The organism is Mesorhizobium sp. B2-8-5, assembly GCF_006440675.2.
Lineage (GTDB): Bacteria > Pseudomonadota > Alphaproteobacteria > Rhizobiales > Rhizobiaceae > Mesorhizobium.
In genome coordinates this window covers 3,685,032-3,742,702 of sequence record NZ_CP083951.1, presented here as the reverse complement: position 1 = coordinate 3,742,702, position 57,671 = coordinate 3,685,032, and the positions used below count along the sequence as shown (strand labels likewise).

The window sequence follows — 57,671 nt, the reverse complement described above, 5'->3', positions numbered from 1 at the left end:
CGGGCCAATAGCTTTCGAGCATTATTTGCCCTTCCTTGGGGCGATGCGTCGGACATGCGTCATCCGGAGCCAAAGCCGCTGCTCGGCACCCACCAGGTTTACGCCCGCTTCGGTGTCACTACGCTGTTCAGTCGCGATCGCGCCCTCATACCCAAGCCGCCGGATCGCACGCGACAGTGCAGTTGAGAGGGTGTTCGAAGGTGGCCTAGTCCAAGTCGAACCTTTGAGGAGATCCTCGATGTGCTTGCGATAGGACCCACCATCGAGGACGGGGAGCACTTCGGCGATGCGATCGACGAACAGTGTTGCAGGAAGCGTTTGCTCCGTGCCAAAGACCTCGTCTAGGCTTTCGCGCAAGGCCTGAGTCGGATCGATGGTGACCGGCGACCCGTTTCGCGCGAAGCCGAGATAGATCATCCACGTCCGCAGGCCGTTCCATCGCGTATCGTTCTGGAGCATCCTCTTTGCCTTGTCGGCGACCTGACTGCCCTCAAGGGCATCAATCCTGGCATGTGAACTGGTGTCGATCGTGTAAATGTCCTGGGCGAGGATCCACGAGAGGCCGCGATTTAGATCGGCGCTTTTATTCTCCTCGGCTTCAAAGAAACGCAGGTTGTTCTCTGGCGCGAGCGCGATCGTCCGTAGCACCTTCGGCAGACGGCTTTCGGCAATATCGGGATTCTTGCCAAGGACCGTCCGATAGGGTTCGCGCAGGCTGACTAGTTTGTCCTCGATCGCAAAAAGGCCTAGTTCGGTCCAGCGGTTGAGCGTCTGGGTCAAATGCTTTGGATCCAGGCCATCGACGCCGAGGCCGCATGCGCCAAGCAGGTCTTCGCGGCTCGTTGTACTGAGGCGGACCAGTGCGCGGGCGAGGACAATCGCGACGTTGAACAGCCCGTCGCTTGGCATGTTCAGGATGCTCATCGCCGTGCCCCTGCCTTAAACTGGTCGAATGTGAGGACGTTGTTGCCTGTCTCAATCAGTCGCCGACCCGGGTGGAAGGGATCGGCCGTCGAGGCTGTCGCGATCATGATATGGAGCGGCCGGACGAGCAGCATGAGCGGCTCGGCCGAAACATGGTCGCCAATGACGGAGGCGCGAGCCACTCGATAGACGGTTGGCTGCGAAGCGGCCTCTTCCTCAAGCGACTGGACCAGCAGTATGCGGTCGGGCGCTCGCCGATGCAACTGCCTGATGCCGTCGAACTCACGCATCGCATCAGGGACCGCAATCTCGCGAATCCCAAACGTCGAGACGAGATCTGCCAAGATGTCGACGATTTGCGCCGACCTGACCTCCTCGGGTAATGCGATGATCACCGGGGAGGTGATCGACAGGTGCGGGAAGCGCAGCCGGAACAGGCTGGTGTCGGGCGCCTCGACATCCTCAATGCCGAACGAGTTAGGCTCGCTGTAGAAGGGATCAGCGCGGTGAGTACGCCGATCGGCCGGGCAACCACCACACGCGCGTGACACGAGGACGGTGCGCCGAGGTTTATGGCTCGTATAGAGATCATGTAAGAGATCCGACACTTCGGTTTTGCCGTTCAGCAAGGCATCCAGAAGGCGGCCGCCTGACGAGGCCGCGGCGAGCGACCTCGTCCGCTCGCCGCCTATGCGGTCGTCGAAGACTGCTTGATTGCGGTGCCCCATTTCGGACACGCTCACCACAGCCTGCATAAAATATTGTGACCAATGCTCTTCATTGCGTATTTCGTAATCGGCATCAGTTTCATCTTCGTTTCGCGCTATCAGGTCTGGCGGCCGCGACTCAAGCTTGAGCATATCGGCACGCGCCATCATTATCAGTGTGCGCATATTCCAGGCAGCGTTATAGTCGGTCTGGCGGTAAAGCCGTTTTGGCACCGCATTCAAGTCGATCTGAAGTAGGGTTCCCATGGCATTTAGAGGGGTGGCGGACGCCGACATTGCCAACCATCTGTCGAACCCCAATTCATCGCTGATCAGCGACGGTGCCGCCAGTCGATCGGCGATCTCGCGATCGACATCGGAATAGATGATGAGTGACGCCGAGTTGCGCCCGTCGCGGCCGCCTCGCCCGACTTCTTGATAGAAACGATCGAGCGTCTCGGGCACCGCAGCGTGGATAATTGTCCGGACGTCCCCTTTGTCGATGCCAACGCCGAAAGCTGAAGTAGCCACGATGATGTCAAGTTCGTTGTCCGCCCATTGGTCGATGATGCGCCGGCGTATGGTGTCATTGGTATCACCATGGAAGGTCGCGCAGCGCGCAAACCCGGCCCGGCGCAGCCGGCCCAGCCATTCTTCGGCATCCTCACGCTTGGTGAGGTAGAGGATACTCGGCCTCGGCGCATGGCGAAGCGCCTCGAGCACCTTAGTCGTCTTTACGGCGGGATCGCCCTCGCGGTGGATCCAATATTGGGGCTCGGGACGCAGATGGATCGATGCGGCCATCTGGACGGTCTCGGCAGGGCCAAACAGCGTATCAATAGTGGTGACGGTTTCGGACGTTAGCGTCGCCGACATCAACACCGTCTTGAACGGTCTGTCGCCACATTTGGCGAGCAGCCCTCGCCTGATCCCCGCCAACATCTGGAAGGCGGGTCTGAATCCGTCGCCCCACTGGCTAATAAGGTGAGCCTCGTCAATGACAAGATAGGCGAGCAATCCCGCTTCCGCCGCGTCGTAAAGGGCGGGAAGCAAGGCTCCCGTCACCCCTTCCGGCGAACAATAGAGTATGCCTTGAGTGCCCTGCCGGATCATCGATTTGACACCGAAACGCTCCTCACCACTAAGGCCGGCATGCCACGCCAAGATGGGAACTTCGCGACGGGGAAAACGCGCCTTTAGCAGGTTGGTGGTCTGGCGTGCTTGATCGAGCGCAAGCGCGGTGGTCGGCACGACACAGATTGTCACGGGCCCTTCGAGACCGCGCACGAGGACCGGGGCCTGTGCGACGAAGCTTTTGCCAGAGCCAGTGGGGAGCGCAATGATCAGTGTCTTGCCCGGCGGCAGCAGGAATGCGCTGCGGACGGCCTCACGCTGCCCCGGTGACATATAGCAATCGAAGCCGCTCACCTCTTCCAGGAAGGGATCGATCGGCCGACGCCCGTCGAGCCGCACATCGCGTTCGGCGAATGCGTCTTCGAAAAGTGGCGCATCAATGTCGTCCACCCAGTCCGGCGACCACGGGACGGCGTCGAGTAGATAGTGGTTACCGACGCGTTGGGCGCGGACGCCGAATTGCGACCACTGATCTCGATTGGGCCAGTCGCTATTGGACGGCACCCGGAGGCGCGCGGTTGATCCGGACTGCAACGAATGTCGGCGCAACACATGGCGCAGTAGCACCATTAGGTCGCTCCACTCGTGAAAGACAGCCACCGCCTGAGCGGACTGAAGTATCTGGCGGGTCCGCTCGAACACGCCGTCGGCACTTTTAGGTGGAACGGCTACAGTTGGCCATTTATCGAGAAGATCGTGCAACGATGAAAAGTCGAGACTGTCCATCAGACCCGTCCGTCGATTGCGGCGGTCGTCGCTGGATCGCCGGTCAGGAAGCAGGCGATGACCGCGTCGACGCGCACCGAGGGTGCGCTGATTCCGGCGTCGAGCGCATCGGCAAGATCGCGCTCGATTTGCCATTCCGTTTCGGCGGTAGGATCGCTCCGACGGTCGGCACGGGCACGCAATTGGCCGAGACGCCCATAGTCGACTGCGGTCGACCTATTACGGGCTTCGACGAGGCCGTCCACGAGCGCCGGCAATTGGCGCAACGCTATCTCGGCCTGACTGCGCGCCTGCCAGCAGATCGCAGGCCAGTCGGTCATCTGGGGGAGGCGCAGCCGACCAAGCTGGTTCCATCGCTTCGGGTTAAGGTTGAAATCGCGACCAGCCTGTTCTGCCGCAACCGGGCGGTAGGGTAGATCGAGCTTGACAAGCAGCGTCGCGTCCGTCACCCGCTCCATCTCCTGATCGAGCCAGATCGTCTGGAAAAAGGGTGGTAGCGCCATATCACCGCGGCGCGTGACCGCTGCCTCGCCGGCGGCGCTCAGTCGGTCCGCTGCCGCCAGCACTGAGCGCGCACCGGCGAGGTCGGGCTCGACGATAAAGTCGAAGCGAAAATAGAGGTCGACGGTACCCTCGCCCTGATGCCCCGGAAAGTACCGCCACATCGCGCTTGACCGTCCACGATCATCGATCTGCGAGAGGTCCCACATGCCGTCGATGAAGGGCTCCCCATAGCGCAACAAACGGGCTTGTGCGGCCCTGCCTTCGCGTCCGAGCGCGGTGCGACGTCGGTACGTCACTGGGTAGGTTTTTACCGTGCGCGTGAGACGAGCCTCGACTGAGGTGTCCATCGTGGCGGAAAAGCGGTTCAGAAAGGTCTGAAGCGGAACCAGCGTATGCGGTTGCCCCGTCACGTAGCGATAGCAGAAGGGAAGTGTGCCAGGCGCCTGCTCCTCGCGACCGCCCTGTCCTGGGTCGCGCGCGAACATTAGGTTGGTCTCGATCCAGGCCGAGGCAGCAGAATCAATCTCTCGCCATCCTTCGTCGATGTCGCTGAGGGCATCCAGCATGTCGTAGGATGGAGCGCCCAGCGCATCTAGCGCGTCCTGCTGATCAATGGCGGCGATTTCACGCTCGATCCTGCCGTCTTCACCCCGGCTCTCGGCGATGAGATCGATGATCGCCTCGGGGCCTTCGCGAAACAGCGATGACGCGAAGGTCCGAGTCATCTCTTCGATGATGTATTGGAGGCTCGCGACCGAACGATCGAAGATCCTCAAGGCTTCATCGAGGTAGTTGACCCAGGCGGTCTCATAGGGATTGTCGCGGCAGGCGAGGACAATCGAGCGCACCGCGTCGCCGGCCCCATAGCGGTCGGCACGCCCCAAGCGTTGTTCGATCCGGTTGGGATTGAACGGCAGATCATAATGGATGACGATCTTTCGTCCGCCCTGAAGATTAAGACCCTCTTCAGCACGGTGATCGCACACCAGGATTGGCCGCGCCGGATCTCGATTGAACGCCATCCAGTCTTCGTGCTCGGGATCATGCCGATCGACCGGCAGGCCTAGATCACTGGTAAGCGTCTTCGCTAGCCGGTCGGCCGTCTCGCTGTCGGTGCAGAAGATGACAAACTGCTGCCGGGGACCGAGCAAGGGCTTGATCGCCGCAACCAGCGCGGATACCCGATCGTCGAACGCCTCCTCGCCTGATAACCCCTCCACTATGCCAGCGAAACGCGCGCTGTCGCCGACGAGAAGGGTCTGGCGTGCGAGAAAACCGACATCGCCAGCGCCCGAAGATGCATATTCCTGTATCCGCTCAAGCGTCTGGAAGAAGATGCGTGTTCGGTCGGTCCGCGTTGGCTCGCCATTGACTGTTGTCGCTTCCTCGAAGCGCCAATATTCAGCCGCGTGGTATACACGCGCGGTGGCAGAACTGCCGTAGTCCACTCGGATCGTGCCCGACCGGTCTGGGGTAAGACCGATGATGTTGCGCCGTCGGTGGCGCAAAATCCTGCGGTGGAGGCGATAAACCTCGCTGATGTGCGCGCGCACCCGGCCGATCGCGTTGATCAATTCGGGATCGGATTCGTCCGGCAACCCATCAACGATGATGCGTAAAGCCGCGACATGGGTCTGCAGCAGATGGTCGTCGGCAAAATGTTCGGCGAGTTGGTCGAGTGTACGGTCGAGATAGAGAACGTTTTCCGGCGCCAAGCCCGCAACGATCTGCGCGAGCATTTGACGGCTGGCGACCCGGCGACGAAACCCAGACTCGTCATCGAGCGCGTAGGTGTCGGGGTCGAGTAGATGGAGCATTTCGAGGAAACCACCCTCATTGTGAAGAGCCGGCGTGGCGGAGAGCAACAGGACACGTTCGATCGCCGGTGCCGTGGCCGCGATGTCCGCATATAGATCATAGTCAGATTCTGCTCTCCTACCCGTCAGATGATGAGCCTCGTCGATCACCAGCATAGTGGCGCGGGCGAGAAGTGGACGAATGGCATCGTGATCACTGGGTCCAATCACGCGGATGCGGCGGTCGAAATCGGCCCCGAGGAAGAATTTTTCGTCAAGTTCGTGGCGCCACTGAGAAACGAGTGCGTCGGGAACGATAATCAAAATGAAGGCGCTATCGCCGCAGTCAAGGATGCATTGGCGGATCAATATGCCGGCTTCGATTGTCTTGCCGAGTCCAACTTCGTCGGCAAGCAAATAGCGCTGCACCGGGTCCTGGAGAATACGGCGAACAACCTCGATCTGGTGGGCCTCGAGTTCGACCGCAGAAGATATTAACGCGGACATCCCCATAGTTACCCCTCGCTGGGCCATGACCGAGCGGACGAACCCGCTGCGACCATCGGAAAAGCGTGGCGTTTCATTGATCTTAGCGGCGAGGAAAGCTGTGGGATCGACGATTGGGTGATTCCATCGAACGTTCACGTGGGCAACCGAGAGCCATCGGTCGGATCCGTTGGGGAATCTGCAATATTGGCGGATACCATGATCATCGAGCAGTCGCCCGATTTCCCAAGAGGAAAGTGCGGCGTTGTAGTGATAGATCCGTGTCTGTTCGGGAAGCGTGACCGCCTCAAGATCGGCGACACCTACGTCGACTGAGATTGCCGGGTTCCAGGGCGCGTCGAAAAATTCGACTGAGCAAATGTCGCCGCTCCGACCGATTGCCTTCCCAACACCAAGTGCAGCACGCTCACCCCGGAGCACCCTCACGAACACCGAATCCCCCCCACGCTATTGATGGATGAGATATTATCGTCTCAACTAGCTATATTCATATTCAATTTGAAAAACGCCCCGCGCAATTCACAGGATGAGCATGGGTCACAACCGTGTTCAAACCATTCGTTAGAAATGGCTCGCTCGGATCGAACCAGCGTTATTTGCCTCCACAAGTCCTAGCTAGGTGATGCTCGTTTAGGGCGGACTGTCGAGCCACGCGACGCGTTGGCCTTTCCGCCTATACCAGCTCTCTGGGGCAGTTACTGGGCCCGCGATGGCGCGCCCTCTGGCGGAAGCGCCGGCACGATCGGGCCCACCGGGTGCTCAGATTGGACGCGTCAGGCTGCCGGACCGACTGCCCCAGCCTTCGGCCAGAGCAAGCAGAATTTCTCGCGTAGAACCGCGCTAGGCCGCAAGCTCACAGCTGAATTGGCGATAACCGTTGGCGCGAAGCTCACAAGAAGGACAGTTTCCACAGCCCCAGCCCCAGACGTGCTGCTCTGTTCGGTTACCATTATAACAGGTATGTGTTTTATCAAGTATGAGGTTGACCAAAACTTTGCCCCCAAGAACATCTGCCATCCGCCAGGTTTCGGCTTTGTCGATCCACATTAGCGGCGTGTGAACGACGAAGCGGTGGTCCATGCCAAGATTGAGCGCGAGTTGCATCGCCTTCATGGTGTCGTCGCGACAATCGGGGTAGCCAGAGTAGTCTGTCTCGCAAACACCCGTTACTATATGGCGTGCCCCGCGGCGGTAAGCGACCGCTGCCGCAAAAATCATGAAAAGCAGATTGCGCCCCGGGACAAACGTGTTGGGAAGGCCATTTTGAAGCATCGCAATTTCGACATCGCGTGTGAGCGCCGTGTCGCTGATTTGCCCAAGAACAGTGACGTCAATCACACGATCCTCGCCCAGTTTCTTGTCCCAAGACGGAAAACTTTGGCGAATTGCTGTCAATACCTCAGGACGAATATCGAGTTCGATGCGATGACGTTGACCATAGTCGAACCCGATCGTTTCGACATATTCAAAGCGTTCTAATGCCCAAGCAAGACACGTAGTTGAATCCTGGCCGCCGGAGAACAGGACGATTGCCTTTGACTCTTCCATGATGCCATCTCACCCTTCGTATTCAGCCCAGCAGTCAGGCGTCTCGTAGACGACAACAGCAGACGTCTGCGGCACCGCAGGCTTGATGCGATTCCATATCCAAATTGCAATGTTTTCTGCAGTGGGGTTTTCCAAGCCTTCGACATCGTTGAGACAATAATGGTCGAGTTGAAGGAGCAATGGATTGAAGGCGGCCTCCACGTCGAAGAAGTCGACGACAAAACCGGTGTGATCGTCAACGGGTCCCTCGAGGCGGAGCTCAATTCTATAGGAATGGCCATGCATGCGGTGGCAGCGGTGTGTCAACGGCACATGTGGCAACCTGTGGGCAGCCTCGAATGTGAATGCCTGAGTTATCTTCATCTGATTCCAAGTTGTTTGTGAGTTTGAAGGCTGAGTTGCCAGCGCGGGTTGGCAAGGCAATAGGCGACCGCGTCGTGCGTATTCGAGATGCGATCAGGCCCATCCATTGGCTGGAGGAGGAAATGGTCGAAGGCCAGAGCTTCGAAGCGTTCGGGCTCTGCACCCATCTGCGGAAATACCAACTTGAGTTCATTTCCGCTCTTAATCGCGATTTCAGTGCCTGCCTTTGGGCTGACGCAGACCCAGTCGATCCCTGAGGGTGGCATGAGCGTGCCATTGGTTTCGACCGCGATCTCGAATCCCTTATGGTGCAACGCGCCGATGAGAGATGGGTCGACTTGAAGGAGTGGTTCGCCGCCTGTTAAAACGACGAACCTTCGCTGCGACAATGAGTTTGACCATTTCGCCTCGATAGCGCTTGCCAAGTCATGGGATGTTGCAAAACGACCGCCGCCGTCGCCATCCGTGCCCACGAAGTCGGTATCACAAAACTGACATATGGCTTTCGGGCGGTCGGCCTCCCTTCCGGACCAAAGGTTGCATCCGGTGAAACGGCAAAAAACGGCCGCGCGGCCGGCCTGACGGCCTTCGCCTTGGAGAGTGTAGAAAATTTCCTTAACTGCGTAGCTCATCGTTAGCCTGCCGCCCTATCGAGGAGTGGGGTCGGCGCCGCCTTGCGCCTCTGGCGCTGATCCGCCTTCACGACGCCGACGAGATAATGTTTCAGGAGTGAGATATCGCGATTGACGTTTTGGAGAGCGTTCCAGCCTCGAACCTCCCCGCCCAACTCCCATTTACCTTCGGTCCAAGCGGTTTTGCCCCTGAGACATTGGAGGCCATCTTGAAAGTCGCTGACGGTGCGAGCGCTCCCGCGCTGCGCCAACACTTCCATGACATCGCCCATCGCCTGAATGCCAGCGCCATGTAACAGGCGCGACGAACTGGGGTTATGGCCATGCCAGGCTTCGGGAAACGCTCGCTTCACTCCGTCGAAGAAATTCGAGACAAGTCGGACACAACTCGTTTCACCGTCATGCGATTTAATCAGTTCGCGCATCACGCCGTTTGCGAGGGATTCCATGATTATTTTCTGAATAACCGTGTCGGCGATGATCCCGCCCGGGGATGTGTGCTGTTTGATGTAGCCTTTCAGTGCGGTATTCTCGAAGTTGAGGCGCGCAGTCAGGTTCGCTGCCATAGACCGCCGGCTAAGGCGCGGCGGCAAGTCGTCCACTGTCGGCAGCAATTCGTAGATAAGGGACTTAGGTAGCGGTCGCGTGTTGTTGATGAGGACGAACTGGCGCCGTAGTTCTGCATCATCACGACAGATGAGTGCAGAAACAAAGACCTGGAAGTCGCGGTCAACTTGGGCAAGTGCTGACAGTCGTTGCTGGCCATCTACGACCAGCCCTGGTGCACCCACACTCACATCGATTGTGAGTTGAGCGGCCCCGTTGCCAAGATCATCAATTTCGACGCGATCAGTGAACGCGACCACAATCGGGTTGGGGAGCACAGCATTTGGCTTTTCGAGATAGTCGCGAATTTCTCGAATGTGGGCTGCAACCTGTGGCCGCTGAAACCCACTGAGTTCACCCTGCTCGTTGCGGCCAATGCGCTCGATCGACGCAAAGCGTAAAACGTCAGTCGCCCTAGCTGCAAAGGTGAGCACCTGATGCTCAGCACTCTGCTGCGCACAGACGGCGAGATATTTCATCGGTTCGTTTGACAGCACGCTTCAAATCCAATCGTTCAATATGATTCTTGTAGACAGCGAGATTGTGAATCCCGCGGCGTTTGTTGCGATTGCTGCCGCGGAATATGATTACCTCGACCGATGTGGCCGCGCATATCGCGCAAGGACATTGCCGCCATGGCCGTTCCGACAAGGTTTCCCGATAGCGCTTCGCAAGTTGCAAAAGTGCTGGACTGTTTTGGCAGTCTTCGAAAGGCTTTTCTTCAAACAGCGGGGCGCTGTAAACAAGAACACTATGTAGCGCCTCATCAAGATCGGCTTCGCCCCGATCGAAGGCTCGGAGCGATCCAAGCGCCGCCACTTCCATTCGGACCAAATCCTCGGCGCGGAACGTTCCCCTTTTCACGCTTCGCTGAAGCCTAGGATTTTCGATCGCCTGCGGCACTCGGATCGACGTGAAGTACCGCAACGCGAGACCGTCGCCCGGTAGATAATAGTTTTTCTTAGCGTCCTTGAACGCTCGTATCAGCGGCGATGTCGTATCAAAGCTGGCGATGTCGTAACCATGGAAGCTGTCGATATCGTCAGCCTTAGCGAAACCCAGAATATGAAGCTTGGTTGAGGCTGGCACGGCGGCGCGAATAGCCTCTAGGCAAATCTTGATCTCTGGTGACTTGAGCGGAACCATGCCGCCGATTGCAAGATACTCATATCCCATCGTGACGAGCCGTCGCGCGGCTTCCGCCATACTGCCTGGTGACCATCCTTGAACGACCCCCAGTGGCGTGAAACTCGCACCTATCTGTTCAACTTCACGAAGAAATTGATCGGCGTTCTCAAGCGTTATGTCGAACCGTTGCTTAGCATCAACGGACCCGCCTTCCATCCCGACGACAGCGGGGTAGAAGTCGAATATGACATGGTCAACGGAACAGCCGTGAGTGAAGCCGCACTCGTCATAAAACTCGGCCATTTCTGCCGGCGTATACGGCGGACGGTCTTCGTTGACGTAAGTGAAGGCGCCACAGTCGCCGAATATGTCGAGGTGTGTGAACTCTGGCCTGTCGAGGCGGAGAAATTTGCGGACACCAACCAAGCCAAAGCGCCGCGCCTGGCTCGCCGTGTATTTGCCCTTCACACGATGGTCTCCAACAATACCGCGCGAAACCAGCACTCCATCATAAGGCGCATAACCCAAGATCTCGTGCGGATAAGCGTCGTCCCAATAGGGCTGTCGCTCTGCCGGACTGCGATCCGCTATGAAGTCGAACGCAGGGTCTACATAGTCCAGGCTGTCAGCAAAAATAAACTTCATGCAACGCCTCGCGCGAGGTCACGCTCGAGGTGCATCAGGTGATCACTGAGTTTGCTGATGTGCTGAGACGTTGACTGGATATCGTTCCAGTCCATGCCGAGGCCCTTCCAAGAACCGCTCGTCCACGCGCAATGCGGGGCGAGTCGCTCGAGCGTAGCACGAACCGCCGCTACGCGATCGGACACACCATCGGTCCGAAGCATAATAGGGTCCATCAAGGCGCCCATTGCACGTATACCTGCGCTGTGCATAAGACGGCTCTCAACCGGAGGCCTTCCCCAAGCGTCAGGGAACGTATCCCGAACCGCACACCAGTAGAGCAACAGAGCCTCATACATTGCCTCTGTATCGTTGCCGCGTCCGTTATGTTTAAATTGGCCGAGCGCCCCAGCTGGCGTTTTGAGACTCATGCGCATCGTTTCGATGAGCGAATTGTCGGTGACAATGCCGACCTTATCCTTGCCGTCAGATTCGCGGCGGATCAACCCGTAGAATGGCGAACTCGGATCTGTATTGAGCGCCTCGCAAAGCGCACTTGGCAACTGACGCGCTGCGAGGTCACGCGGTAGAAGAACGCTGACCTCCGGAAGCAACTCATTTATCAAACGAGTGGGAAGCGGTTTCGCTTTGTTGACCAGAATGAATTGCTCTCGTTGCGTTGCCAGGTGTGCCGACACGAAACCGACGACCGGGACCGCAATCGACCGATCCCTCGCCTCCGCAAGTGCAAGTGAGCGTTGCTGACCATCGACGATCCACGCCGCTCGTCGTCCTTCCGGATATATCGGTATCGACAGCGTGCCAGCGTCACCCACCTCACAAATGTTTCCGGGTGCTCGCCCGCGCGCCGACGCAAATTCCACCTCGGGCGCCATTGCGAGAATAATGGCATTCGGAAAGAGCACCGCACCGCTGTCCAGAAAGGCGGTAATCTGCTTCACATGTTCACGAATCACGCCGCGCTGGAATCCCTTGAGTTCTTGCTCCTCGCGGCGGATACGACTGATATCGGCGATGCGAGTGATGTCAGAGCCTTGAAGAAAGAACGCGAAAACCCCGGTCCCACCTTGTTCCGCACGAACGGCCCGAATTTTTAGATGGTCCACTGCAGTCATGAACGTTCCGCACCAACTTCGCGCACCAGCCCTGCCAATCTGCCCTGTTCGCAGGCGATATTTAGCTCGTCTCGGAACAGCCGCAGAAGGCGCGCAGTGCTACCGTTTGCCATAATCCAATGTTCATTGATCAGACGACGTATCGCGTCATCGTCACAGCGGTCCCGCTGAACCCTTGTCGGATATCGCCAATCCCGTAGCATGGCAGTGACGTTCAGGGAGTCAGTTGCCGCGTCATTGTTATCGAAAGCAATGTGTACATGCTCAACGAAGTGCCGAAGGGCCCGCGAGGCAAAGTCACTGCGCGTGCCTCGCATCGTGCTATCAGGTCCATCGAGCCGATCGTCGTACGGCATCACGAAGCCTCGCAACGCGGGTGCAATTCGCTCTAATGGTGTGTGAGTAAAAATTCGAAGCCGGCACCGATCTGTCGCCGACAACTCCACCAACTCCCTGCTAATCATATCAAGGTAAGCGTCAGAAAGCGCTGCGCACACCAGACCGTCCGATTGCGAAATTATGTGCCGCAAAACTTCTGAAAATGGCGAGAACCGGCTCAGTTCTTTCCACCATACAGACCGGACAAAGCTGCCTTTGACACGCGCCGCGATACTGTCGTCGGCATCGAGCAAGACCGTACACGCATAAGACGGAACTTCAGTCGAGGCACTGATGAAGCCCAGACCAGCCGAGACCACGTACAACTGCGCGTCCATGGCTGCAGCTGCCGCAGTCGCCTCCTTGAAAGCTCGCCCCCCATAAAGTTGCGCGGCCGGGAATCTAGGCTTGGCCGTCGCAAGACGATCACACCATCGGCTCGCCAGGTCGGGCAAATTCGCTTGCGGAAGGGACGCCACACGGAGGTTGCCCGTGACCGGTTTGCGTTTGCGGTTCGTACAAGCCGTAATCACCAGCGCCACAAAATACCATCCACATGAGCCATTGGTCGGCATTAATGCATAGGAACTCGAAAGCCGTTTGGCTACATTAAATCGTAATTTCCCCCGCGAAAATGGTATCATAAATGCTCATCGAGGAGCCTGTGAAAAAGCCACGCAGTTTTTCAAAAGCCCACTAGACCGCCGCCGCTCAAACTGACTCTGGGCAACCGCTCACGCACGATTCAAAGGTGAGTCAAAGCGAGCACAGGCGCGTTGGCATGGCCACGCCCCCCCAGCAAGCAAGACTTCTCTGTCCTGCTTTTGACCTCGACAGATGCTTTTTTACCTCGTTCCGTGGCAGGCCTGGAGACGTGATTGGGTTCCTAAAGTTTCCGTAACAATTGGTCTTGGCCTCCATTATTGAGCCGGTATATGAATACTGGGGAAATATAGGATGGGGGGTTAAAGTGGTCGCTGACCCAGAATGGACAGAGCGTGCCGACAAGCGGGGCCTTGACCCCCTTGGCATGCAGAATGCGGGTGTCGCCCTCTATCAGTCGCTGCTGCCCGGGATCAGCAACGTGACGTTGAGGATGAGGTACTACGGCTACTATTGTTGGGTGAGCGACACCTACGCCCGAACGGATGCGTCGAACGATTTTGCCACGTGGCGCACCTGGGTGCGGCGAGCCGAGGCCCTTTACGCGCTCGTATCTGCATATGCGACTGGCGAAGGCGGTGTGGGTGGCGTGGATTGGGCGAATCGGAGGTTGGCTTTCGAAGAGGATGTCATCGACTTTGCAGAGGCGGCGTCGAACGATGCCAACGCAGTGCATTACCTGCGCCAGTCGCTCGGTGTGTTCGGCGGCGCCTACTACACCCAGATGGTCGAGGTCGGGCTTTTTCGCCAGGGCAACCACGGCATCCAACGGGCGACCAACGGGGCCGGCAGAGCGGCGGCCACTGCCTTCCGGGCCTCAATAGGCCCAAAGGTCGAGAGGCTGCTCCTTGAAACAATCAAATCGGCTCGCGTAACACCCGCGCAGTTGGATCGCCTTAATCCCATCAGACCTTCCGAAATTCCGGAACACTCCTCGGAGCGCGATATCTATGAGCGGCTGCTCTTCTCGCCGCTAGAGGCCACGGAAAGCGACGCGAGCCGGGCCGCTTCACTGAGACTTATCCTCATGACGGCGCGGGCATTGCGCGCTCGCCCCGACGCCGCCGCGATCCGGTGGCATCTGTTCGCTGCCCCGTCGGCCGACGACGAAGCTCTCAGTCGGCAACAGGCTCGCTGGGAGGCGTACCATTGCCAAGATCTGTTGCAGATCGCGGCTGCCTCGCTCCTGGAGTGGGCGACCGACCTCATGGGTGAGGCCGATGCCGGGCGCACGCTGGCGGAGATAGAGGCCCTGGTGCGGGAGCGGCTCGCCGCGTCAGTGGAGCGTGACGCCGACGTGTCATGGTCGCAATTCAGGATCGACGTCGATCCCTACGATTACGACTACCTGGGAGCATGGTCGCAACTCACCAGCCGCCGCGGCACCGCGGAACAGAAGGTCTGGGATGCCATCGGGCTCATGGCTGCTCTCGATCGGCGGATCACGGCGCGCTCCGATCTCTATGGGGCGGCTCGACGCGAGTTGGCTGGACATGGCAACGGACGTTCGATTCTGACCGAACTCGCTTGGATCGCACGGCGCGAACATGAGCCAGTAGGAGAATTGATCGCATCTTATGTTGTAGAGCGTGTCGTCCGACGGCACAGCTGGGTCGCAATGCAAAAACTCCGCCAACAACGCGACTACACCTTCCTGTTCGAGGTGGGGGACGGCCGCCTGGTCCGGCGCAGCGGATACGCACCAGTGCCGACCACGCCTCGGCTTGGCCCCGCCGTGCAATTTCTCGAGGACATCGGCCTAATCGACGAGAATGGTCCAACGCCTCGAGCCCATGCATTGCTCGGAGCAACCCCGTGAAGTACCCGGATCGCATGGGACGGCGGGGCACCGGTTCGCGACCGTTCCACACCGTGATATCGATCACTTTCTCGATCGAGTTCGCCGCCTACGAGCAGATCATGCTTCCGCAGCTAATGACCAGCGGCGCTACCAACCTCCTCGTCATCGCGGACGAGCGGATGGTGTCGATGTCGCTGTCCGACGGCTCCCAGTTGCCGGTCCAGTTGGGGCGCGACTACGAACTGTTCTCTCCTCCGGTCACGGCGGGAGTCTTCCATCCGAAGATCGTGCTGCAGATTGGGCGGCGGGCTGGCCGGCTCTTCGTTGGATCGGCGAACATCACCGCTGCAGGCTTGGCGGGCAACGTGGAGGCCATAATCGAGCTCGAATGCCAAGACGAGGCCGGTCCAGAGCGGGAGATTGTACGCTCGGCATGGCGCTATCTTCAGAGCCTTGTTCCAAGCGACGTCGGGGCAGCGCGCGACGCTATCGATTGGGCATTCGACCGTGCGCCGTGGCTCCTCGGCCCGGAGCCCGATCCCATCCAGCAGTTGGAGGACGGATCGGTCATCGCTTTCCTCTCGAATGATGGCAACGAAGGCATCGGGAGACGCTTCGCCGACCTGGTAGGGAATGAAGCGGTCGAACGGCTCGTCGTTGCCAGCCCGTACTGGGACAATGGCCTTTCCGCCTTAGGCGCGCTTATGAGGTCGCTCGAAGCTGAGACCACTTCGATCCTTCTCGACTTAAGTCAGCATGAGTTCCCGATCGACGCCTCCGCGCCATCCGACCTCCAATTCCGGGAGTTGCCGAGGGAACTGCACGGACGGTTTGCTCATGCCAAGGTCGCAATCGCTACGACCGCCACGCACGATCACGTACTTGTCGGCAGTGCCAATTGCACAGAAGCGGCATTGGGGCGCGGCCGGGCCGTCGGCACAAACGCCGAAGCCTGCATCTATAGGAGGCTTCCACGCAACAAGGCGGTCGAAGCTCTCGGTCTGGACGCCTGCTTGGAGGACGATCCACTCGATGCGGAAGACATAAAACAGGGCGAGGCCGCTCCGCCCATTCCACTCGAGAAAATCGCATCTTTGAGACCCGGTTCGTTCGAACTCGAGGGGGACAGACTTGTTTGGTCGCATCTGGCCGGCATCGGCGGGTCTGGCTCGCTGCGCCTTCTCGATACGAACGCGGTGGAGATCGGGGCGATACCCTTCGACCCCATCGACGGCGAAGCGCCGCGCTCCTTCCGGGCCACAATAGAAAACCCGGAACGGATCAGCTTCGTTGTCGTCACAGCGGAAGGGTTCGTCTCTAATCCGGCCCACGTGACCCATCGTTCCATGCTTCGCAGACGCAGGCGTGAGGCCGCCAGCGGCGCCGTTGCAAAGGCCGTCGCGATATTCGACCGCGGCGAGGACTTCGACCTCCGGATGCACCAGGCGTTCGACGAGTTGGCGCGCGCCGACCTCACTGACCGCAAACACGTCCATGTGACCGCATCTCGCCCCCGACCGACCAGCGTAGCTCCGGAGCAGCAATTCGCTCATCTCACCTACGAAGAGTTTATGGAGACCCGGTCACCAGACAACCGGGGTGACGGCCAACGCGACAGCACCCTAGTGGGCATGCACTCGGACAGTATTCGTGGCTTCTTAAACGTGCTCGTCGGTCGAGCGGCCGAGGGCGCGAAAGTCGACGATCCGTCCGGCGATCACGGATGGATGGAACTCGGCGATGAGGATGAGGATCGGGAACTCGACGCGACGACTCGAAAGGCTGAAGTCAAGGCTGCGGATGCTCCCGACGACGAGGTGGGTGCAGCGGTCGACGCCAGGATGTTCGAGAGGATGGTGCAGGCGTACGCTTCCAATATCAGGTCCAACAAGGGACCGCTCGGCTCCAGCGACGTGCTCCGACTGAGGTTCTGGCTGATGCTGCTGCTGCAAAAGGCGCGACATGCAAAATTGCCGATGGGCCTCGAGGCAACTGTCGAAGAGACGGGTTGGCCGAGGATGGCCTTGCGTGTAATCGCCGCGTTCTTCTGCGGAAAGGGGCCGCCTGTCACTCGCCTCATGATTTCACGCAAATACACGGAGATGCCGATCGACTTCCTTGAGAGTTGGACCACGGTGCTGTGGAGCTTGGATGCAATCGATGCGTCGGTTGCGGCTTCGCCCAGGAACCGTCAGTTCCTCATATACGTTCAGAAGCTTCGGGCAGAGGTGCTCAAGATACTAGGGCTGACGTCTTCAGAACTGATGAGCAACACCATGGTCGAATTGAGACAGGCGCTGGATCGCACCGTGGGGACTCGACTGGGGTGCCAAATAGGCATCGTGGCACAATGAACCTAATGGCGGCTTTCAGGATTGGTCCTTTGATCTCCGTCGCCCGACGCTCGGTAAGGCGCGTCTCATAGGGGCCCCACAATCGATCCCGCCCCCTGTCGTCGGCAAACCCCCGGCATGCCGGGTACCGGCGCGCTACACGTTCCTCGGATAGAGCCGAGCCGTCTCAGCCGGCGTGAGATGGGCGAGCGCAACGAGCGTCGGGCCATCACGGCGAAACACCATTACGGTGCGTTTGCCTTCGACCATGCCCTTAAAGTCTGCATGGGTGCGTTGCCAGACCTCGTCGAGCGCCTCGGGCTTCGCGATCAGGTGTGGCTTATGCCCGGCAGGATGAAGAGCCGCAAAGCTCTCCGTTTGTGCGTGGATGGGTATGCCGACCATATCGGCGTCATCTTCTGGTGCCCGCGTTAACACTAAGCGGAGGATGTCGGCCACGATTATCGCCTCCTGGTTGAACGCCAAGAGATAATCGCCAACGCGCTGAAAGACTATTTCCGCCATAGTCGCCCTCGCTACCATCGCGAACCAAGCGGAGTTCGCATGGTGGGCACGTCGGGCGCATCTGGTCGGGCACACGTATCCGGGGCCAGCGTTGGCGACGGCTCGGGATCAGCTTCATGTCGAGTCGTTAGCTTGTTGCTCTTGGAGGCAAGCATTCTTGATACTGCGGTCGGAGTGTACCGCGTTCCGGCGGTCGACACGAAACCTTCGTATTCCAGGGCTTCCGCGATTTCAGCGAGGGTCCGCCGCTTGCCATGGACCGAGTAACGATGCAGCTTTTTTGCGAGCGCGATCATTTTCGGTCCGCCGTCAATTTCTGCATAGTTTTTGCGGCCGCCAACCTTCCTACCGGTCGCCATCCGCTTGCGCTCGCGGGCCCCTCGCAGCTTTTCCACGAGCATCGCCTTCTCAAATTCGGCAACCGCACCCAGAACCTGCCTGATCAAGTTTGCCGTCGGCGTGTCGGCCACGAAGCTCTCAGGGCTGTCGACGGCAATCAAATCGATGCCGCGCGCCTTGAGCATCTCGTATCCCGTCTCCTGAACGATGAGGTCTCGTGCGAACCGTGAAGCTGTCTCGACTAAGATGACACGCACACCGTTCGAGAGCAGGCGCTCCAACATCGCCGAGAAGCCAGGTCGGGCGGTCACCGCGTCTGCGCCGCTGACGGCCGCATCATAGTATGTTTCGACAATTTCCAGGCCAGCGGATCGGGCGTATAGATCGACTGCCTCGCGCTGCCGCCTCTCGCTATCCTTGTCAGAACCGACATTGGCCGCTGACGAGGTGCGAAGATAGGCCACTACCTTCTTTAAAGCTTTGCTGTTCATGACTTCGAGCCACGCTTCGATATCATTTGCTTCAGCATTTGATAATTCCAAGCCGGAAAGTCAACATGGGATTTGGAAGAAGGGGTCAAATGGGGGGGCCCGGTCGCCATGGCGAGAACAGGCCTATTGCAGCCCTCCTGGCGCGAATTTGGCTTGCCACTCTTCAAGGCTCATCTGCTCAGTATCGCTGGGCTCGCGGAGTGGCTTGCGAATTGTTGTGGCGACTTCGGCTTTGTCGACGATCAGACCGAGCAGTTTGGCCTTGCCCATAACCGCAGCTACGCCTGCGGCCGGGTTCTTGCATGCCATAGCGAGTTTGCGCATGCTTTCAAGCTCGGCGACCAACTCATCGACCGTGATCTCCGAACGCCTTGCAGCCCCAGCCTGCAGCTCGGCAAGCCGGGCGGCGACCTTAGGATTTCTTAGAAGCTGGGAAGCGCTGACTTCAGCGGCATTACCACGCGCTGAATATCCAGCCTCGACGTACGCCCGAGATTGTGGAAGGCCCTCGGCCAACCAGAGGCAGAAACGTTCCTGTCGCGTATTCAGCTTATCAGCGCTCATGGCGGTATCATAATACCTTGACCTTCAGCCCATTGACAGTGTGGCGTGTCAATGGAGCCGGTCGATTTCTTCGAGATCAGCAGCGCACAAGACTTTGCCGTTGATGACGTAGAACGTGCTCCGCGCAAAGGCTTTCCGCCGTATCAAATCAGATTCGCGATTTAGCAATGGTTCATGCTCTTCGAGATCGTACGCGCCCAACACCCAGAACGGTAGGTCGTAAGTTTCCTCGCACGCCAGTTCATAATGGCCCGTGGGACCACCAACGGAGAGGGCAAGGATCGGGAACAAATCCCCAGATGCCGGGAGATTGACCTTTTCGATGCTGTTCTTGCGTTGGGGATGGTGAGTTTCCAGATAGCTGATCAATTTCTTGGCCTCGTCCGTCGTGAACAATTCATCGATCCAACACTGTGCGTACACATCGTCTGGCCGGTAGTTTGCAATCAGGTCGGGATACGGCGCAGGTGGTCGCTTACGCCCCCAGACGACCCAACGCATTGAGACGTCCTTGCAGCCCGCGAAATCCGGGATGATGGTCCTGAGTTTGAACAGGTTGATCTCTGCGGACACTCTTGCCGCCCGCTCAGGACCTTTCCGCCTCTGAGCACCTGCTATCTTCATCCGGGGGGTGGTGCACTTCATAACTATCTCCATAGTTTGCCGGATTCGCCGGACGTCGGTTGGGATTACCGGGGTGACCGCTTGGTGAGGCGGTTGTAGAGTTCTTGGTCTTCGATTTGCGGCAGGACGGGCTTTCGACCAATCGGGGCGATGGGCGGCGCGTGTTGCTTGCTGTCGCGGGCCCGTTGTGCTGGCGATGACGGTTGGCGCGCTACTAGCGAAGGCGCGCCGGGCGAGCCACCGTCTAGGTGGCTGCCCGAGCCTGGTGTCGCCAGTTCAGCGCCTTTGGCTTTCTGTTCGAAGGAAGGCCCGAGCATCGGGATTTCGATGAAGGAAGCACCGATCAGTGTGGCCGGCTGAGGATCGGAAATCGGTTCCTCTTCAAAGGACACAGATGCCGGCTTATCTAGCTTTGAACCAAACCCTTGCTCAACAGCCTCCACGCCAGTCCGGCGCGAGCGCCCGGCGTGTTCGTTATGTTTGTCCGCCGCCTGGCTGGCGGTTCGGGCAGCGCCTGTTGGCGGATCGGCCGACAATTCTGATCCGCCAACAGATGACGGAATGGGCGCCGCCAATGATCCGTCACCTACTGGCGGGGCATTATATGGCGGCACCCAGCTTGTATTCACTTTTATGATGCTGGTTTTTCGCGAACGCCGAGTGGTTTTGATCAGTTTCAACCGCTTGAGCAGTTGGATCGCTCGCTCGACCGCCCGAAGCGGCATCGCCATTTCCTCTGCCATCGTTTCTTGTGAAGCCCAGCACCCCACTCCATTACCGACGCGGGTCGCGATATAGAGCAGGACGTGCTTAGCCCGCTCGATATCTGCTGGCTCCTCTGGCTCCTGCTTTGGGATCGAGAGCTCGTGGACGAAGTTGATGTCGTTGAAGCTCATGGCAGCCGCCGGAGAGCATTCGCCAGTCGAATGGCCTGGATGGCTTCAACAGCGCTGAGGTAGAACGTCGTGCGCAGATACGGAACCAGAGGACGTGGCAGTTCGGTGGTCGCTGCCAGCCAGCGCACAGCCTCTTCAATCTGAGCAGGCGGCTGTCGGGTCGGTGCCACCTCAGGGTTCTGCGACCCGCTGTCCCTCACTTTGCTCACCGTCAGTTCCGCGAGAGGAGACGCGCGTCGACGCGCAGATTGATACGCGGCCCGCCATAGTGCCCGGGCGGGAAAAAGTGCCAGGCGGAGTCGTCCTTTGCTGTGTTTTCCGTGTTTGGTATCCAGCGCAGCCGGCGTGTCGGCTGCACAAGCGCGCAGCGGTCAACCAGTGCAGACGAGCGCAGGTTGAATAGCCATGGCGTGTCGCGCAGAACCCAGATTAGGAGGCCGAGCGTCAGCAGGTGCTTTAGAAGCGGTTCAAATGAAGACCATGACCAAGGCAAGTTGCCGATGATCATGTCTATGCCGACGATATCGGCTGACGTCAGAGACAGCGCGTCACGGCGGACGATCTGCGGATCACCGGGATCTAGGTCAATTGCCAGTTCGCAGATATGGCCATGCTCGGTCAAGCCGCGGATCAGAGCACCGTTTGCCGGCCGTTGGCTCAAGGTAGCGAATAGAGCGAGGAAGATGGAACAGCAGGGGCGGAAGCGCCATTGCGGGCGTGCTATAGAGATCTTTGGCGATGCGGGGGAAGTCGGAGCGGCGTCCCATGGCAAAGTCCTTCCGCAGATCGGGCTCTGCAGCACGATCTTGGTCAAGATTGTTTGTTGGGAGGTGAGGAACTACGAGTTCAAGGCGTTATTGCCTAGGGGCTTGAACTTCGCCTCGGGCATGGCTTTGAGGTAGCGATCCAACTCCTCGTACAGCAGGATCGTGCGGGAGCCCTTTTTGCGAACAACGAGCAGGCCGGCGCGCATGTCCTTGTAGAGCTGCGCACGGCACAGCCCAGTGTAGATCACCGCGCCCTTGACGTCGGTCGCGAGTTGGGGGCGGGTTGGTGCTAGGCTGGTTGAATCGTTGTTCGTGAGATGCTGGAACGACATGGTGTTGCCTCATATCAAAATTGAGCCAACAGCCACTTATGCCCACGCCTAGACGGGTGTAAACAAGACAAAATTCTGGATAAATCGATGCTCAGGCCGGCTGAAAAGCCAGCTACTACGGGTTCCACGAGTCCTCGGCTCGTTCATGCGCGTTCAATTGCGTACATTGATCAGGCATTTGTTTTGGAAAGATTTCCCCGATATTCACAGGGGGTCACCGCCGGGTTTCCTCACGTCGTTCGGCGCGGTTGATCTCCTGTTTACAACTGATCGGCGCGAAGCGGCACCACGTCCGTTCCCGGTTGGTCAGCCATCAGCGGAACGATTGCGCTTGCAGATAGCTCGTCGAGCAGGTCGACAATAGCCGACGCATAGTGGCGTTCAATCATCGTAGTGCTGGTGTCATGCAGGGCGGCCACGAGCCGAACAGGAAGACCTGCTCGAAGCTGGCGAACTATGGAGGAATGCCTCAAAGAGTAAGGCACGACTTCGCGCGAGAGGCCGGCGCTGGTGATGATGTCGAGCCAAGGCCGGGCGAGTTCGCTCGCTGCAACCCACGGACCACGAGCATCGCGAACCCATTGGGGCGGCCGAATGTCAGAGGCCTTTGTTTGAACATGGCGCCATCGTTGTAGCAAGCCTTCGCTACGCTGCTTTCCTGCAATCGCCGAGCGCAACTGATCGATGACATCGGTGCCAACTCTTATACCGACGTGCGTCGTCTTTTTTGTACCCCTGCCCTTACGGCTCGTCGGCACCATCAATCGGCTTTGTGGTATCTGAACATCGCCTACAGTCATCCGAGCGACTTGCGAAAAGCGGGCTCCGGTCGCGGACAGCACCAGCACCATGCGCAAAAGGTCGCCGTCCCAGCCCTGGTCGATATCGACCACCCTCGCCGCTTCGATTATGCGGCGGATATCTGCGTCGGGCAGAGCGGCCTGGTCGCGAGCAATAGGTGGCGCGGCCTCGCCAGCTGACAACCCATTCTTGATGACGACCGCCACATCAGCCGGAAGGCGGGAACGATTTTTGACAGCCGCGGCGTTGAGGGCGGCCTTGAGATCGTTGACCACCCGGCGAACAGTCGACACTGAAAGATCGGGCGGTCGACGGCTCCTCCATTGGTCAAAATGAGCCTCTTTCAAATCATGGAGCGCGACATCACAGACCGGATCCGACAACACGTGTCGGGAAAGCCTCAGCCGTGCATCGCCCCGCAACCTGCCTTTGCCCGCCACCGCACGTTCCCGCGTCGCTTGCAGTTCAATGTAGTTCTCCACGGCCGAACGCACTGTCGGCGCAGGGCCTTCCGCGGATGCTATCTCCCCTGCGTGCCACGAGGAGATCTTCGCCAGGGCAGCGCTCTTGGCCTGCTCATAGTCAAAAATGTTGACGCCATCCGCGTCCAAAAAATCATCCGCAATGCCAATCTGCTCAACGCGGTAACGTTTGTTACCGAGCGATTCAATCGCCTGCCAAACCCCTCCCCGCGGCTTTCTTTGGTAGCCGACAGCAACGGTTGGCCCGAGTGACCGACAATAGGGCTTCTTTCGCGGCTTGAGCTGCTTGCGCGCATTGCGCGTCGTTATCGCCGCTTCTGTCCTGGTTCGCGCCATGTGGCCTGTCCCGCCTCGAGAGTTGACCCGAAATCGGTCCCGAAATACACCCGCGGGCGCGAGAAGACAACCCTAGATATGCCACTCTAACTATCCAATGAATACAAATAGTTACGCTATACGCTGATAGACACGAGTAGACGATCAGCGATCCGCATAAGGCGAAAAGTCCGCTCTTTCACGGCGGTAACAGGGGTTCGATTCCCCTTGGGCGTACCAGTCTTTTCAAAGACATGTGAGGACCGTCGAGCGGCGATCAGGGGCCTAACGCTTGAGGATTATCTGAGGCAGAAGCTACCGACCGATCCGCTCAACAGCCAAATCGACAGTTTCATTTCTGTGTGCGATCGCTTCGATGAGCCTTTGGATAGCCTCACCGGAGGCGGCGCGGCTGGAAATTTCACTCCGGATCGGACCTTCATGCAATTGATGAAGCAGCGAGAAACCCTCCTGGGTTACATCCGAGGTTGGGTTGGCAAAGGCCTGGCCACATGGCAGCGGGGCCATCGTTTCACTTGCGCAATTCATCAGGACTTCTTGTCGCCGTCGGGATTTGGTGCCGGTGCCTCTCGTACGTCTCGCGGTGGCTTATCGACATGTTCAGGCTCTGGCGATCCTTCCTGATCGGGAACAGGGCCCTTTTTCTGGTCGGACTTCGGCTGCGGTTCTTTGACCTTGGTAGGCATATCGACGTAACTGGTTAACCCGCACTCTCGTTCCGCTTGCGGAGTGAAATTGCACGTACAGATGGCCGAGAGATGCCCATTGTACTCCCTCTCGACGGAACAGGCCTCGGACGTCTTGTTCGCTTCGGATTGGCAACCGACAGGAGGCGTCATGGAGCGCGGCCAGGTCTGGTTCATTGCGGCAGTCGGCGCGACAATGGGCTCTCGGGGGCAGAAACCCGCCGTTAACGCCATTCACGGCTGACAGGGTGTAGGCTCCCAACCGAAGGTGTAGCTTCTCCTCGCTCCCAACCGTGGAGGCAAGAATGAACTTGCTTCGGATAGCGCTGCCGTGCGCGGCGATGATTGGCCTGGCAGGCGCTTCGCCTGTTCGCGCCGACGATCAACCTGTCCAGCCGAATAGCCAGCCAGCGACGGAACCGTCGCCGGCAATTCATTGCGAGGGGCAAAATTGCCTGCCCCCGGCCGAGGATCCGGTCCTCGACTGCAAGGGCCCGGATTGCACGCCGGCTCCGGCGACTGACCAGACGCCTCCCCCGGAGATCCAAAAGGTCAAGTAAATGGCATCAGCCGGCGTCTGGGATTACGTGCAAGCCGGGAAAGCGGCGCTGGTCGCCGATCAATCCGGAACCATGGGCGCCGGCTCTTCGCACCGATAAACCATGCACCGACCGTCACTGGCCGGGACATAGTCGACCATCGGCACGTAGGGAGCATCGCACTCGTTGCCGAACTGGCGGACGTAGCGATCATAGGTGTTCGCTCCGGTGCTCAGCACCGCCGCATGCTGGCTCTGGATCAGCGCCTGGGTCTGCGCGCAGGTCATCTTGCGCGTGTCGGGCCTCGCATCGGCGAAATTTGTGGCGGCAACGATCATCGCTGCCGCGCAAAACGCAATCTTGCGTATGGGCATGGTGGCATCCTCGCAAAACATCGTATCGCCAAATTCGCATCTTGCGACGCCGCTCCGCAACAGCGGTGCGGTCACGATGCAGCGAGCAAAGCCTTGAAAAAGCGTTTGAAAGCCCGCGCCAAGGGTCTGGAATTGCCCGAGGACGAACGACGTCAGGTTGTTGCAAACACCACCGTCTGCAGCAACCCTCCCCCCTGCCTGTTCTCCAGCGTGATCGTGCCGCCGTAGCGCTCGATGATCTCCTTCGCGATCGCGAGCCCCAGCCCAGCGCCCGGAATGAATTGCGTGCGCGCCGGATCGACTCGGAAGAACGGTTCGAAGGCCTTGCTCAACAGGTCGGGCGGAATGCCGGGGCCGCCGTCGGCGATGGTGAGAACCGCTTGGCCGCCCCGCCCCGCAAGCGCGACGGAGCAGCTCTTGCCGTGCGTGGCGGCGTTGACGATCAGGTTGCGCAGCGCGCGGCGCAAGCCAAGCGCGCCGGCTTTGACCGATACGTGATCAAGGTGGTCGATCGTCACCGCGTGGCCAAGCGAGATCATCTCGACCTCGATATCGCGGACCAGCCTGTCCAGTTCCACCGGCTCGATCGCGTCCTGGTTGACCTCCTCGCGCACCAGGCGGATGGCGCTGTCGGCGATGCGATCGAGCTCGTCGAGATCGCTCAGCCATTTTTCGCGGTCTTCGTCGAGGAACTCGGCCCTGAGCCGCATCCTGGTCATCGGCGTGCGCAGGTCATGACCCGCGGCCGCGACAAGGCGCATGCGGCTTTCCATCGCGGTCTTGAGCCTTTCCGACAGCTCGTTGAGCGCACGCGCCGTCGCCCTGACTTCGGCGGGTCCTTTCTCCGGCACAGCCGCCAGCACCCCATCCGATCCGATCTTGCTGACGGCGGCTTCCAGCATCTCCAGCGGCCGCACCAGCACACCGGTAAAGTAGATCGAGACCGGCGTGGCGCCGAGCACGATCAGCGCCATCCAGCCCGCCAGCCCATACCAGACATCGCGCGGCGGACCGAAATCGGGAACGTCGACGATCATCCAGCGATTGCCAGGCAGAGCGACCGAGGCGACCATGCCCGGCCCGCCGACGTTACGGGTGACGACAGCCGAAACATCGACGCCGTCATGCTGCAGGATATCGTTCAGCACGCGCGTGTGCTTGCGGTCCTCGATACCGGGGGCCGGACTGCCGCTGACGGTGACCGGCGCGTCGCGCGCGGTCTGCGCGTGGCCGGGAGCCAATTGCACCATATACTGGATCTGGTGGGCCAGCGGCCCCATGATCAGTTCGGGCGACGGACCCCCGAGCACCTTGACGGCAACGAATGTCGCGAGGCCCACGACACCGAGGATCGAAACGACGAGAAGGATGATCAGCCGTCGGCGCAGCGAGGTCATGTGCCCGCCTCCGTCGTCGGGGCGCGGTACTCCATCGTCTCGACGCGCGCGGTCAGCTGATAGCCGCCATTGCGCACCGTCTTGAACAGCGCCGCCTCGCCCGCTTCGGCAAATTTCTTGCGCAGCCGGCTCACCAGCACGTCGACGGAGCGCTCCAGCGGATCGCGCTCGCGGCCCTGCGTCAGGTCGAGCAGCTGGTCGCGCGACAAAAGCCGGCCGGGACGGTCGAGGAAAACCTGCAGCAGGTCGAACTCGGCGCCGGTAAGATCGATCAAGGCGCCATCGGCATCCATTACCTTGCGCGTGTCCGGCTCCAGCCGGTAGCCGGCGAACTGGTAGACGCGCACCTTGGGCGGAGCGGCCTCCTCGGGCGCCGAGCGCCTGAGCACGGCGCGGATGCGGGCCGACAGCTCGCGCGGGTTGAACGGCTTGCCGAGATAGTCGTCGGCGCCGAATTCTAGCCCGATGATGCGGTCGACATCCTCTTTCAGCGCCGTCAGCAGGATGACCGGGATGTGCGGCTTGCGGTCACGCAGGCTCCTGCAGATGTCGAGACCCGAGCCATCGGGCAGCATGACGTCGAGCACGACAAGATCGAACTGGCCGGCGCCCAGCTTCTGCTCGCACTCGCGCCTGTCAGCCGCCACCGAGACGCGAAAGCCCTGGCCGTCCAGATAGCGCCCGAGCAGCGTACGGATCTCGCGGTCGTCGTCGACGACGAGGATGTGGGGTTGTGCCTGCATACCCGGCCCGTTTCACCTTGCCCGTTATCGTTGCCCGTCTATCACTGCTTGTCCCTGATTATAGGAAGTGCCGCGCGCCAACGGCACGAAAAATTGCAACCGAACGTTTCCCGCAAGGCGCCGGAAACGTTCGGAAACAAATCTCCTTTTTGCGGAAACCTTCGGCAACACGCCGACGCGAAGCGGCAAAAGTCGCTTCCTATCCTCCCTGCATCCGAAGCATGCAGGAAAGGATAACGTCATGCGAAGCAGACTTTTGGCGCTCGGCCTGTTCTCGGTCGCGGCCATCCACCCGGTGCTGGCCGCCCAGCCCGAGCCCGGCGCACCGGGCGACCAGCCGCCGGCCTTCGATCGGCAGGACGATGCGGGTCCAGGCCCGATGCGCTGGCACGGACAGCGTTGGGCGATGCGGCATGGACCGGGGGATTTCGGCCCTCGTCGCATGAGACCGCCGCCCGAAATGCTCGCGGCGCACCTTTCGTTGCTCGAGACCCGCATCGGCATCCGCTCCGAACAGCTCGACGCCTGGCGCGATTACACCAGCGCGCTGCAGGCGGTGCTGGCGCCGCCGGCACGACCGGACTTCGGCCTGGGCGGCACCGGCGGTCCGGGTCCCGACGGACCTGCGCCAGGTGCTGCCCGCGATCCCTTCGCATTCCAGGAAAAGCTGGCCGACGATGTCACGACGCGCGCCGCCTCGGCGGCCAAGCTGAAGGACGCGATCGCTGCGCTCCGCTCCAAGCTGACACCCGAACAGCTCGAAATCCTCGCTTCGGCGGATCGGCCGCATGGCCCGCCCCCCGGCCCGTGGGGTGATCCGACGGATGCAGCCGGCCCCGGAGGTCTGCCCGATCACGGCGGACAGCTCCCTCCACCCCTACCCCGGAATGGCGAGCAACTCTGACCGGCTGCACCGGCCGGCCCCCTGACCCACCCGTTCAAGGGCCGGCCGGTACTTTCTGCGAGTTGGCGGACGCGTCCGCGCGACCGCCAACTCGCATGGAGCGCATTATGATGTGGGAAGCCCTGATGATGCTGCGGCTGCTTGCCTCCCTGGGCTCGCCCTTGACGACCCGCCCCGGCGCCGGCGCCAGGCAGCAGATCCTGTCGAAGCAGGTGCTGCAGGGGGCGATCCGGCTGAGCTTCGCCGCCTACCGCCTGTCGCTTCCGATCTCGCCTTCGAACACCGAAAATCATGACCAGAAAATTGCGTAAAAGCCATCTTCTCCTCGTCGCCATACTGGTCGCGGCCGCTGTCGCCGCGATGCTGAAGGCCTATGGCCGCGGCGCGCCGGAGCCGGACGTCGGGAAAGCCGCGCCTGCTCAGGCTGCCACGCTCACCGTTTCGGTGGAGCGGGTCCATCCCGAGGCGGTCACATCTTCCGTCAGCGCCACCGGCACGGTGGCAGCCTGGCAGGAAGCGACGATCGGCGCGGAAGAGAGCGGCCTGCGCCTGACCGAGGTCCTGGCAGCCGAGGGCGACCGTGTGAGGGCCGGCGATGTCATCGCCCGGCTGGACGACTCGCTTCTCAAGGCCCAGCTTGCCGAGCAGAAGGCGGCTGTCGCCCAGGCGCAGGCGACACTCGACTCCGCGCTGTCAGCCGCCGCGCGCGCCGATAAGCTGCTCGCCAGCAATGCCGTCAGCGCGGAGACCGCCGAGGAAAAGGCGACCGCGGTGAAAACCGGCAAGGCAGGTGTCGAGCAGGCCGAAGCCGCCGCCGACAGGTTGCAGGCCGAGCTCGACAGGACGACTATCCGCGCACCCTTCGACGGCATCGTGTCCAGCAAGCCGGCCGTGACGGGCTCCATCGTCCAGGCCGGCACTGAGTTGATGAAGATCATCCGCGACGGCAGGCTGGAGGTCGGCGTCCTCGTCCCGGAAAAGGATCTGGCGGCCATCTCGGTTGGCCAGGCGGCGAACATCATAGACGCCTCGGGCCGCGCTTTCTCCGGCAGCGTTTCCTCAATAGCAGAGACGGTTAATGCGACCACCCGGCTCGCCACCGTCTATGTCGCGGTCGGCGAAGGTTCCGGGCTGAAGCCCGGCATGTTTGCCCGCGTCACGATCGAGACGGCGTCGTCCCGGCGGCTTGCCGTCGCCGAGACGGCCCTGGTCTGGCATGACAGCAAGCCGGCCGTGTTCGTCATTGACGGTGAAAGCAAGGTCAGCGCGCGTCCCGTCGCGACCGGCGCGCGCCAGAACGGTCGGGTCGCCATCGAAAGCGGCCTGTCGGAAGGCGAACAAGTCGTCGTCGCCGGCGCCGGCTTCCTCAATGACGGCAATCTCGTGCGCGTCGCCGCCGGCGAAGCGACGGCTGCCGATGCCGCAAGCGCGGCGGAGCAGACGCGATGAACGCCATCTCCTCCTGGTCGATCCGCAATCCGGTGCCGACCATCGTGCTGTTCCTGTCGCTGGCCATCGCCGGCGTCTATGGCTTCATGCAGCTGCGCACGAACAACATGCCCGACATCGACCTGCCGACCGTCACCGTCACAGTGGCGCAGCCGGGCGCCGCGCCGAGCGAAATGGAAGTCCAGGTCGCGCGGGTGATCGAAAATGCCGTGGCAACCCTCGAAGGCGTCGACGACGTCTCGACCTCGATCAGCGAGGGCTCGTCCGTCACCACGGTCGAATTCACCCTCGGCACCGATCCCGAGACCGCCACCAACGATGTCCGCAACGCGGTCTCGGGTGTGCAGTCCAGCCTGCCGGCCGCAGCCCAGACGCCGGTCGTGGCGAAGGTCAACGCGACCGGCAATTCGGTGCTGACCTTTGTCGTCGAGGCGCCCGCTATGTCGCCGGATCAGCTGAGCTGGTACATCGACAACGACGTCGCCAAGGTGCTGCTCGGTGTCGATGGCGTCTCCAAGATCACCCGTTCCGGCGGCGTCGACCGGGTCATCCGCGTCGAGCTCGATCCCGACCGCCTGGCGGCGCTGGGCATCAGCGCCGGCGATGTCAGCCAGACGCTGGCCTCCAACAACGTCAACCAGCCGGGCGGCCGCGCCAATATCGGTGGCCAGGAGCAGTCCGTGCGCACGCTCGCCAGCGCCACGACGGTCGAGGCGCTGGCCGACACCCGCATCGCGCTCAATGGCGCCGGTGACGTCAAGCTGTCCGATCTAGGCACCGTCGTCGACAGCTGGGAAAAGCCGCGCCAGGCCGCCTATCTCGACGGCAGGCAGGTCGTCGCCTTAAATGTCTACAGATCGGTCGGTTCGAGCGAGATCGACGTGGTCAAGGCCGCCCGCGCCGCGATCGCCGACTTGGGGGCCAGGACCACGACGGCGAAATTCACCGAAGTCACCTCCTCGTCCGGCTTCGTCCAGGAAAGCTATGATGCCGCCCTCGAGGCGCTCTGGCTCGGCGCTCTGCTCGCCGTCGGCGTGGTCTGGCTGTTCCTGCGCGACATCAGGGCAACGCTGGTGTCGGCGGTAGCCATGCCGCTGTCGCTGATTCCGACCTTCGCGGTGATGGCGGCCTTCGACATCTCGCTCAACAACATCACTTTGCTCGCGCTGTCGCTGGTCGTCGGCATCCTTGTCGACGACGCCATCGTCGAGATCGAGAACATCGTGCGCCACATGCGCCAGACCGGCGTTAGCGCCTACCAGGCAGCGATCGAGGCGGCGGACGAGATCGGCCTCGCCGTGGTTGCGACCACCGCCACCATCGTCGCCGTTTTCCTGCCGGTCGCCTTCATGCCCGGCATTCCCGGCAAATTCTTCTTCTCCTTTGCCGTCGCCGTCTGCGTATCCGTGCTGTTTTCGCTGCTGGTGGCGCGCATGCTCACCCCGTTGATGGGCGCCTATCTGGTGCGCGCCGGCGGCCACGACGAGGACGATCTGCCTGCCTGGGTGCCGACCTATCTGTGGCTGCTGCGCAAGGCGCTCGACCACCGCTGGATCACGCTGTTGGCAGGCATTGCCTTCTTTGCTGGCTCGATGGCGCTGGCAACGAAACTGCCGACCGAATTCATGGCGGCGGCGGATCGCGGCCGCTCGATGATCTCGGTCGAGCTGCAGCCCGGCTCGACCATCGAGCAGACCACGGCTGTGGTGCAGGAGATCAACAAACGGCTTCAGAAGGAGCCGGCCGTCGACAGCGTGTTTGCCAACATCGGCACGGCCGCCTCGTCAGGCGGCGGGCCGAACCAAAGCTCGAGCTCGGCCGAGGTGCGGACCGCGACCGTCACGGTCAACCTGAAGCCGCGCGCCGAGCGCACCATGAGCCAGCAGCAATTCGAGGCCGAGGCTTCGCCGAAGCTCAACGGCATTCCAGGCGCCCGCATCCAGTTCGGCGCCGACGGCTTCGCCGGCGCCAAGGTGTCGATCACACTGGTCGGCGACGACGGCGCGGCTCTCGAAAAAGCGAGCAACGCGCTGATCGAGCAGATGAAATCCGTGCCGGGCCTGATCAACCCGACCTCGACGGCCGCCACCACCAAGCCCGAGCTGATCGTGCGACCCGACAGCGCCAGGGCTGCCGAGCTTGGCGTCACGCCGACAGAGATCGCCGCGACGGTGAAGATCGCCACCATCGGCGACACCGACACCAGCCTGGCGAAATTCAATCTCGGCGATCGACAGGTGTCGATCGTCGTCACTCTGCCCGACGGCGCCATCGACCATCCGGCGAAGCTTGCGGTGTTGCCGCTGGCCGGCAGCAAGGGCACGGTGCCGCTCGGCGCCGTCGCCGACATCGGCTTCAGCGCCGGACCGAACAGCATCACGCGCGTCGACCGCAGCCGCAGCGCGACGATAGAGGCCGACCTCTCCGGCCTGACGCTTGGCCAGGCGACCACAGCCATTCGCGCGCTGCCGATCATGAAAAGCCTGCCCCAGGGCGTGCACGAGCTGGCGCGCGGCGATGCCCAGCGCATGCAGGAGTTGTTCACGGGCTTTGCCACCGCGATCGCCGCCGGCATCATCCTGATGTACCTGACGCTGGTTTTGCTGTTCCGCAGCTTCGTGCAGCCGGTGACCATCCTAGTGGCGCTGCCGCTGTCGGTCGGCGGCGCGCTTGGCTTCCTGCTCGTCACGGGCAAGGCACTTGGCATCTCGCCGTTGATCGGCATACTGATGCTGATGGGCATCGCGGCCAAGAACTCGATCCTGCTCGTCGAATATGCCCTGGTCGCCGAGAAGGAGCATGGCATGAGCCGCTTCGAGGCACTGCTCGACGCCGCCCGCAAGCGAGCCCGGCCAATCGTCATGACATCGATCGCCATGGGCGCCGGCATGCTGCCGATCGCGCTTGGCATCGGCGCCGACGCCGAGACCCGGGCGCCGATGGCGATCGCCGTGATCGGCGGGCTCATCTCCTCGACCGTGCTCAGCCTCGTCTACGTGCCGGTGGTCTACACCTTCATGGACGACATCCAGGGCTTCCTCGTCCGCCACCTCGGCAAGCTGTTGGTCGAAGCGCCCGGCGCGACCGGCCAAGCGGGAACCGCAACTCCAGCGAAAGATCCAGCCAATGCATATCAAGCCTGACCGCTCTCTGTTGCTGGCGAGGCCTCGCCGCCTGTCTCCCTGGGCGGGAATTCTGTGCGCCGCGCTTCTCCTGGCGGCCTGCTCGCAGGAAAAGAGCCAGGTGCCGGCCGGCATGGGTGGCGTCGGCAGGCCCGAGGTCGGCGTCGTCACGCTGCATCCGCAATCGGTTGCGATCACCGCCGAATTGCCGGGCCGCACGGCGGCCTCTCTCATTGCCGAGGTGCGCCCGCAGGTCGACGGCATCATCCAGCAGCGCCTGTTCCAGGAAGGCGCCGAGGTGGTGGCGGGACAGCCGCTCTACCTTATTGACCCGGCGAGCTATCAGGCCGCCTATGATAGCGCCGTCGCCACCCAGCAGAAGGCGGAAGCCGCGGTGCCCACCGCGCAGGCCAAATTCGATCGTTATTCCGGGCTGCTGAAGCAGAACGTGGTCTCGAAGCAGGATTACGACGATGCCGCCGCGACGCTGGCGCAGGCCCAAGCCGATGTCGCGTCGGCCAAGGCCAGCGTCGAGACCGCGAAGATCAGCCTCAACCGCACCTCGATCACCGCGCCGATCGCCGGCCGGATCGACAAATCGTCATTGACGCCGGGCGCGCTGGTCACGGCCAACCAGGAGACGGTGCTGACCACCATTCGCTCGCTCGACCCGATCAATGTCGACGTCACGCAATCGAGCACCAACCTGCTCAATCTGCGCCAGGCGATCAACGAAGGCCGGCTGAAGTTCAGCGGGGCCAATGTCAGCGTCAAGCTGAAGCTCGACAACGGCACCATCTACGCAGAGGACGGCAAGATGGAATTCGCCGGCGCCAATGTCGACCAGTCCACCGGCACCTTCGCGCTCAGAGCCCAGTTCCCCAATCCCGACCGCTTGCTCTTACCGGGCATGTACGTGCGCGCCATCGTCGAGGAAGGCGTAGCCCAAAACAGCTTCCTGGTGCCGCAGCGCGGCGTCACCCGTGATCCCAAGGGCCAGGCGACGGCCATGGTGATCAATGCCCAGGGCAAGGTCGAGCAGCGTACGCTGAGCGTGCGCAACAGCGTCGGTAACAACTGGCTCGTGGATTCCGGCGTCGGCGACGGCGACCGCGTCATCGTCGAGGGCCTGCAGCTGGTGCGCGCCGGCGGCGACGCGACGGCGGTCGAAGTGACGATCGACGAAACGACCGGCGAGATCAAGGACCGCGAGCAGAACTCCGCCTCAGCCGCCCCCGCCGGCGGCAATGCCGCCGGTGCCGCAAAGCAGCCGGCCTCCGGCGCAACCGGAAACTAAAGCGATGTCGGGTTTCTTCATCAACCGGCCGATCTTCGCCTGGGTGATCGCCATCGTGATCATGCTGGGCGGCCTGCTCGCGCTGCAATCGCTGCCGATCTCGCAATATCCGCAGATCGCGCCGACCACCGTCAATATCAGCGCCACCTATCCCGGCGCCGATGCCCAGACCGTCGAGAACTCGGTGACCAAGGTCATCGAGCAGGGCATGACCGGCATCGATAATCTCGATTACATGATGGCGACGTCGACCTCGACCGGTCAGGCTTCGATCACGCTGACCTTCACCAGCGCCGCCAACGCGGATACGGCCCAGGTTCAGACGCAGAACAAGCTGCAGCTGGTGCAGTCGCAGCTGCCCCAGGTCGTCCAGAGCAACGGCATCACCGTCTCCAAATCCTCGACCGGCTTCCTGATGGTCATCGGCTTCGTCTCCAGCGACGGCAAGATGAACTCGACCGACCTTGCCGATTATGTCGACAGCACCGTCAACGACACGCTGAAGCGCGTCGAAGGCGTCGGCTCGACGCAGCTCTTCGGCTCCGGCTATGCCATGCGCATCTGGCTCGACCCCGACAAATTGGCGCAATACGCGCTGATGCCGAACGATGTCGCCACCGCCATCGAAGCGCAGAACACGCAGGTTTCGGCGGGCCAGCTCGGCGGCTTGCCGGCGCGCAAGGGCCAGCAGCTCAACGCCACGGTGACGGCCAAGAGCCGGCTGCAAACCGCCGAACAGTTCCGCAACATCATCCTCAAGAGCAATACCGACGGCTCGCTGGTTCGGCTGAACGACGTCGCCAAGGTCGAGATCGGCGCCGAAAGCTACACCACGCAGGCCCATTACAACGGCAAGCCTGCCGCCGGCGTCGCCGTCAACCTGGCGACCGGCGCCAACGCCATCAGCACCGCCGAGGCGGTGCGCGCGACGATCAATCGCCTGAGCTCGACCTTCCCGCAAGGCGTCGAGGTCGTCTACCCATACGACACCTCGCCCTTCGTGCGCCTGTCGATCGAGGAAGTGGTGAAGACGCTCGCCGAAGCGATCGTGCTGGTTTTCCTGGTGATGCTGCTTTTCCTGCAGAACCTGCGCGCCACCATCATCCCGACGATCGCGGTGCCGGTGGTGCTGCTCGGCACATTCGGCGTGCTTTCCTTCTTCGGCTATTCGATCAACACGCTCACCATGTTCGCCATGGTTTTGGCCATCGGCCTGCTCGTCGACGACGCCATCGTCGTGGTCGAGAATGTCGAGCGCGTGATGCAGGAGGAAGGCCTGCCGCCGAAAGAGGCGACGCGCAAATCGATGCACGAGATCACCGGCGCGCTGATCGGCATCGCCACCGTGCTGTCGGCCGTGTTCGTGCCGATGGCCTTCTTCGGCGGCTCCACCGGCATCATCTACCGGCAATTCTCCGTCACCATTGTCTCGGCGATGGTGCTCTCGGTGCTGGTCGCGCTGGTGCTGACGCCGGCGCTATGCGCCACGATCCTGCGGCCGGCCAAGAACCACGCGACGCAGAAAGGTCCGTTCGGCTGGTTCAACCGCGTCTTCGATCGCGGCACGATCGCCTATCGCGACGGCTCGCACGGCATCATCAACCGGTCGTGGCGCTTCCTGGCCGTGTTCCTGGCCATCGTCATCGCCATGGGCTGGATGTTCGCCCGGCTGCCGAGCTCGTTCCTGCCGGACGAGGATCAGGGCATCCTGATCACCAGCGCATCCCTGCCGGTCGGCGCGACGCAGGATCGCACCGAGCGCGTGCTGGCCGAGGTGACCAACCACTATCTGAACGAGGAGAAGGACGCGGTCGAAGGCGTGTTCACCGCTTCCGGCTTCGGCTTCGGCGGCGCCGGACAGAATGTCGGCATCGCCTTCGTGCGGCTGAAGGACTTCGACCAGCGCAAGACGCCGGCTCTCGCCGCATCGGCGGTCGCCGGCCGCGCCATGGGCGCCTTCTCCAAGATCAGGGACGCGCAGGTTTTCGCGCTCGCCCCGCCCGCCATCCAGGGGTTCGGCAACACCAACGGCTTCGATTTCTACCTCCAGGACGTCAATGGCGCCGGCCATGAAGCGCTGATCCAGACGCGCAACCAGCTGCTGGGCTTGGCCGCGAAGAGCACGCCGCTCGCCAACACCCGCCCCAACGGCCAGGAGGATCAGCCGCAATTCTCGGTCGATATCGACCAGGAAAAAGCGAGCGCGCTGGGCATCAGCCTTGCCGACATCAACAACACGCTGTCGACCGCCTGGGGCAGCGACTACGTCAACGACTTCATCGATCGCGGCCGGGTGAAGCCGGTCTATCTGCAATCGGACCCGGACTTCCGCATGCAGCCGGAAGACCTCGACAAATGGCAGGTCCGCAACTCCGGCGGCGCCATGGTGCCGTTCTCGGCCTTCGCCTCCAGCCACTGGACCTACGGATCGCCCCGCCTCGAACGCTACAACGGCTCGGCCGCGGTGGAGATCCAGGGCGCGGCGGCGGCGGGCCAAAGCTCCGGCGCGGCGATGGACGAGATCGACAGGCTGGTCGCGCAACTGCCGGCCGGATATTCGCATGAATGGACCGGGCTGTCGCATCAGGAGAGGCTTTCCGGCAACCAGGCGATGTCGCTCTACGCGATTTCGGCGCTGGTCGTCTTCCTCTGCCTTGCCGCGCTTTACGAGAGCTGGTCGATCCCGTTCGCCGTCATGCTGTCGGTGCCGATCGGTATCTTCGGCGCGCTGGCGGCGGCAAGCCTGTTCGGGCAGACCAACGACGTCTATTTCAAGGTCGGGCTGCTGACCACGATCGGTCTTGCCGCCAAGAACGCCATCCTCATCGTCGAGTTCGCCATTGAGCGGCAGTCGGCCGGAATGGGATTGGTCGAGGCGACGCTCGAGGCGGCGCGACAACGCCTGCGGCCGATCCTGATGACGTCGCTGGCCTTCATCCTGGGCGTCACGCCGCTTGCGATCGCCAGCGGCGCCGGCTCCGGCGCGCAGAACTCGGTCGGCATCGGCGTCATGGGCGGCATGATCGCGGCGACCGCGATCGGCGTCTTCCTCGTGCCGCTGTTGTTCGTCACGGTGCGCCGCATCTTCAGGGGCAAGGCGGCCAAGCAGGATATAGGCGGGACACAAGCCACAGCCACTCCGGAATAAAGGTTTCTCTCAAATGTTTGATTTTGAACGCGGTTTCGCGACCGCGAAGGGGCTCTTTTTGCCCGCGCTTGCCACTGCCCTGCTCTCGGGATGCGTCGTCGGTCCGGATTACCAGAAGCCTCTGCTGGCAATGCCGGCGAACTGGAGCGGGCAGAAAGCGGCGAACCCGGCCAAGCCGGCGCAATTGTCGAAATGGTGGCAGCGCCTGCGCGACCCCGAGCTGAACGCGCTTGTCGACGAAGCGGTTGCCGGCAATCTCGATGTCGCCACCGCCAAGGCCAAGATCCGCGAGGCGCGGGCGAGCTACCGCCAGTCGGTAGGCACATTGCTTCCATCCACCGACGGTTCGGCCTCGGCCACCCGCAACAGGGTCTCGGCCACCACCGCGGGCACGACGGCCAGCGAGACCTACAGCCAGTATCAGGCAGGCTTCGATTCCAGCTGGGAACTCGACCTCTTCGGCGCCAACCACAGGGGCGTCGAGGCGGCGAGCTACGGACTGGACGCCTCCGAAGAAGAACTGCGTTCAACCCTTCTCACGCTGATTGGCGACGTGACCTCGAACTACGTCCAAGCACGCGGCTATCAGGCCCGTATAGCGCTTGCCCGGCGCTCTGCGGCGTCGCAGCGGCAAACCGCCCAGCTCACCCGCACCATGGCTCTGGCCGGCTCGGCGACCGCGGCGGATGTCGCCAAGGCGGATGGACAGGCCAGCGGCACGGAAGCCGGCGTTCCGAGCCTGGAAGCGAGCTATGCCGAGGCTGTGCATCGCCTTTCCGTGCTGACCGGGCGACCGCCGGCGGCGCTCACCGAGCGCTTGAAGCGCGCCGGACCGATCCCGGCGCCGCGCCTGCCGATTCCGACCGGCATCCCGGCCGACATCCTGCTCACCCGTCCGGACGTGCGCTTGGCCGAGCGGCAATATGCGCAGTCCACCGCCAAGATCGGCCAGGCCGAGGCGGCGCGTTATCCGAGCGTCAGCCTGACCGGCGACATCAGCACCACGGCCCTCAAGCTCGGCGATCTCGGCAAGAACTCCACCATCGGCTGGTCCTTTGGCCCCACGCTCAGCGTGCCATTGTTCAACGCCGGCCAGCTGCAGGCGGCCGTGGACGTCGCCAAAGCCCAACGCGATCAGTATTTCGTGGCCTACAAGTCCGCCGTGCTGACGGCTCTGGAAGACGTGGAAAACGCCACGGTTTCGCTGTCGCAGGAGCGCATCAGAAACGGCAAGCTCGCCTCCTCCGCGAAGTCTTATGGCGATGCCGCGCGGCTTGAAGGAACGCTCTACAAGGCTGGAGAGACCAGCCTTCTCGATGTGCTCGATGCCCAGCGGTCGGCCTATTCCGCCGACGACTCCGTCCTGCAAAGCCGCGTCTCGATCGCCACCGATTATATAGCCCTCAACAAGGCGCTCGGCGGTGGCTGGAACGGCGCGATCGACACCGCCAGGCCCGAAATCATCGATGTCCGCACCGGTCCGCGGCTGGCATCGAAGACGCAATGACCGGTGAGCCGTGCTGCCTATCCGTCACGAACGGCCCGAACAAATTCCCGTGAGCCATGCCCGCAAGCAATATCCCACTATATACCCACTACATAACAGCGTCGTTGAGGTAATGAGATGTCAGGCGCCTACGATCTGGGAACCAATCTGGTCCGCCGTATCTATGAGAAACGCATAGATGCACCGGCCATTCTTGATGCCGGCACGCATTTTCCCAATGCCGCGAAGTTCACCGCCGCCTGGCGGGATATCCGCGACGAGGCGCTGGCGGCGAAGCTGAACAACGCGCCGCGCTTCCACGACATCATGCCGGAGCAGGCCGATATCTCGGCCAACGACGGTCTCGACTGGCGCATGTTCGTGCTCAAGGCCTATGACATGACGGTCCCGGAAAACCTCGCGCGCATGCCGGTCCTGAGCCGGCTGCTTGCGGAGTGCCCGGAGGTCAAATCGGCAGCTGTCTCATTCCTGGCCCCGCGCAAGCACATCCCGGCGCACCGCGGACCTTTTCGCGGCATCATGCGGTTCCATCTTGGCCTGGTCATCCCGAAACAGCCGGACGGCCGTCCGGCAACGATCATGATGATCGATCACGAGGAACGGCGCATCGCCGACGGCGAGTGCATGCTATGGGACGACACGTTCGAGCACGAGGTTATGAACAACTCGGATCAGCCCCGCGTCGCTCTCCTCCTCGACGTGTGGCGTCCGCAAATGCCGCTGGACATGGAAATCCTGTCGCGTGTGATCGTGCGCGGCGTGCAGGTGGGGATGCGCTATCGTGGCGTGTCGTTCGGCGGCTGAACCAGTTGCAAAGGCTCAAAGCGCGCCGCGCTTTAAGCGCGCGCCTCGCGATACGTCCCTGTCGCGCTGCCACGCTTGCCGGGGAACATCGCGTCCCTCGCCAGCAATCCGCTGACGCGGCAGAAGGCAGCGAACGCGCGGCAGGCTTCCTCGGCGCTGGCCACGTCGACCGTCGCGCCGAAACAGGCGTTGAACGCGGCTTCGTAGACCTTGCCCTGCCGGCGCTTCGGCCAATCCTGCAGGAAATCGAGCGCCTGCTCGACGCTGTAGATTTCCTCGACCGGCAGGCCGGGCGCGGGCGTGATGCGCACCGGCACCTCGAATTGCAATCTGTCCATTCCCTGTCTCCCGAACTGGCGTAGCCGGAGCAACGCCGCTCGATGTGAAAAGTTGCTTTTGCGGCCTTCTGACTCGCAAATGTGACCTCAGTGCGATGAAGAGTCGGTGCGGCGGATCGGCGTCAGTCCGGATCGATACCGGCTGCATTGCCAATGCCGGATTTCCACCGTATTGCCGGCCATCACAGCTGCCGCGGGCGAAAAAATGAGCGAAATCCGGGTCGAGTCTCTGGTCAAGCGCTATAGCGGCACCACCCCGCTGGACGGCGTTTCGCTGGCCTTTCCGCAGGGATCTTTCACGGCGCTGCTCGGCCCTTCCGGCTGCGGCAAGACGACGATGCTGCGGTTGATCGCCGGCTTCGAGGCGCCGAGCGAAGGCCGCGTTTTCCTTGGCGATGCGCTTGTCGCCGACCCGAAGCGGCAGCTGCCGCCGGAGGCGCGCAATGTCGGCGTCGTTTTCCAATCCTACGCGCTGTGGCCGCATATGGATGTCGCCGAAAACGTCGCCTATCCGCTGAAGGCCAGGCATGTTCCCTCCGCCGCCATCCCTGCCCGCGTCGCTTCGGTCCTCGATATCGTCGGCCTCGGCGGTTTCGCCAAGCGCCGCATCGACGAGTTGTCGGGCGGTCAGCGGCAGCGCGTCGCGCTGGCCCGCTGCCTGGTCGCCGAGTCAGGCATCATCCTGTTCGACGAGCCGCTCGCCAATCTCGACATGCATCTGCGCGCGGCCATGGTCGACGCCTTCCGCGATATCCATCGCCGCACCGGCGCGACCATCGTCTATGTCACGCATGACCAGGCCGAGGCCCTGGCGCTTGCCGACCGCGTCGCTGTGATGAGCAAAGGCCGACTGCTGCAGGCAGCACCCCCACGGGAAATCTATCGCTCTCCCGCCGACGCCGCTGTTGCTGGTTTCGTCGGTCGCGGCAGCCTGGTCTCAGGCAACACCGTCGGCCATTCGGACAAAGCCTCGATCATCGATATCGCCGGCCACCGGCTCACGGCGCGCAGCCACGACAAACCGGCCGGTGCGGTCAAGGTCCTGCTACGCCCGGAAGCCTTGCGCATCGCGGCCGAGGGACTGCCCGCGACGGTGCTGGACAGCGTCTACCGCGGGCCGGTGCATGAAGTGCGGCTGGCGCTCGCCGAGCCCGGCCAGCACCTGCTCGTCGACAGCGCGGAGGCACTGGCGGCGGGACAGCGCGTGCATGTCGCCGTGTCGGACGCTTGGGTGGTGCCGAGCGCCTGATTTAGCGCCAGGGCAACACGCCGGCCGGCAAGCGGCGCCCGAACCGATCAAGCGCCAGAAGCAGCGCGATCACGACGATGATCGTGGATACCGCGATTGCCGCTGCCTGCGTGCCGAGCCCGGCCTCTTCCAGGCTGAACAGCACGACGCCGAGCGTTTCCTTGCCGCTCGACCACAGCAGCGCCGAGACCGTCAACTCGTTGAAAGCACTCATGAACACCAGCAGCCCGCCCGCAACGGCCGCGGGCGCCGCGAGCGGCGCGGTGATCGTTGCGAGCCGCCGGAACGGACCAGCGCCGGACACCGCCGCCGCCTCTTCGAGATCACGCGGAATCTGCCCGACGGCCGTCGTCACCGGTTTCATTGCCAGCGTCAGGAAGCGCATCGCATAGGCGACGAGGATGATCGACGCGGTCGCATAGAGGCTGCCGATCAGCGGCAGCGGCCGCAAGAACAAAAGGATGCAGGCGATCGCCAGCACCACGCCGGGGATCGTGTAAGGCAGGTCGACGATGCCGCCGAGCACACGCCGCCAGCGCTTGTCGAAACGTTCGAGCCGCGCGGCCATCGGAATGACGCCAAGGGCGAGGATAAGCGCCGCGCCGCCGGCAAAGAGCAGTGAATTGCGGAAGGCCCGCGCCGTGGACGCCTGCCGGACAAGCACTTCCACATAGTTGGCGATCGTTGCCGTCCGCGGACTGAGCGGCACGCCGAAGGACGGCACCAGCGACGTCGCCAGCAACGCGCAGGCCGGCAGAATGAGGATCAGGCCGATGACAAGCCAGCCCGCGCCGGCGAGCGGCATGCGCAAGCCTCCGAGCTCGAATTGCGCCGGCGTGCCGGCAACGATGCGATGCCCGGTGCCGCGCAGCGCCAGCGACTGGAAGACCATGCCGGCCAGCGCCAGGGCGCCGACCAGCACCGACAGCGCCGCGATCTGCGGCAACACGCTCGGGCCAAAACTCGACAGGTCCTGATAGATCAAAGTTGGCAGCGTCAGATAGTTGACGGGCATGCCGAGCAGCGCCGGTATGCCGAAATTGCCGACGCCCGAGACGAAGGCAAGCGCCGCGGCGGCCACCACATAGGGCCGCACGACGGGCAGTACGATGGTCCGCAATACGCCGAGCGGCCGCTCGCCGCAGGAGCGCGCCGCCTCGACCAGATCGCGCGGCACGCGCGACAGCCCTGCCCGCATGGTGATGAACACGATCGGCGCATGCTGGACGCCATAGAGAAGGATGATGCCGCCACGGCCAAGCATGGGATTGCCGGTCCCGGGCGCAGGCGCCAGCCCAAGCATACCGAGCAGCGTGCTCGATGGGCCGAAGAGATGCAGCCAGGCGAGCGCGGTGACCTGCGGCGCGATCATCAGCGGCAAAAGCAGAAGAAACCCGAGGATCTTTCGTCCCGGCAGATCGGTCATCGTCACCGCGACGGCGAACGGAATGCCGAGGCAAAGCGCCAGCAGCGCGCCGAAAAAAGCCGTGTCCAGCGTGTGCCACATCGCCTTGAGCGCGGCAGAGCTGGCAAGCCGCCCGGCGAAGGCGGCGAAATCGGTCTCGCCGCCCGGCGCGATCGCCGCAAGCACGAGACGCGCCATCGGCAACAGGCAGAGCACGGCGATGACCAGCAGGACGGCCAGCGCCGACAGACGCTGGCCGAATATCGGGCCTGACGTCATGAAGCCGTCGGCCCGCGGCGACGCCACGCCCCGCCTGGCGATGTGATGTTCCGCGGAGGCCAAAGTTTCCCTTCCGGGCCGCTTACTGGCTCATCACCGCGCTGAACTTTTCCTTGTTCTGGGCATCATTGGCGAGCGCGGCCGCCGCATCATAGTCGAGCACCTTGATCGAGGCGCGGTCCGGATAGCCGGCCGGCAGCGCGACGTCGGCACGGGCCGGGATGTAGCCCATCTTGGCCGCCACTTCCTGCCCGTCCTTCGACAAGAGGAAATCGACGAAGGCCTTGGCGGCTTCCTTGTTCTTGGCGGTGGATAGGATAGCGACCGGTTCGGTGACGGCGGACACGCCTTCCTTCGGGAAGACGAACTCTACCGGCGCGCCCTTGGCCTTCTCGCGGATCGGCATGTAGTCGACGATCATGCCGAACAGCTTGTCGCCGCCGCTGACGGCCTTCAGCACGTCGCCATTGCCGCCGCTGGCCTGCGCGCCGTTCTTGGCGAGCGCGCCATAATAGTCCCAACCCTCCGGCAGCTTGCCGGTCAGCGTCACCGTGTGGATCATCGCCGCGCCCGAGGTCAGCGGACTGGGCATCGCGATCAGGCCCTTGGCTTCCGGCTTCTTCAGGTCTTCCCAGCTTGTCGGCACGAAAGGCGCCTTGGTGTTGTAGACGATGCCGGTGGTGATCAGCTTGGTCGAGAAATAGGTCTTGTCCTTGTCGTAGAGCGCCGCGTCGAGGCCGTCGACCTTGGCCTCCGGATAGGCGAGCAGCCGGCCTTCCTTCTTCAGGCCTTCCATGGTCACGACATCGGCGATCAGCAGCACGTCGGCCTGCGGCTGGCCGGCCTCGATCTCGGCATGCAGCTTGGCCAGAATCTTCGGCGTCCCGTCGCGCACCCAGTCGACCTTAATCCCCGGGTTCTTCGCCATGAAGGCGTCGACGGTCTGCTGGGCATCGGTGTTCGGCTGGCTGGTGTAGAGCACCAGCGTGCTGTCGGCGGCGGCGGCTCCCGCTACGGTGGATGCCAGCAACATGCCGGCGAAAACGATCTGGCGCATGGAAATACCTGTTGTTGATCAAGGCTGGGCGAGGTCCGGCAGGCGCCGGGGCTGGAAAACCTGAGTAAGGCCGCAGGATAACCATTGTGTGACAGGGCAACGCAACTCGCATCGCCCTGCCTTGCCCCTGCTCCGTATCACAGGTGCTACTGGTTGGCCGGGTCGGTCTCGGCATCATAGGCCATGCGGGTAACCACCATCAGCACATAGGCCGACGGCAGCGCGAAGATGGCGCCGAGCATGATCGCCGCCGTTCCTTCCATGCGAAGGGTGGCGGCAACGGCCCAGTAGACGGTGCCGATGCAGATTACCGCCTGGACTGCCAGAAAAGAGGCCGCGGCAGCCGCGCGGGTAAGCGTCTTGAACGTCTTGATGCGTTGCATTGAACGGAATCCGAACTGACGCGCACGCAACCGGCGGACGGCCGACGGCCGTCGCCGGATCGCGACGCGAAGGAATGTCTTTGATTTGAATGCCGCTTTGCGGCCCGGCCTTACGCGGCAGGCGGCGCGCGTGGCTGGTTGGTGCGCGAAGCTGCTGCGCTTGCCGATACGGGCGCGACGCCCATTTCGGCCGGCAATACATGGCCGATAAGCAGGAAATCGGATGCGGGCGCGAGCGCTCCGGGATTGCCGCTGACGAGCTTTATCGGCAGTGGCCGGCCGGCCCGGATTTCAAGCGCCTGCGCCTTGCCGGTCGTTCTGAGCAGCGCGATCGTGTCGCCCTGGCGAGCGGCGCTGACGCTGGAACCGCCCGGGAGCGAAACGGCCGACGCGGAGATTTCGGCCTGCGCGAAGCCCAGCAGCGCGAGCATCAGCAGCGCCATCAGGCCCGCGCAGGCGGTCCTGACCGGCAACAGCATCGGTCTTTCGCGTTCAGGTGCCGTCAAGGCAATCTCCGGACATCAGGACGGACCTAACCGATGGAATGGCCGAAGGAAAGCCGCAATGGACGCCGCAATCGCACTTCGTCCTTGAACCTTGCGGCTTCCGGTGCCAAATCTGGAGCAGATTTTCGCATTCGGCTCCTTTGGAGCCAACGCCGGCAAACGGACAAAAATGGTTACCTATCTCGACGCCTCCACGGCCCCCCTTCGAAATACCGGCCAGATCCGCCTCTATGGCGAGGAAGGTTTTGCCGGCATGCGCAAGGCCTGCGACCTCACGGCGCGCTGCCTTGACGAGCTTGTGCCGATGGTGAAGCCCGGCGTGACGACGGAAACGATCGACCGCTTCGTCTTCGAATTCGGCATGGACCATGGCGCGCTGCCGGCGACGCTCAATTATCGCGGCTACACCAAGTCGTCCTGCACCTCGATCAACCATGTCGTCTGCCATGGCATTCCCGACAACAAGCCGCTGAAGGAAGGCGACATCGTCAACATCGACGTCACCTATATCCTCGACGGCTGGCACGGCGATTCCTCGCGCATGTATCCAGTGGGCACGATCAAGCGCGCCGCCGAGCGCCTGCTCGAGGTGACCTATGAGTGCCTGATGCGCGGCATAACCGCGATCAAGCCCGGCGCCCGCACCGGCGCCATCGGCGCCGCGATCCAGACCTATGCCGAGGCCGAGCGCTGCTCGGTGGTCCGCGATTTCTGCGGCCACGGCGTCGGCCAGCTTTTCCACGACGCGCCGAACATCCTGCATTACGGCACCGTCAATGAAGGCGTCGAGATGCGGCCGGGCATGATTTTCACGGTCGAGCCGATGATCAATCTCGGCCGCCCGCATGTGAAGGTGCTGTCCGATGGCTGGACGGCGGTCACGCGCGACCGCTCGCTGTCGGCGCAATACGAGCACACGATCGGCGTCACCGACACCGGCTGCGAGATCTTCACGCTGTCGCCGAAAAAGCTCGACCGCCCCGGCCTGCCAGCCTAGTTTCAGCCGAGGCCTGAGGGGAGCGGGCGAGCATGGGGAAAGTCGAGGACGAGCGGGCGTTCTTTTCCGAAGGCTGGATCGAGCCGCCCAGGACGGCGCCGAAAAAGGCCACGGCAGCAGAAAAGCCCCATTATCACGGCCATCGCGACCGTCTGCGCGAACGCTTCGTCGCCGGCGGACCGGACGCCCTGCCCGACTATGAACTGCTCGAACTGTTGCTCTTCCGGCTGATCCCGCGCGTCGACACCAAGCCCATCGCCAAGGCGCTGATCGCCCGCTTCGGCTCGCTGGCCGAAGTGCTCGGCGCGCCGGCACCCTTGCTTGAAGAAGTCAAAGGCATCGGGCCGACCGTCGCGACCGATCTAAAAGTCATCGCCGCCACCGCCCAGCGCATGGCGCGCGGCGAGGTGCGTGGCCGCGAAGTCCTGTCCAACTGGACGCAATTGCTCGACTATTGCCGTTCGGCCATGGCCTTCGAGGCCCGCGAACAGTTCCGCGTCCTGTTCCTCGACAAGAAGAACGGGCTCATCGCCGACGAGGTGCAGCAGACCGGCACCGTCGACCATACGCCGGTCTATCCGCGCGAGGTGGTGAAGCGGGCGCTCGAACTCTCCGCCAGCGCCGTCATCCTGGTCCACAACCATCCTTCGGGAGATCCCACACCTTCCCGCGCGGACATCGAGATGACCAAGCAGATCATCGATACGGCCAAGCCGCTCGGCATCGCCGTGCACGATCACATCATCATCGGCCGCAAGAGCAACGCCTCGATGAAGGGCCTGCTTTTGATCTAATGCATGTCGCGCAAAAGTGTGCAGCGGTTTTGCGATAACGACATGCATGAAAACAAAGGCTTAAAGCGCGTCGCCTGAATCCGCTTCAGCGCGACGCGCTTTAAAGCCCCCCGCCGATCGCCCGAGGATCCGGGCGCAAAAGCAACGTTTTGCCGATCAAGATAGTCGGCTCTGGAATTTCAACCGGAAATCGAGCATGATGCGCTTTGGTAATTCGGACGCTTCGTGCGCCCGGCAATACCGGAGGAACGGGACATGGCCGTTGTGCTTGTACTCGTTTTAATCGTTGTGGGCTCAGTGTTGTTCCACTTCCTGAGCCCATGGTGGTGGACTCCGATTGCCTCGAACTGGGACTATATCGACCACACCATCATCATCAGCTTCTGGATCACCGGCATCGTCTTTGCCGCTGTCGTCCTCTTTATGGCTTATTGCGTCTTCCGCTTCCGGCATCGGGAAGGCAATCGCGCGGCATACGAACCGGAGAACAAGCGGCTCGAATGGTGGCTCATGGTCGTCACTGCGGCAGGCGTCACTGCCTTGCTGGTTCCCGGCCTGTTCGTCTGGAGCCGCTTCGTCACCGTTCCAAGCGATGCGACCGAGATCGAGGTCGTCGCCCAGCAGTGGCAGTGGAGCTTCCGCTTGCCCGGCAAGGACGGCAAGCTCGGTACTTCGGACACCCGCGACGTCACCGCCGACAATCCGTTAGGCATCGCACCCAAAGATCCCAACGGCCAGGACGATATCGTGGTCGAGGCCACCGACCTGCATCTGCCGGTCGGCAAGCCGGTCAAGGTGCTGCTGCGTTCGATCGATGTCCTGCATGATTTCTATATCCCGGAATTTCGCGCAAAGATGGACATGATCCCGGGGTCGGTCACCTATTTCTGGTTCACTCCGACAAGGACCGGCACTTTCCAGGTCTTGTGCGCCGAACTGTGCGGCCAGGGACATCCGCTGATGCATGGCGTGGTCATGGTCGACGCCGAGCAGGATTATCTGTCCTGGCTCGGGCAGCAGCAGACTTTTGCGCAGTTGTCGACGCCCAAGCAAACAGGCTGGGCGAGCCAATCGTCAGGAAAGACGATGGCGTCCGGTTTGGACGTCGCGGCAAACTCGAAACTCTCGAGGTCCGCAGAATAGGGCACGGAGGTGCTCCGATGGTCGACGTCACACCCGCAGATGCCGTTCCGCCCGCCGAAGTTGGGGAAGTGGAACTCTACCATCCGCACAACTGGTGGACCAAGTACGTCTTCTCGCAGGACGCGAAGGTCATCGCGGTCCAGTACTCGGCAACGGCAACGGCGATCGGCCTTGTGGCGCTGGTTCTCTCCTGGCTGATGCGCCTGCAGCTCGGCTTTCCCGGCACGTTCGACTTCATCACCCCGGAGGCCTACTACCAGTTCATCACCATGCACGGCATGATCATGGTGATCTACCTGCTCACTGCGCTCTTCCTCGGCGGCTTCGGCAACTACCTCATCCCGCTGATGGTCGGCGCCCGCGACATGGTCTTCCCCTATGTCAACATGCTGAGCTACTGGATCTATCTGCTGGCAGTACTCGTTCTGGTGTCGAGCTTCTTCGCGCCGGGTGGGCCGACAGGCGCCGGGTGGACCCTCTACCCGCCGCAGGCCATCATGTCCGGAACGCCGGGTGGGCAGGACTGGGGCATCATACTGATGCTCTCTTCGCTCATCCTGTTCATCGTCGGCTTCACCATGGGCGGCCTGAACTATGTTGTGACGGTGCTGCAGGGCCGCACGCGCGGCATGACGTTGATGCGCCTGCCGCTTACCGTCTGGGGCATCTTCACCGCCACCGTCATGGCGTTGCTCGCCTTCCCGGCGCTGTTTGTCGCGTGCGTGATGATGCTGCTTGACCGCGTGCTCGGCACTTCCTTCTTCATGCCGGCGATTGTCGAGATGGGCGAGCAACTTCAGCACAATGGCGGCAGCCCGATCCTTTTCCAGCACTTGTTCTGGTTCTTCGGCCACCCGGAAGTCTACATCGTCGCTCTGCCGGCTTTCGGCATCGTCTCCGACCTGATCAGCACCCATGCGCGCAAGAACATCTTCGGCTACCGCATGATGGTCTGGGCGATCATCGCCATCGGCGCCCTGAGCTTCGTTGTCTGGGCGCACCACATGTATGTGAGCGGCATGGACCCCTATTTTGGCTTCTTCTTTGCTACCACGACGTTGATCATTGCCGTGCCGACGGCGATCAAGGTCTATAACTGGGTGCTGACGCTGTGGCGCGGCGATATCCATCTCACCCCGCCGATGCTTTTCGCGCTCGCCTTCATCGTCACCTTCGTCAATGGCGGCTTGACCGGACTGTTCCTCGGTAATGTCGTTGTCGACGTGCCGCTGTCGGATACGATGTTCGTCGTCGCCCATTTCCACATGGTCATGGGCGTCGCGCCGATCCTGGTGATCTTCGGCGCAATCTATCACTGGTATCCGAAGGTCACTGGACGGATGCTGGACGACACACTCGGCAAGTTCCACTTCTGGGTAACCTTCCTCGGCGCCTACCTGATCTTCTTCCCCATGCACTATCTCGGCCTGATGGGCGTTCCGCGGCGCTACGCCGAGTTGACCGACATGACCATAATGACGGAATCGGCCCGTCATCTGAACTCGTTCATCAGCATCATGGCCTTCATCGTCGGCTTCGCTCAGATGGTTTTCCTGTTCAACCTGATCTGGAGCATCCGCCATGGCCGCGAGGCCGGCGGCAATCCGTGGCGGGCGACCACACTCGAATGGCAGACGCCGCAGACACCGCCGGCGCACGGCAATTTCGGCAAGGAACTGCCGATCGTCTATCGGTGGGCCTATGACTACAGCGTGCCAGGCGCCAAGGAGGACTTCATCCCGCAAAACGTGCCGGGCACCTTCGCCCCCTCAAGGGAGCAGGCATGAGCGTCATCCTGGTCTTCTTGGCTGTGATCGCCGGCTTTGCCGGCTGGTGGCTTTCGCACCAGCGGCTGACATCCAAGCCATGGCTGGAGCAAGGTCTGGCCGGGGATTTCGCCGGCACCGGCCGGTCGTCCCTGCCCACCGCCAAGATCGGTCTCGGCGTCTTCCTCGCCGTCGTCGGCTGCCTGTTCTCGCTGTTCACCAGCGCCTATTTCATGCGCATGGGCCTGCCGGACTGGCAGCCGCTGCCGCTGCCCCGCCTGCTCTGGCTCAACACCGGCGTGCTGGTATTGAGCAGCGTCGCGCTGCAATGCGCGGTGGTTGCCGCGCGCAAGGGCCAGATCGACAACGTCCGGTTAGGCCTTGCCACGGCAGGGCTCACCGCGCTTGCCTTCCTTGTCGGGCAGTTGATGGCATGGCGGCAGCTGACCGGGGACGGCTATCTGCTGGCATCCAACCCGGCCAACAGCTTCTTCTATCTGATCACCGGCATGCATGGCCTGCACATACTGGGCGGTCTGTTCGGCCTTGGCAGGACGAGCATCGGTGCCTGGAGCGGAGCGCGGCCGGAGCGAATTCGTCTCAGCGTCGAGCTCTGCGCCATGTATTGGCATTTCCTGCTTTTCGTCTGGCTCGGCATCTTCGCCCTTCTGGCAGGTTGGGCGGCGACGTTCATCGAAATTTGCCGACAATTGCTGACCTAGGAGACCGGCGATGGCCGAGACGACCATGACACATACCAGCCAGATGGAGCCTCGGCCCGCCGGTTGGCGCGGCATTACCGCCGACTGGGCCTCGGATCAGCGCGCGTTCAAGAACGTGTCCTGGGGCAAGGCCATGATGTGGATCTTCCTGCTCAGCGACACCTTCATCTTCGGCTGCTTCCTGCTCTCCTATATGACCGCCCGCATGTCGACACGCGTGCCCTGGCCGAACCCGAGCGAGGTCTTTGCCTTGCGCATCGGCGGCCAGGAGATCCCGCTGATCCTTATCGCCATCATGACCTTCGTGCTGATCTCGAGCAGCGGCACCATGGCCATGGCCGTCAATTTCGGCTACCGCCGCGACCGCCGCAAGACCGCGATCCTGATGCTGTTGACCGCTGCGCTTGGCGCAACGTTCGTCGGCATGCAGGCCTTCGAATGGACCAAGCTGATCACCGAAGGGGTACGGCCCTGGGGCAATCCCTGGGGAGCCGCGCAGTTCGGCTCATGCTTCTTCATGATCACCGGTTTCCACGGCACGCACGTGACGATCGGCGTGATCTTCCTCATCATCGTGGCGCGAAAAGTCTGGCGTGGCGACTTCGACACCGGTCGTCCCGGCTTCTTCACCAGCCGCAAGGGCCGCTACGAGAATGTCGAGATCATGGGCCTCTACTGGCACTTCGTCGACCTGGTTTGGGTGTTCATTTTCGCCTTCTTTTATCTTTGGTGAGAGGCAGTCCCTATTGAGAGGAAGCTATGGCTGAAGCAACCGCAAACGGTCTCGGACAACACGCGCTGCACACCGCCCATGCGCAGGATGCGGCCGCGACAGCGGTCGCTCACGCCGAGGTTCATCAGGAGCACCCGATCAAGCTCTACCTGGTCGTCTGGGCGTGGCTGTTCATCCTCAGCACCTGCTCCTACCTGGTCGACTATTTCGGCATCCAGGGCTATCTCAGATGGTCGCTGATCCTGATCTTCATGATGCTCAAGGCGGGACTGATCGTCGCCGTCTTCATGCACATGGCCTGGGAGCGGCTGGCGATGATGTATGCGATAATCCTGCCGCCGATACTGGTGCTGGTCTTCGTGACGATGATGGTCTTTGAGGCCGATTATACGCTGCTGACACGTATCGCGTTTTTCGGGCCCGGCCCCTGATACGCATTTCGAACTCGTCCGCAGCGCGGCCAACCGGAACTGCAGTGGCGGGTGCCTCGAAACAGCAGGACGCCGGTCCATTTGGTTTGGCGCATGCGCCGTGAACTCAAGCAAAGGACGCGGACAATGACGATGGCAAACAGACTGAAGGATTTTATCGACGGCAAGGAAATCCCGTACGACACCGTCGCGCACCATCGAACTGCCACCAGCCGGCAGGCCGCTATCGCCGCGCATGTGCCCGGCGGCATCATGGCGAAGTCCGTGGTCGTTCACCACGAGCTCGGCTATGCGCTGGCCGTGGTCCCAAGCACCCACAGGATCGAACTCGGCAAGCTGCAGGACGTCATGGACAGGCGCCTCGGGCTCGCTTCCGAGGATGAGGTGGTATCGCTCTTCGATGATTGCGACATCGGCGCCATACCGCCGATCGGCGCGGCCTATGACGTGCCGGTCATCCTGGACGAAAGCCTGCGCGACGCCGCCGATATCTATTTCGAGGGCGGCGACCACAAGACGCTCGTGCATGTCAGCGGCAAGGATTTCCGTAACCTGACGGCGGGCGCGCGTCAGGCGCGGTTCAGCCACCCGGCCTACTGAGCGCACCGGCACTGTCGCCGGTGCTCATGATAGGCTTGGCTCAGTTCGCCGGTCTTGGGGCGGCCTGCGGTTCCACCACCTTGCGGTACACGTGCCAGGTGGCATGGCCAAGGATTGGCAGCACGACCGCCAGCCCCGCGAACACAGGCAGCGAGCCGATGATCAGCCCAATGGCGACGACAAGTCCCCAGACGGCCATCACGATCGGATTGGCCAGGACCACGCGCACCGAAGTGTGGATGGCTTCGTAGGCGCCGACGTCGCGATCGAGCAGCAGCGGGAAAGCGACCACGGTGGTGCACAAAACCACCACAGCGAATACAAACCCGATCGCATGACCCAGTACGATCAGCGTCCAGCCGCTCCCGGTGGCGAATATCTCGGCTATGAAACTGGACAGTGACGCCGGCGGCTCGGGCCCGAACAGATACTCGTAGAAAAGCTTTGCGGTCAAAAGCCATGTGATGAAGATTGCAAACAGCATGATGCCGACGGCGGCGATGGCCGGCAGCGCCGGAGAATTCCTGACCTCGAAAGCATGTTTCCAGGAAGCATCCAGCCCGGCTTCCCGCCGGCGGCTGATCTCATAAAGGCCGATCGCCGCGAGTGGCCCGATCAGCGCAAAGCCTGACACCAGTGGAAATAGCAGCGGCAGCGTGTTTGCTCCCGATGTCCAGGTGGCAAGCACCACGCCAACGAGCGGATAGATCATGCACAAAAACACGATGTGCGAGGGTTTGACCATGAAGTCGTCGACACCGCGCCTGAGCGCATCGAAAAGATCGGAAACGCCGATCTTTCTCACTTTGGTATGCTCCAGCGTTTCGCTGGCGCCTGCAATCACGTGAAAGCTTGCCATGACCGTTCCTCCAGATCAGGTCCGGCAAGGTCGCGGATTTCACGGTGCTAACGCTCTGCGTGACTGGCCACGCAAAAACCGCGACCTGCACCTGCGCCAACATACTCCTTTAGGCCCGATTTGTCGCCCTCTGTCGACGCCGGGTAGTGTCTCAGTTTGAAATTTCGGCGGCTGCTTTTTTGTAGGGGCCGCGCCTGACAGTGTCGGCTTCCTCGCCGGTCGCAATGCGCATGACGCGGACGGCATTGCCGATCACATCGGCGGGCGCTTCTGGCCTTTAGGTCCGGTGGGCATCTAGGCTTGTTCTCCAGGCGGTCGATATTTAATCGACGATGCCTTTTGCAATGCTGCAAGCGTGTCCTCCACGGTCAGAAGGACGGTCGTCTGTATGGAACTCAGCGCTCCGCCCGAGCCGATCGCGAGCGCCGTGGCCGCCATCGACACGTTGTCCGGAGCCTCCCACAAGTTATAGCCGTCGTGCTCACCAAAGGCGTACCAGAATCCGTGCAGCTTTCCGCCAACCGATTCAATGTACTGCTTCGCCGCCTCTCGGCGGTCCTCTGGGTTCTTGATGAGCTTAGCCCATGTGGCCGGCGTGTAGCTGAACCGGGTCAGGTATAATGGCATGGTCTTATCCTCCCTGCTTTCCGGTAAGCATATAGGAGTTCGCCGGCTGGCGCGACAGCGGCGTCAAGGCCGCCGGATTTCAAACTGAGACACTACCCGACGCCGGCCAATGGCCAGCCGCGGCAGCGTGCTGGCTCCACAGGTTCTTTTTCGGTATTCTCAAGATGCGAAGGTGAACGTCATGGATACGCGGACGCTTCTCATACTCGGCCTTGGCATAGCCATCCTGCTGCTGTTGGGGTTCTTTGCGCTGCCGGCGTAGCGAGACGGCGCGCGACATCTCAACAGCGCAATTGCCGACCCTCTTCCTTCAGCGGGCGACCACCTAATGGGGCCCGCAACGGCCGCTACTTGGAATACTGTTTCAGGTAGGCGATGACGTTGGCTATGTCTTGGTCATCCTTCAGACCGGGGAACGCCATCTTCGTCCCTTTGACCATCGCCTTGGGATCGTGGAGATATTTGGTGAGCGTGGGTTCGTCCCATTTGATGCCGGATTTTCCGGCCGCGATCATGGCCGCGGAATAGGTGAAATTGGGGTGTGTGCCCGCGACGCGCCCGATGACACCGTGCAGGGACGGGCCAATCTTGTTCTGGTCCTGGTCCGCAACGTGGCAGACCTTGCACTTGGTGAAGACCTTCTCACCCGCGGCGGCGTCCTGCGCCTGCGATGGGCTCACGAAGAAGGTCGTCGCGGACAACACGATGAAAAGCGCAATTGCACGCATCGCATTTCCTCCCTGATGGTCATTTACGTCGGACGGATCCGCTCCACACCGGCCTCGCGCTGTTGTGCCCTGGACGGTACAGCGGATTGTTCGCGTCTCTTCAGTGGAATTGCGGCACCTGCATACCACAGAATGAGCCCAATGGATAGAAAAGCCGGCCTTTGCGAAGGTTTTGGGCCATGAGCGACAGGCGGATGGCCCACGGCCATTTCGACCAGATTTATGATAAAGGGCACCTGGCGGCCATCAAACGACAGGAAGACAGCAATGCCTCAGCACGGCAACGAACCATGGCCGTTCGACAAAGAACGCGCCGCCCTGCTGGTCATCGACATGCAGGGCGACTTCGTCGATGAAGGCGCGGTGATGGAAGTCGCGATGGCGCGGCATCGCATTCCCGTTATGCGGCAGGTGGTCGAACTGTGCCGCGCGGCTGGTGTCCCGGTGGTCTACACGCAGCATGTGCTGAGCGACCATTTCAACATCTCCCCGCTCGAGACCGCCTACCAGCCAAGGCTGAAGGCCAAAGGCATGCGGGAAGGCAGCGCCGGCACCAGGATCGTGGCGGAACTCGCTCCCTTGCCGGGCGAGGTGATCATCAAGAAGCACCGCTACGATGCGTTCCACAACAGCCAATTAGAAACGGTGCTGCGCAACATCCGCGGCGCCGGCCAGGTCGACACCGTCATCATCATCGGCACGGTGACGAGCATCTGCTGCGAATCGACGGCCCGCAGCGCCTTCATGCGCGACTACAAGGTGGCTTTCGTCAGCGATGCCAATGGCGGGCTGGACGAGGCCTCGCACAACGCGACGCTCGCCATCATCGGCAAGGTGTTCGGGCGCGTGATGACGACCGCAGAACTGGAAAGCCTGTTTTAAGCGGTGGGATCAGGGCGGATCGGTTTTGCAGCTTGCCGCGATCTGTCCGATCGCTTCGGAGAGGCCCGCGAGTTCGAAATCGGCCTCGCCGCGTCCGGACAGGAGGCCGAAGCGCCACGACAGCGTCAGCCGGTTCGCTGAAGCCAGACGCTTGATGCCGTCGTTCCCGTCCCTGACCAGCTGTCTGCCGCGCGGGCCGACCGACCAGCTTTCATCGGTTTTGCCGCCGCCGTCGACCACGACGGAGATGGTGATCTTGCGGCTGGCGGAAACGGCATCGTTGAGCTGCAGCCATTCGCTCCAGCGCGGTTCGCCACCGGGCCGGCAAGCAAGGGTCAGCACCGGGCTGTAACCCAAGGCCCCGCCGCCGGTGATCAGCTTGTTGCTGGCATGCAGCGATGCCGTGATCTGGCCGTCGTCGCCGGCGCCAACGCTCCAGTTGCCGAGATCCGGCTCGGCGCGGGCGACAGCTGCGCCCGCGGCAAACAAGAGCGCCGCGGCGACGACCACGTCCCTCATCATGAACCCCAGCCTCACCGATGCCTCCAAACAGCCGCGGATGCGATGAAGCGCAGATAATGTTCAACGCTCCGTATCGCCAGCGGTGGGCCATCAAGACAAGTTGTCAGTGTTGCCGCGCCGCCACAATGAGTACCTCACAACGAAAAAGGCCGCCCGGAGGCGGCCTTTCGAAATCGATGGATTGGAAGCTGTTACTCGGCTTCCTTGGCGGTTTTCTTTTTCGGCGCGGCCTTCTTCTTCGGCTCTTCCGCCTCGTCGGCGGCTTCGCCCGCCTTTGCCTCGGCCTTCTTCGAAGAGGCCTTCTTGGCCGGCTTCGCCTTGGTCGCGGTCTCGGCCTCCTCGTCGTCGGCCATCAGCTCGTCCTTGCCGACCTTGACGTCGTCGACCGAGATCTGGCCGAGCAGGTAGTCGACGACCTTCTCCTCGAACATCGGCGCGCGCAGCGCGTTGATGGCTTCCGGGTTGCTGCGATAATACTCGAAGGCTTCCTGCTGCTGGTTTGCCGGGAAGCGGCGCACCTGCTCGAACAGGCCGCGCTGCAGTTCCTCGTCCGACACGGTGACGCCGGCTTTCTCGCCGATCTCGGCGAGCACGAGGCCAAGGCGCACGCGACGCTCGGCAAGACGCATATATTCGGCGCGCGCCTCTTCTTCCGTCGTCTCCTCGTCGGCGAAGGTCCGGCCGGCGGCTTCGAGGTCGCGGTTGACCTGGGCCCAGATGTTGTTGAACTCGGCCTCGACGAGCTTGGAGGGCGCTTCGAACGAGTAGGACGCGTCGAGCTGATCAAGCAGCTGGCGCTTCACCTTCTGGCGGGTCATCGAGCCGAACTGGTTCTCGATCTGGCCGCGCACGATCTCGCGCAGGCGCTCCAGCGATTCCAGGCCGAGATTCTTGGCCGTCTCGTCATTGACCTCGAGCGCGCCGGGCGCCGACACCTCCTTGACGGTGACGTCGAAGGTGGCTTCCTTGCCGGCCAGATGCGCCGCCTGGTAGTTTTCCGGGAACGTGACGGTGACCTGTTTCTCATCGCCGGCCTTCGCGCCGATCAGCTGGTCCTCGAAGCCGGGGATGAACTCCTTTGAGCCGAGCACCAGCGGCTGGTCGGTGCCGGCGCCGCCGGCGAAAGCCTCGCCGTCGATCTTGCCGACATAGTCGATGCTGACCCGGTCGCCCTCGGCGGCCTTGCCGGTCTTCGGCTCGTAGCTGCGCGCCGATTCCGCAACACGCTTGACCTGGTCGTCGACTTCCGATTCCGGCACGTCATAGACCTGACGCGTCACCTTGATGTCGGAGAAATCCTTGATCTCGATCGGCGGGATGACTTCATAGTTGAGGCTGAATTCGAAATCGGCGCCGCCGGCCAGGATCTTCTCGGCCTCCTTCTCGTCCTCGGTCATGATCACTTCGGGCTGCATGGCGGCCTTTTCGCCGCGCCCCGAGATGATCGAACGGGTCGAGTCGTTGAGGATCTCGTTGACGACCTCGGCCATGAACGACTTGCCGTACATCTTGCGCAGGTGCTGCACCGGCACCTTGCCCGGGCGGAAGCCGTTGATGCGCACCTTGTCACGGGCGTCGGTCAGCCGCGCCATCAGCTTGGCTTCCATGTCACCGGCCGGCACGGTGATCTTGATCTCGCGCTTGAGACCGGAGTTGAGCGTTTCGGTGACCTGCATCCTAGAACCTTTGTTTTCAACAATGAGACTGCCAAACGGTTCTTAGCCGTTTACAGCCTGCCGGTATGATCTTGCCGGAAATGGCTTTTGGGACGGAACCTGGCGATTTGACCGCTAATGCGGTTCAAATCCTCCTGAACTGCGCCTTGCCAAATGCGAATAAGTTCTTGTTTTTACTATAACTTTTCGCACCTTGCAGAGGCGGAAATTCACATTCCGTCACATTCGACACGCCTTTTGTCACAGGCTAGGCTAATTTTCAACTATCTTCGCTTCAATGCATGCCGCCCAAAAGTGCGCGGCGTTTTTGGCGAATGGCATGCATCAAAAGACGTCA

Annotated in this window: 52 protein-coding genes (1 of these 52 only partly in view); 20 read left to right on the top strand and 32 right to left on the bottom strand. The window is 61.9% G+C overall.

Translation table 11 applies throughout. The annotated features are described in order from the left end of the window. The 11 genes from dpdH to FJ430_RS18010 all read right to left on the bottom strand — a co-directional run. Positions 1-22, bottom strand: partial view of a protein DpdH gene (dpdH, locus tag FJ430_RS18060; RefSeq protein ID WP_140708018.1) — the 5' portion only. Its footprint begins 3,077 nt before the window's first position; 22 of the gene's 3,099 nt are visible here — the first part of the coding sequence; it begins with the start codon at positions 20-22; the stop codon falls past the left edge of the window. Next, entirely contained in the window at positions 22-924 is a 903-nt protein-coding gene (gene dpdG / locus FJ430_RS18055; protein ID WP_140708020.1) for a protein DpdG, read from the bottom strand. Before dpdG ends, dpdH begins: the two co-directional genes overlap by 1 nt. Continuing rightward, positions 921-3,491, bottom strand: coding sequence for a protein DpdF (dpdF, locus tag FJ430_RS18050; protein WP_181175502.1), 2,571 nt, complete (start codon positions 3,489-3,491; stop codon positions 921-923). Before dpdF ends, dpdG begins: the two co-directional genes overlap by 4 nt. Continuing rightward, positions 3,491-6,730, bottom strand: a complete 3,240-nt coding sequence (gene dpdE, locus FJ430_RS18045; protein ID WP_140708024.1) for a protein DpdE — start codon at positions 6,728-6,730, stop codon at positions 3,491-3,493. Before dpdE ends, dpdF begins: the two co-directional genes overlap by 1 nt. A gap of 408 nt (positions 6,731-7,138) precedes the next feature. Beyond that, positions 7,139-7,846 (bottom strand): 7-cyano-7-deazaguanine synthase QueC, encoded by a 708-nt coding sequence (gene queC, locus FJ430_RS18040; RefSeq protein WP_140708026.1) that lies wholly within the window; start codon positions 7,844-7,846, stop codon positions 7,139-7,141. Positions 7,847-7,855: 9 nt separating this feature from the next. Beyond that, a complete protein-coding gene (queD, locus tag FJ430_RS18035) occupies positions 7,856-8,209 on the bottom strand; it encodes a 6-carboxytetrahydropterin synthase QueD (protein ID WP_140708029.1) in 354 nt (117 codons plus the stop codon). After that, positions 8,206-8,841, bottom strand: a complete 636-nt coding sequence (gene queE / locus FJ430_RS18030) for a 7-carboxy-7-deazaguanine synthase (protein WP_140708031.1) — start codon at positions 8,839-8,841, stop codon at positions 8,206-8,208. The genes queD and queE overlap by 4 nt, the downstream gene beginning before the upstream one ends. 2 nt (positions 8,842-8,843) lie before the next feature. Continuing rightward, positions 8,844-9,926: a DGQHR domain-containing protein DpdB gene (dbpB, locus tag FJ430_RS18025; RefSeq protein ID WP_140708033.1), complete on the bottom strand. Its 1,083-nt coding sequence runs from the start codon at positions 9,924-9,926 to the stop codon at positions 8,844-8,846. Then, entirely contained in the window at positions 9,889-11,220 is a 1,332-nt protein-coding gene (gene dpdA / locus FJ430_RS18020) for a tRNA-guanine transglycosylase DpdA (protein WP_140708035.1), read from the bottom strand. Before dpdA ends, dbpB (FJ430_RS18025) begins: the two co-directional genes overlap by 38 nt. Further along, positions 11,217-12,335 carry a DGQHR domain-containing protein DpdB gene (gene dbpB, locus FJ430_RS18015; RefSeq protein WP_140708037.1) on the bottom strand — a complete coding sequence of 373 codons (1,119 nt, stop codon included), beginning with the start codon at positions 12,333-12,335 and terminating at the stop codon, positions 11,217-11,219. Before dbpB (FJ430_RS18015) ends, dpdA begins: the two co-directional genes overlap by 4 nt. Beyond that, positions 12,332-13,051, bottom strand: coding sequence for a hypothetical protein (locus FJ430_RS18010; RefSeq protein WP_140708039.1), 720 nt, complete (start codon positions 13,049-13,051; stop codon positions 12,332-12,334). Before FJ430_RS18010 ends, dbpB (FJ430_RS18015) begins: the two co-directional genes overlap by 4 nt. 632 nt (positions 13,052-13,683) lie before the next feature. On the opposite strand from FJ430_RS18010, the gene FJ430_RS18005 reads away from it, so the two are divergent. Together FJ430_RS18005 and FJ430_RS18000 are read left to right on the top strand one after the other, a co-directional pair. Further along, positions 13,684-15,195 (top strand): hypothetical protein, encoded by a 1,512-nt coding sequence (locus FJ430_RS18005; RefSeq protein ID WP_140708041.1) that lies wholly within the window; start codon positions 13,684-13,686, stop codon positions 15,193-15,195. Next, positions 15,192-17,531, top strand: coding sequence for a hypothetical protein (locus FJ430_RS18000; RefSeq protein ID WP_140708043.1), 2,340 nt, complete (start codon positions 15,192-15,194; stop codon positions 17,529-17,531). The genes FJ430_RS18005 and FJ430_RS18000 overlap by 4 nt, the downstream gene beginning before the upstream one ends. Positions 17,532-17,666: 135 nt before the next feature. Here FJ430_RS18000 and FJ430_RS17995 read toward each other — a convergent pair whose 3' ends face one another. From FJ430_RS17995 to FJ430_RS17945, 11 genes are all read right to left on the bottom strand, one after another. Next, positions 17,667-18,035 carry a hypothetical protein gene (locus tag FJ430_RS17995; RefSeq protein ID WP_181175503.1) on the bottom strand — a complete coding sequence of 123 codons (369 nt, stop codon included), beginning with the start codon at positions 18,033-18,035 and terminating at the stop codon, positions 17,667-17,669. Positions 18,036-18,046: 11 nt separating this feature from the next. Beyond that, positions 18,047-18,865, bottom strand: coding sequence for a recombinase family protein (locus tag FJ430_RS17990; protein ID WP_140708047.1), 819 nt, complete (start codon positions 18,863-18,865; stop codon positions 18,047-18,049). Between the two features lie 123 nt (positions 18,866-18,988). Further along, positions 18,989-19,429, bottom strand: a complete 441-nt coding sequence (locus FJ430_RS17985; protein WP_140708048.1) for a terminase small subunit — start codon at positions 19,427-19,429, stop codon at positions 18,989-18,991. 48 nt (positions 19,430-19,477) lie between these two features. After that, entirely contained in the window at positions 19,478-20,002 is a 525-nt protein-coding gene (locus FJ430_RS17980; RefSeq protein WP_140708050.1) for a hypothetical protein, read from the bottom strand. Between the two features lie 116 nt (positions 20,003-20,118). After that, positions 20,119-20,949, bottom strand: a complete 831-nt coding sequence (locus FJ430_RS17975) for a helix-turn-helix domain-containing protein (RefSeq protein WP_140708052.1) — start codon at positions 20,947-20,949, stop codon at positions 20,119-20,121. Positions 20,950-21,160: 211 nt separating this feature from the next. Continuing rightward, a complete protein-coding gene (locus FJ430_RS17970; protein ID WP_140708056.1) occupies positions 21,161-21,763 on the bottom strand; it encodes a hypothetical protein in 603 nt (200 codons plus the stop codon). A 24-nt stretch (positions 21,764-21,787) separates the two neighbouring features. After that, positions 21,788-22,048, bottom strand: coding sequence for a hypothetical protein (locus FJ430_RS17965; RefSeq protein WP_140708058.1), 261 nt, complete (start codon positions 22,046-22,048; stop codon positions 21,788-21,790). A 260-nt stretch (positions 22,049-22,308) separates the two neighbouring features. Then, positions 22,309-23,667 (bottom strand): tyrosine-type recombinase/integrase, encoded by a 1,359-nt coding sequence (locus FJ430_RS17960; protein WP_140708060.1) that lies wholly within the window; start codon positions 23,665-23,667, stop codon positions 22,309-22,311. 1,305 nt (positions 23,668-24,972) lie between these two features. Beyond that, complete coding sequence (locus FJ430_RS17955; RefSeq protein WP_140652393.1) at positions 24,973-25,266, bottom strand: hypothetical protein; 294 nt, start codon at positions 25,264-25,266, stop codon at positions 24,973-24,975. Between the two features lie 152 nt (positions 25,267-25,418). Further along, positions 25,419-26,663, bottom strand: coding sequence for an ATP-binding protein (locus FJ430_RS17950; protein ID WP_140708062.1), 1,245 nt, complete (start codon positions 26,661-26,663; stop codon positions 25,419-25,421). Beyond that, positions 26,660-27,406 (bottom strand): response regulator, encoded by a 747-nt coding sequence (locus tag FJ430_RS17945; RefSeq protein WP_140647622.1) that lies wholly within the window; start codon positions 27,404-27,406, stop codon positions 26,660-26,662. The genes FJ430_RS17950 and FJ430_RS17945 overlap by 4 nt, the downstream gene beginning before the upstream one ends. A gap of 241 nt (positions 27,407-27,647) precedes the next feature. Between FJ430_RS17945 and FJ430_RS17940 the strand changes: the two genes are divergently transcribed. The 8 genes from FJ430_RS17940 to FJ430_RS17905 all read left to right on the top strand — a co-directional run bounded on the left by FJ430_RS17940 (position 27,648) and on the right by FJ430_RS17905 (position 39,637). Continuing rightward, positions 27,648-28,310 carry a hypothetical protein gene (locus tag FJ430_RS17940; protein ID WP_140708064.1) on the top strand — a complete coding sequence of 221 codons (663 nt, stop codon included), beginning with the start codon at positions 27,648-27,650 and terminating at the stop codon, positions 28,308-28,310. A gap of 107 nt (positions 28,311-28,417) precedes the next feature. After that, positions 28,418-28,621, top strand: a complete 204-nt coding sequence (locus FJ430_RS17935) for a hypothetical protein (protein ID WP_226891765.1) — start codon at positions 28,418-28,420, stop codon at positions 28,619-28,621. Further along, complete coding sequence (locus FJ430_RS17930) at positions 28,602-29,759, top strand: efflux RND transporter periplasmic adaptor subunit (protein WP_140708066.1); 1,158 nt, start codon at positions 28,602-28,604, stop codon at positions 29,757-29,759. The genes FJ430_RS17935 and FJ430_RS17930 overlap by 20 nt, the downstream gene beginning before the upstream one ends. Next, positions 29,756-32,902 carry an efflux RND transporter permease subunit gene (locus FJ430_RS17925; protein ID WP_226891763.1) on the top strand — a complete coding sequence of 1,049 codons (3,147 nt, stop codon included), beginning with the start codon at positions 29,756-29,758 and terminating at the stop codon, positions 32,900-32,902. Before FJ430_RS17930 ends, FJ430_RS17925 begins: the two co-directional genes overlap by 4 nt. Then, complete coding sequence (locus FJ430_RS17920; protein ID WP_140708068.1) at positions 32,886-34,178, top strand: efflux RND transporter periplasmic adaptor subunit; 1,293 nt, start codon at positions 32,886-32,888, stop codon at positions 34,176-34,178. The genes FJ430_RS17925 and FJ430_RS17920 overlap by 17 nt, the downstream gene beginning before the upstream one ends. Before the next feature lie 4 nt (positions 34,179-34,182). Further along, positions 34,183-37,326: an efflux RND transporter permease subunit gene (locus FJ430_RS17915; RefSeq protein ID WP_140708070.1), complete on the top strand. Its 3,144-nt coding sequence runs from the start codon at positions 34,183-34,185 to the stop codon at positions 37,324-37,326. 13 nt (positions 37,327-37,339) lie between these two features. After that, positions 37,340-38,833, top strand: coding sequence for an efflux transporter outer membrane subunit (locus FJ430_RS17910; protein WP_140708072.1), 1,494 nt, complete (start codon positions 37,340-37,342; stop codon positions 38,831-38,833). 117 nt (positions 38,834-38,950) lie between these two features. Continuing rightward, positions 38,951-39,637: an aspartyl/asparaginyl beta-hydroxylase domain-containing protein gene (locus FJ430_RS17905; RefSeq protein WP_140708074.1), complete on the top strand. Its 687-nt coding sequence runs from the start codon at positions 38,951-38,953 to the stop codon at positions 39,635-39,637. A 32-nt stretch (positions 39,638-39,669) separates the two neighbouring features. Here FJ430_RS17905 and FJ430_RS17900 read toward each other — a convergent pair whose 3' ends face one another. Then, the gene (locus tag FJ430_RS17900; RefSeq protein WP_140708076.1) at positions 39,670-39,975 is read right to left on the bottom strand and encodes a DUF982 domain-containing protein; all 306 of its coding nucleotides are present in this window, start codon (positions 39,973-39,975) and stop codon (positions 39,670-39,672) included. Positions 39,976-40,180: 205 nt separating this feature from the next. On the opposite strand from FJ430_RS17900, the gene FJ430_RS17895 reads away from it, so the two are divergent. Beyond that, positions 40,181-41,224: an ABC transporter ATP-binding protein gene (locus FJ430_RS17895; RefSeq protein WP_140708078.1), complete on the top strand. Its 1,044-nt coding sequence runs from the start codon at positions 40,181-40,183 to the stop codon at positions 41,222-41,224. A 1-nt stretch (position 41,225) separates the two neighbouring features. Here FJ430_RS17895 and FJ430_RS17890 read toward each other — a convergent pair whose 3' ends face one another. From FJ430_RS17890 to FJ430_RS17875, 4 genes are all read right to left on the bottom strand, one after another. After that, positions 41,226-42,908 carry an ABC transporter permease gene (locus tag FJ430_RS17890; RefSeq protein WP_140708144.1) on the bottom strand — a complete coding sequence of 561 codons (1,683 nt, stop codon included), beginning with the start codon at positions 42,906-42,908 and terminating at the stop codon, positions 41,226-41,228. A gap of 82 nt (positions 42,909-42,990) precedes the next feature. Next, entirely contained in the window at positions 42,991-43,965 is a 975-nt protein-coding gene (locus tag FJ430_RS17885; protein ID WP_140708080.1) for an ABC transporter substrate-binding protein, read from the bottom strand. A gap of 146 nt (positions 43,966-44,111) precedes the next feature. Then, the gene (locus FJ430_RS17880) at positions 44,112-44,348 is read right to left on the bottom strand and encodes a hypothetical protein (protein ID WP_140647632.1); all 237 of its coding nucleotides are present in this window, start codon (positions 44,346-44,348) and stop codon (positions 44,112-44,114) included. A gap of 110 nt (positions 44,349-44,458) precedes the next feature. Then, positions 44,459-44,854, bottom strand: coding sequence for a hypothetical protein (locus FJ430_RS17875; RefSeq protein WP_140708082.1), 396 nt, complete (start codon positions 44,852-44,854; stop codon positions 44,459-44,461). 169 nt (positions 44,855-45,023) lie between these two features. Here FJ430_RS17875 and map point away from each other — a divergent pair, with 169 nt between their 5' ends. The 8 genes from map (at position 45,024) to FJ430_RS17835 (ending at position 52,040) form a co-directional block, all read left to right on the top strand. Next, a complete protein-coding gene (gene map / locus FJ430_RS17870; protein WP_140647634.1) occupies positions 45,024-45,851 on the top strand; it encodes a type I methionyl aminopeptidase in 828 nt (275 codons plus the stop codon). A 32-nt stretch (positions 45,852-45,883) separates the two neighbouring features. Then, positions 45,884-46,645, top strand: coding sequence for a RadC family protein (radC, locus tag FJ430_RS17865; RefSeq protein ID WP_140708084.1), 762 nt, complete (start codon positions 45,884-45,886; stop codon positions 46,643-46,645). Between the two features lie 255 nt (positions 46,646-46,900). Then, a complete protein-coding gene (locus tag FJ430_RS17860; RefSeq protein ID WP_140708086.1) occupies positions 46,901-47,788 on the top strand; it encodes a cytochrome c oxidase subunit II in 888 nt (295 codons plus the stop codon). Between the two features lie 17 nt (positions 47,789-47,805). Continuing rightward, on the top strand, positions 47,806-49,575 hold the full coding sequence (gene ctaD / locus FJ430_RS17855) for a cytochrome c oxidase subunit I (RefSeq protein ID WP_140652473.1): 1,770 nt from the start codon (positions 47,806-47,808) through the stop codon (positions 49,573-49,575). Further along, on the top strand, positions 49,572-50,276 hold the full coding sequence (locus FJ430_RS17850) for a cytochrome c oxidase subunit 3 (RefSeq protein ID WP_140708088.1): 705 nt from the start codon (positions 49,572-49,574) through the stop codon (positions 50,274-50,276). Before ctaD ends, FJ430_RS17850 begins: the two co-directional genes overlap by 4 nt. 10 nt (positions 50,277-50,286) lie before the next feature. Beyond that, positions 50,287-51,009 (top strand): heme-copper oxidase subunit III family protein, encoded by a 723-nt coding sequence (locus FJ430_RS17845; RefSeq protein ID WP_140646729.1) that lies wholly within the window; start codon positions 50,287-50,289, stop codon positions 51,007-51,009. 26 nt (positions 51,010-51,035) lie between these two features. After that, the gene (locus FJ430_RS17840) at positions 51,036-51,440 is read left to right on the top strand and encodes a cytochrome C oxidase subunit IV family protein (RefSeq protein WP_140708090.1); all 405 of its coding nucleotides are present in this window, start codon (positions 51,036-51,038) and stop codon (positions 51,438-51,440) included. Between the two features lie 126 nt (positions 51,441-51,566). Next, positions 51,567-52,040, top strand: coding sequence for an aminoacyl-tRNA deacylase (locus tag FJ430_RS17835; RefSeq protein ID WP_140708092.1), 474 nt, complete (start codon positions 51,567-51,569; stop codon positions 52,038-52,040). Positions 52,041-52,080: 40 nt separating this feature from the next. Here FJ430_RS17835 and FJ430_RS17830 read toward each other — a convergent pair whose 3' ends face one another. From FJ430_RS17830 to FJ430_RS17820, 3 genes are all read right to left on the bottom strand, one after another. Then, positions 52,081-52,899, bottom strand: a complete 819-nt coding sequence (locus tag FJ430_RS17830) for a DUF2189 domain-containing protein (RefSeq protein ID WP_140708094.1) — start codon at positions 52,897-52,899, stop codon at positions 52,081-52,083. Positions 52,900-53,193: 294 nt separating this feature from the next. Further along, the gene (locus tag FJ430_RS17825) at positions 53,194-53,526 is read right to left on the bottom strand and encodes a GYD domain-containing protein (protein ID WP_140646725.1); all 333 of its coding nucleotides are present in this window, start codon (positions 53,524-53,526) and stop codon (positions 53,194-53,196) included. Between the two features lie 347 nt (positions 53,527-53,873). Next, positions 53,874-54,254 carry a c-type cytochrome gene (locus FJ430_RS17820; protein WP_140708096.1) on the bottom strand — a complete coding sequence of 127 codons (381 nt, stop codon included), beginning with the start codon at positions 54,252-54,254 and terminating at the stop codon, positions 53,874-53,876. Positions 54,255-54,521: 267 nt separating this feature from the next. On the opposite strand from FJ430_RS17820, the gene FJ430_RS17815 reads away from it, so the two are divergent. Next, positions 54,522-55,136, top strand: coding sequence for an isochorismatase family protein (locus tag FJ430_RS17815; protein ID WP_181175504.1), 615 nt, complete (start codon positions 54,522-54,524; stop codon positions 55,134-55,136). Positions 55,137-55,145: 9 nt separating this feature from the next. Here FJ430_RS17815 and FJ430_RS17810 read toward each other — a convergent pair whose 3' ends face one another. Then, positions 55,146-55,673: a hypothetical protein gene (locus FJ430_RS17810; protein ID WP_226891756.1), complete on the bottom strand. Its 528-nt coding sequence runs from the start codon at positions 55,671-55,673 to the stop codon at positions 55,146-55,148. Positions 55,674-55,849: 176 nt separating this feature from the next. Further along, positions 55,850-57,334 carry a trigger factor gene (gene tig / locus FJ430_RS17805; RefSeq protein ID WP_140652484.1) on the bottom strand — a complete coding sequence of 495 codons (1,485 nt, stop codon included), beginning with the start codon at positions 57,332-57,334 and terminating at the stop codon, positions 55,850-55,852. Between the last annotated feature and the right edge of the window lie 337 nt (positions 57,335-57,671).

Excerpts from the sequence above, each read along its gene's own strand:
- dpdG (WP_140708020.1), bottom strand. The coding sequence starts at position 924 with ATGAGCATCCTGAACATGCCAAGCGACGGGCTGTTCAACGTCGCGATT.
- dpdF (WP_181175502.1), bottom strand. The coding sequence starts at position 3,491 with ATGGACAGTCTCGACTTTTCATCGTTGCACGATCTTCTCGATAAATGG.
- queC (WP_140708026.1), bottom strand. The coding sequence starts at position 7,846 with ATGGAAGAGTCAAAGGCAATCGTCCTGTTCTCCGGCGGCCAGGATTCA.
- queD (WP_140708029.1), bottom strand. The coding sequence starts at position 8,209 with ATGAAGATAACTCAGGCATTCACATTCGAGGCTGCCCACAGGTTGCCA.
- queE (WP_140708031.1), bottom strand. The coding sequence starts at position 8,841 with ATGAGCTACGCAGTTAAGGAAATTTTCTACACTCTCCAAGGCGAAGGC.
- dbpB (WP_140708033.1), bottom strand. The coding sequence starts at position 9,926 with ATGAAATATCTCGCCGTCTGTGCGCAGCAGAGTGCTGAGCATCAGGTG.
- dpdA (WP_140708035.1), bottom strand. The coding sequence starts at position 11,220 with ATGAAGTTTATTTTTGCTGACAGCCTGGACTATGTAGACCCTGCGTTC.
- dbpB (WP_140708037.1), bottom strand. The coding sequence starts at position 12,335 with ATGACTGCAGTGGACCATCTAAAAATTCGGGCCGTTCGTGCGGAACAA.
- FJ430_RS18010 (WP_140708039.1), bottom strand. The coding sequence starts at position 13,051 with ATGGACGCGCAGTTGTACGTGGTCTCGGCTGGTCTGGGCTTCATCAGT.
- FJ430_RS17995 (WP_181175503.1), bottom strand. The coding sequence starts at position 18,035 with ATGGCGGAAATAGTCTTTCAGCGCGTTGGCGATTATCTCTTGGCGTTC.
- FJ430_RS17990 (WP_140708047.1), bottom strand. The coding sequence starts at position 18,865 with ATGAACAGCAAAGCTTTAAAGAAGGTAGTGGCCTATCTTCGCACCTCG.
- FJ430_RS17985 (WP_140708048.1), bottom strand. The coding sequence starts at position 19,429 with ATGAGCGCTGATAAGCTGAATACGCGACAGGAACGTTTCTGCCTCTGG.
- FJ430_RS17975 (WP_140708052.1), bottom strand. The coding sequence starts at position 20,949 with ATGAGCTTCAACGACATCAACTTCGTCCACGAGCTCTCGATCCCAAAG.
- FJ430_RS17965 (WP_140708058.1), bottom strand. The coding sequence starts at position 22,048 with ATGTCGTTCCAGCATCTCACGAACAACGATTCAACCAGCCTAGCACCA.
- FJ430_RS17960 (WP_140708060.1), bottom strand. The coding sequence starts at position 23,667 with ATGGCGCGAACCAGGACAGAAGCGGCGATAACGACGCGCAATGCGCGC.
- FJ430_RS17955 (WP_140652393.1), bottom strand. The coding sequence starts at position 25,266 with ATGCCCATACGCAAGATTGCGTTTTGCGCGGCAGCGATGATCGTTGCC.
- FJ430_RS17950 (WP_140708062.1), bottom strand. The coding sequence starts at position 26,663 with ATGACCTCGCTGCGCCGACGGCTGATCATCCTTCTCGTCGTTTCGATC.
- FJ430_RS17945 (WP_140647622.1), bottom strand. The coding sequence starts at position 27,406 with ATGCAGGCACAACCCCACATCCTCGTCGTCGACGACGACCGCGAGATC.
- FJ430_RS17940 (WP_140708064.1), top strand. The coding sequence starts at position 27,648 with ATGCGAAGCAGACTTTTGGCGCTCGGCCTGTTCTCGGTCGCGGCCATC.
- FJ430_RS17935 (WP_226891765.1), top strand. The coding sequence starts at position 28,418 with ATGATGTGGGAAGCCCTGATGATGCTGCGGCTGCTTGCCTCCCTGGGC.
- FJ430_RS17930 (WP_140708066.1), top strand. The coding sequence starts at position 28,602 with ATGACCAGAAAATTGCGTAAAAGCCATCTTCTCCTCGTCGCCATACTG.
- FJ430_RS17925 (WP_226891763.1), top strand. The coding sequence starts at position 29,756 with ATGAACGCCATCTCCTCCTGGTCGATCCGCAATCCGGTGCCGACCATC.
- FJ430_RS17920 (WP_140708068.1), top strand. The coding sequence starts at position 32,886 with ATGCATATCAAGCCTGACCGCTCTCTGTTGCTGGCGAGGCCTCGCCGC.
- FJ430_RS17915 (WP_140708070.1), top strand. The coding sequence starts at position 34,183 with ATGTCGGGTTTCTTCATCAACCGGCCGATCTTCGCCTGGGTGATCGCC.
- FJ430_RS17910 (WP_140708072.1), top strand. The coding sequence starts at position 37,340 with ATGTTTGATTTTGAACGCGGTTTCGCGACCGCGAAGGGGCTCTTTTTG.
- FJ430_RS17905 (WP_140708074.1), top strand. The coding sequence starts at position 38,951 with ATGTCAGGCGCCTACGATCTGGGAACCAATCTGGTCCGCCGTATCTAT.
- FJ430_RS17900 (WP_140708076.1), bottom strand. The coding sequence starts at position 39,975 with ATGGACAGATTGCAATTCGAGGTGCCGGTGCGCATCACGCCCGCGCCC.
- FJ430_RS17895 (WP_140708078.1), top strand. The coding sequence starts at position 40,181 with ATGAGCGAAATCCGGGTCGAGTCTCTGGTCAAGCGCTATAGCGGCACC.
- FJ430_RS17890 (WP_140708144.1), bottom strand. The coding sequence starts at position 42,908 with ATGACGTCAGGCCCGATATTCGGCCAGCGTCTGTCGGCGCTGGCCGTC.
- FJ430_RS17885 (WP_140708080.1), bottom strand. The coding sequence starts at position 43,965 with ATGCGCCAGATCGTTTTCGCCGGCATGTTGCTGGCATCCACCGTAGCG.
- FJ430_RS17880 (WP_140647632.1), bottom strand. The coding sequence starts at position 44,348 with ATGCAACGCATCAAGACGTTCAAGACGCTTACCCGCGCGGCTGCCGCG.
- map (WP_140647634.1), top strand. The coding sequence starts at position 45,024 with ATGGTTACCTATCTCGACGCCTCCACGGCCCCCCTTCGAAATACCGGC.
- radC (WP_140708084.1), top strand. The coding sequence starts at position 45,884 with ATGGGGAAAGTCGAGGACGAGCGGGCGTTCTTTTCCGAAGGCTGGATC.
- FJ430_RS17860 (WP_140708086.1), top strand. The coding sequence starts at position 46,901 with ATGGCCGTTGTGCTTGTACTCGTTTTAATCGTTGTGGGCTCAGTGTTG.
- ctaD (WP_140652473.1), top strand. The coding sequence starts at position 47,806 with ATGGTCGACGTCACACCCGCAGATGCCGTTCCGCCCGCCGAAGTTGGG.
- FJ430_RS17850 (WP_140708088.1), top strand. The coding sequence starts at position 49,572 with ATGAGCGTCATCCTGGTCTTCTTGGCTGTGATCGCCGGCTTTGCCGGC.
- FJ430_RS17845 (WP_140646729.1), top strand. The coding sequence starts at position 50,287 with ATGGCCGAGACGACCATGACACATACCAGCCAGATGGAGCCTCGGCCC.
- FJ430_RS17840 (WP_140708090.1), top strand. The coding sequence starts at position 51,036 with ATGGCTGAAGCAACCGCAAACGGTCTCGGACAACACGCGCTGCACACC.
- FJ430_RS17835 (WP_140708092.1), top strand. The coding sequence starts at position 51,567 with ATGACGATGGCAAACAGACTGAAGGATTTTATCGACGGCAAGGAAATC.
- FJ430_RS17830 (WP_140708094.1), bottom strand. The coding sequence starts at position 52,899 with ATGGCAAGCTTTCACGTGATTGCAGGCGCCAGCGAAACGCTGGAGCAT.
- FJ430_RS17825 (WP_140646725.1), bottom strand. The coding sequence starts at position 53,526 with ATGCCATTATACCTGACCCGGTTCAGCTACACGCCGGCCACATGGGCT.
- FJ430_RS17820 (WP_140708096.1), bottom strand. The coding sequence starts at position 54,254 with ATGCGTGCAATTGCGCTTTTCATCGTGTTGTCCGCGACGACCTTCTTC.
- FJ430_RS17815 (WP_181175504.1), top strand. The coding sequence starts at position 54,522 with ATGCCTCAGCACGGCAACGAACCATGGCCGTTCGACAAAGAACGCGCC.
- tig (WP_140652484.1), bottom strand. The coding sequence starts at position 57,334 with ATGCAGGTCACCGAAACGCTCAACTCCGGTCTCAAGCGCGAGATCAAG.